Annotated in this window: 46 protein-coding genes and 1 pseudogene; 17 read left to right on the top strand and 30 right to left on the bottom strand. The window is 72.7% G+C overall.

The window, feature by feature from the left end; all coding sequences use genetic code 11:
• Nucleotides 1–66: 66 nt before the first annotated feature.
• Nucleotides 67–582 carry a hypothetical protein gene (locus tag ACFWNV_RS20990; RefSeq protein WP_383949040.1) on the bottom strand — a complete coding sequence of 172 codons (516 nt, stop codon included), beginning with the start codon at nt 580–582 and terminating at the stop codon, nt 67–69.
• A gap of 352 nt (nt 583–934) precedes the next feature.
• Between ACFWNV_RS20990 and ACFWNV_RS20985 the strand changes: the two genes are divergently transcribed.
• Nucleotides 935–1,624 carry a class F sortase gene (locus tag ACFWNV_RS20985; RefSeq protein ID WP_383949037.1) on the top strand — a complete coding sequence of 230 codons (690 nt, stop codon included), beginning with the start codon at nt 935–937 and terminating at the stop codon, nt 1,622–1,624.
• 69 nt (nt 1,625–1,693) lie between these two features.
• Here ACFWNV_RS20985 and ACFWNV_RS20980 read toward each other — a convergent pair whose 3' ends face one another.
• Nucleotides 1,694–2,605: a polysaccharide deacetylase family protein gene (locus ACFWNV_RS20980; protein ID WP_383949034.1), complete on the bottom strand. Its 912-nt coding sequence runs from the start codon at nt 2,603–2,605 to the stop codon at nt 1,694–1,696.
• A gap of 113 nt (nt 2,606–2,718) precedes the next feature.
• On the bottom strand, nt 2,719–6,033 hold the full coding sequence (lysX, locus tag ACFWNV_RS20975) for a bifunctional lysylphosphatidylglycerol synthetase/lysine--tRNA ligase LysX (protein ID WP_383949032.1): 3,315 nt from the start codon (nt 6,031–6,033) through the stop codon (nt 2,719–2,721).
• A gap of 61 nt (nt 6,034–6,094) precedes the next feature.
• Between lysX and ACFWNV_RS20970 the strand changes: the two genes are divergently transcribed.
• Nucleotides 6,095–6,556, top strand: coding sequence for a universal stress protein (locus ACFWNV_RS20970; protein WP_383949030.1), 462 nt, complete (start codon nt 6,095–6,097; stop codon nt 6,554–6,556).
• A gap of 130 nt (nt 6,557–6,686) precedes the next feature.
• Here ACFWNV_RS20970 and ACFWNV_RS20965 read toward each other — a convergent pair whose 3' ends face one another.
• A complete protein-coding gene (locus ACFWNV_RS20965; RefSeq protein ID WP_383949027.1) occupies nt 6,687–7,892 on the bottom strand; it encodes a CapA family protein in 1,206 nt (401 codons plus the stop codon).
• Nucleotides 7,893–8,213: 321 nt separating this feature from the next.
• Between ACFWNV_RS20965 and ACFWNV_RS20960 the strand changes: the two genes are divergently transcribed.
• The 3 genes from ACFWNV_RS20960 (at nt 8,214) to ACFWNV_RS20950 (ending at nt 9,859) form a co-directional block, all read left to right on the top strand.
• The gene (locus tag ACFWNV_RS20960) at nt 8,214–8,753 is read left to right on the top strand and encodes a sigma-70 family RNA polymerase sigma factor (RefSeq protein WP_383949024.1); all 540 of its coding nucleotides are present in this window, start codon (nt 8,214–8,216) and stop codon (nt 8,751–8,753) included.
• A gap of 67 nt (nt 8,754–8,820) precedes the next feature.
• A complete protein-coding gene (locus ACFWNV_RS20955; protein ID WP_383949021.1) occupies nt 8,821–9,114 on the top strand; it encodes a hypothetical protein in 294 nt (97 codons plus the stop codon).
• A 280-nt stretch (nt 9,115–9,394) separates the two neighbouring features.
• Nucleotides 9,395–9,859, top strand: a complete 465-nt coding sequence (locus ACFWNV_RS20950; RefSeq protein ID WP_266962692.1) for a hypothetical protein — start codon at nt 9,395–9,397, stop codon at nt 9,857–9,859.
• Nucleotides 9,860–9,862: 3 nt separating this feature from the next.
• Here ACFWNV_RS20950 and ACFWNV_RS20945 read toward each other — a convergent pair whose 3' ends face one another.
• From ACFWNV_RS20945 to ACFWNV_RS20925, 5 genes are all read right to left on the bottom strand, one after another.
• Nucleotides 9,863–10,294, bottom strand: a complete 432-nt coding sequence (locus tag ACFWNV_RS20945) for a hypothetical protein (RefSeq protein ID WP_383949018.1) — start codon at nt 10,292–10,294, stop codon at nt 9,863–9,865.
• A gap of 69 nt (nt 10,295–10,363) precedes the next feature.
• Nucleotides 10,364–11,224 carry an Fpg/Nei family DNA glycosylase gene (locus ACFWNV_RS20940; RefSeq protein WP_383949015.1) on the bottom strand — a complete coding sequence of 287 codons (861 nt, stop codon included), beginning with the start codon at nt 11,222–11,224 and terminating at the stop codon, nt 10,364–10,366.
• A gap of 20 nt (nt 11,225–11,244) precedes the next feature.
• On the bottom strand, nt 11,245–12,465 hold the full coding sequence (locus ACFWNV_RS20935) for a hypothetical protein (protein ID WP_383949012.1): 1,221 nt from the start codon (nt 12,463–12,465) through the stop codon (nt 11,245–11,247).
• Between the two features lie 168 nt (nt 12,466–12,633).
• Nucleotides 12,634–14,610, bottom strand: a complete 1,977-nt coding sequence (locus ACFWNV_RS20930) for a SpoIIE family protein phosphatase (RefSeq protein WP_383949009.1) — start codon at nt 14,608–14,610, stop codon at nt 12,634–12,636.
• A 94-nt stretch (nt 14,611–14,704) separates the two neighbouring features.
• Nucleotides 14,705–16,003, bottom strand: a complete 1,299-nt coding sequence (locus ACFWNV_RS20925; RefSeq protein ID WP_383949007.1) for a DUF6777 domain-containing protein — start codon at nt 16,001–16,003, stop codon at nt 14,705–14,707.
• A 173-nt stretch (nt 16,004–16,176) separates the two neighbouring features.
• On the opposite strand from ACFWNV_RS20925, the gene ACFWNV_RS20920 reads away from it, so the two are divergent.
• Genes ACFWNV_RS20920 through ACFWNV_RS20910 form a run of 3 tightly spaced genes read left to right on the top strand, consistent with a single transcriptional unit; the run spans nt 16,177 to nt 19,099 of the window.
• Nucleotides 16,177–17,103 (top strand): YndJ family protein, encoded by a 927-nt coding sequence (locus ACFWNV_RS20920; RefSeq protein ID WP_383949004.1) that lies wholly within the window; start codon nt 16,177–16,179, stop codon nt 17,101–17,103.
• Complete coding sequence (locus ACFWNV_RS20915; protein WP_383949001.1) at nt 17,100–17,702, top strand: DUF1990 family protein; 603 nt, start codon at nt 17,100–17,102, stop codon at nt 17,700–17,702. The genes ACFWNV_RS20920 and ACFWNV_RS20915 overlap by 4 nt, the downstream gene beginning before the upstream one ends.
• On the top strand, nt 17,660–19,099 hold the full coding sequence (locus ACFWNV_RS20910) for a lipase maturation factor family protein (RefSeq protein ID WP_383948998.1): 1,440 nt from the start codon (nt 17,660–17,662) through the stop codon (nt 19,097–19,099). The genes ACFWNV_RS20915 and ACFWNV_RS20910 overlap by 43 nt, the downstream gene beginning before the upstream one ends.
• Here the strand turns inward: ACFWNV_RS20910 and ACFWNV_RS20905 are convergent.
• Nucleotides 19,085–20,068 (bottom strand): NAD-dependent epimerase/dehydratase family protein, encoded by a 984-nt coding sequence (locus tag ACFWNV_RS20905; RefSeq protein WP_383948995.1) that lies wholly within the window; start codon nt 20,066–20,068, stop codon nt 19,085–19,087. The genes ACFWNV_RS20910 and ACFWNV_RS20905 overlap by 15 nt on opposite strands.
• A gap of 170 nt (nt 20,069–20,238) precedes the next feature.
• Nucleotides 20,239–20,415 carry a hypothetical protein gene (locus ACFWNV_RS20900; RefSeq protein WP_383948992.1) on the bottom strand — a complete coding sequence of 59 codons (177 nt, stop codon included), beginning with the start codon at nt 20,413–20,415 and terminating at the stop codon, nt 20,239–20,241.
• Nucleotides 20,416–20,757: 342 nt separating this feature from the next.
• Here ACFWNV_RS20900 and ACFWNV_RS20895 point away from each other — a divergent pair, with 342 nt between their 5' ends.
• A complete protein-coding gene (locus ACFWNV_RS20895) occupies nt 20,758–21,093 on the top strand; it encodes a hypothetical protein (RefSeq protein ID WP_383949043.1) in 336 nt (111 codons plus the stop codon).
• A gap of 89 nt (nt 21,094–21,182) precedes the next feature.
• Here ACFWNV_RS20895 and ACFWNV_RS20890 read toward each other — a convergent pair whose 3' ends face one another.
• Nucleotides 21,183–22,670 (bottom strand): SDR family NAD(P)-dependent oxidoreductase, encoded by a 1,488-nt coding sequence (locus tag ACFWNV_RS20890; RefSeq protein ID WP_383948988.1) that lies wholly within the window; start codon nt 22,668–22,670, stop codon nt 21,183–21,185.
• 201 nt (nt 22,671–22,871) lie between these two features.
• Here ACFWNV_RS20890 and ACFWNV_RS20885 point away from each other — a divergent pair.
• Nucleotides 22,872–23,645, top strand: a pseudogene (locus ACFWNV_RS20885) (DMT family transporter); the annotation flags it as partial.
• Between the two features lie 162 nt (nt 23,646–23,807).
• Here ACFWNV_RS20885 and ACFWNV_RS20880 read toward each other — a convergent pair.
• Nucleotides 23,808–25,076 carry a transglycosylase family protein gene (locus ACFWNV_RS20880; RefSeq protein ID WP_383948985.1) on the bottom strand — a complete coding sequence of 423 codons (1,269 nt, stop codon included), beginning with the start codon at nt 25,074–25,076 and terminating at the stop codon, nt 23,808–23,810.
• A 207-nt stretch (nt 25,077–25,283) separates the two neighbouring features.
• Here ACFWNV_RS20880 and gndA point away from each other — a divergent pair, with 207 nt between their 5' ends.
• Nucleotides 25,284–26,729, top strand: coding sequence for an NADP-dependent phosphogluconate dehydrogenase (gndA, locus tag ACFWNV_RS20875; protein WP_383948980.1), 1,446 nt, complete (start codon nt 25,284–25,286; stop codon nt 26,727–26,729).
• A gap of 243 nt (nt 26,730–26,972) precedes the next feature.
• Here the strand turns inward: gndA and ACFWNV_RS20870 are convergent, their stop codons facing one another.
• The 8 genes from ACFWNV_RS20870 to ACFWNV_RS20835 all read right to left on the bottom strand — a co-directional run bounded on the left by ACFWNV_RS20870 (nt 26,973) and on the right by ACFWNV_RS20835 (nt 32,924).
• Nucleotides 26,973–27,614 carry an aspartate/glutamate racemase family protein gene (locus ACFWNV_RS20870; protein ID WP_383948977.1) on the bottom strand — a complete coding sequence of 214 codons (642 nt, stop codon included), beginning with the start codon at nt 27,612–27,614 and terminating at the stop codon, nt 26,973–26,975.
• Entirely contained in the window at nt 27,608–27,970 is a 363-nt protein-coding gene (locus tag ACFWNV_RS20865; RefSeq protein WP_383948975.1) for a GNAT family N-acetyltransferase, read from the bottom strand. Before ACFWNV_RS20865 ends, ACFWNV_RS20870 begins: the two co-directional genes overlap by 7 nt.
• Before the next feature lie 14 nt (nt 27,971–27,984).
• Complete coding sequence (panD, locus tag ACFWNV_RS20860; protein WP_383948972.1) at nt 27,985–28,404, bottom strand: aspartate 1-decarboxylase; 420 nt, start codon at nt 28,402–28,404, stop codon at nt 27,985–27,987.
• Between the two features lie 130 nt (nt 28,405–28,534).
• Nucleotides 28,535–29,242 carry an ABC transporter ATP-binding protein gene (locus tag ACFWNV_RS20855; RefSeq protein WP_383948969.1) on the bottom strand — a complete coding sequence of 236 codons (708 nt, stop codon included), beginning with the start codon at nt 29,240–29,242 and terminating at the stop codon, nt 28,535–28,537.
• On the bottom strand, nt 29,239–29,997 hold the full coding sequence (locus tag ACFWNV_RS20850; protein WP_383948967.1) for an ABC transporter ATP-binding protein: 759 nt from the start codon (nt 29,995–29,997) through the stop codon (nt 29,239–29,241). Before ACFWNV_RS20850 ends, ACFWNV_RS20855 begins: the two co-directional genes overlap by 4 nt.
• Entirely contained in the window at nt 29,994–30,989 is a 996-nt protein-coding gene (locus tag ACFWNV_RS20845; RefSeq protein WP_383948964.1) for a branched-chain amino acid ABC transporter permease, read from the bottom strand. Before ACFWNV_RS20845 ends, ACFWNV_RS20850 begins: the two co-directional genes overlap by 4 nt.
• Nucleotides 30,986–31,864: a branched-chain amino acid ABC transporter permease gene (locus ACFWNV_RS20840; protein WP_383948961.1), complete on the bottom strand. Its 879-nt coding sequence runs from the start codon at nt 31,862–31,864 to the stop codon at nt 30,986–30,988. Before ACFWNV_RS20840 ends, ACFWNV_RS20845 begins: the two co-directional genes overlap by 4 nt.
• Before the next feature lies 1 nt (nt 31,865).
• Nucleotides 31,866–32,924: an ABC transporter substrate-binding protein gene (locus tag ACFWNV_RS20835; protein WP_383948958.1), complete on the bottom strand. Its 1,059-nt coding sequence runs from the start codon at nt 32,922–32,924 to the stop codon at nt 31,866–31,868.
• A 410-nt stretch (nt 32,925–33,334) separates the two neighbouring features.
• On the opposite strand from ACFWNV_RS20835, the gene ACFWNV_RS20830 reads away from it, so the two are divergent.
• The 3 genes from ACFWNV_RS20830 to ACFWNV_RS20820 all read left to right on the top strand — a co-directional run bounded on the left by ACFWNV_RS20830 (nt 33,335) and on the right by ACFWNV_RS20820 (nt 37,109).
• A complete protein-coding gene (locus ACFWNV_RS20830) occupies nt 33,335–34,966 on the top strand; it encodes a carboxylesterase/lipase family protein (RefSeq protein ID WP_383948955.1) in 1,632 nt (543 codons plus the stop codon).
• Between the two features lie 261 nt (nt 34,967–35,227).
• Nucleotides 35,228–35,935 carry a tRNA-dependent cyclodipeptide synthase gene (locus tag ACFWNV_RS20825; protein ID WP_383948953.1) on the top strand — a complete coding sequence of 236 codons (708 nt, stop codon included), beginning with the start codon at nt 35,228–35,230 and terminating at the stop codon, nt 35,933–35,935.
• Nucleotides 35,925–37,109, top strand: coding sequence for a cytochrome P450 (locus ACFWNV_RS20820; RefSeq protein WP_383948950.1), 1,185 nt, complete (start codon nt 35,925–35,927; stop codon nt 37,107–37,109). Before ACFWNV_RS20825 ends, ACFWNV_RS20820 begins: the two co-directional genes overlap by 11 nt.
• Nucleotides 37,110–37,190: 81 nt before the next feature.
• Here ACFWNV_RS20820 and ACFWNV_RS20815 read toward each other — a convergent pair whose 3' ends face one another.
• From ACFWNV_RS20815 to ACFWNV_RS20790, 6 genes are all read right to left on the bottom strand, one after another.
• Nucleotides 37,191–38,954: a beta-galactosidase family protein gene (locus ACFWNV_RS20815; RefSeq protein WP_383948947.1), complete on the bottom strand. Its 1,764-nt coding sequence runs from the start codon at nt 38,952–38,954 to the stop codon at nt 37,191–37,193.
• Nucleotides 38,955–38,998: 44 nt separating this feature from the next.
• Complete coding sequence (locus ACFWNV_RS20810) at nt 38,999–40,945, bottom strand: glycoside hydrolase family 5 protein (RefSeq protein ID WP_383948944.1); 1,947 nt, start codon at nt 40,943–40,945, stop codon at nt 38,999–39,001.
• 117 nt (nt 40,946–41,062) lie between these two features.
• Complete coding sequence (locus ACFWNV_RS20805) at nt 41,063–41,908, bottom strand: carbohydrate ABC transporter permease (protein WP_383948941.1); 846 nt, start codon at nt 41,906–41,908, stop codon at nt 41,063–41,065.
• Between the two features lie 7 nt (nt 41,909–41,915).
• A complete protein-coding gene (locus tag ACFWNV_RS20800; protein ID WP_383948938.1) occupies nt 41,916–42,932 on the bottom strand; it encodes a carbohydrate ABC transporter permease in 1,017 nt (338 codons plus the stop codon).
• Nucleotides 42,932–44,209, bottom strand: a complete 1,278-nt coding sequence (locus ACFWNV_RS20795; RefSeq protein ID WP_383948935.1) for an ABC transporter substrate-binding protein — start codon at nt 44,207–44,209, stop codon at nt 42,932–42,934. Before ACFWNV_RS20795 ends, ACFWNV_RS20800 begins: the two co-directional genes overlap by 1 nt.
• Nucleotides 44,210–44,450: 241 nt before the next feature.
• Nucleotides 44,451–45,638 (bottom strand): ROK family protein, encoded by a 1,188-nt coding sequence (locus ACFWNV_RS20790; RefSeq protein WP_383948932.1) that lies wholly within the window; start codon nt 45,636–45,638, stop codon nt 44,451–44,453.
• A 119-nt stretch (nt 45,639–45,757) separates the two neighbouring features.
• Here ACFWNV_RS20790 and ACFWNV_RS20785 point away from each other — a divergent pair, with 119 nt between their 5' ends.
• Together ACFWNV_RS20785 and ACFWNV_RS20780 are read left to right on the top strand one after the other, a co-directional pair.
• Complete coding sequence (locus ACFWNV_RS20785) at nt 45,758–47,905, top strand: alpha-galactosidase (protein WP_383948929.1); 2,148 nt, start codon at nt 45,758–45,760, stop codon at nt 47,903–47,905.
• Between the two features lie 122 nt (nt 47,906–48,027).
• The gene (locus ACFWNV_RS20780) at nt 48,028–48,870 is read left to right on the top strand and encodes an alkaline phosphatase family protein (protein WP_383948926.1); all 843 of its coding nucleotides are present in this window, start codon (nt 48,028–48,030) and stop codon (nt 48,868–48,870) included.
• Between the two features lie 64 nt (nt 48,871–48,934).
• Here ACFWNV_RS20780 and galK read toward each other — a convergent pair whose 3' ends face one another.
• Together galK and galT are read right to left on the bottom strand one after the other, a co-directional pair.
• Nucleotides 48,935–50,095, bottom strand: coding sequence for a galactokinase (galK, locus tag ACFWNV_RS20775; protein ID WP_383948923.1), 1,161 nt, complete (start codon nt 50,093–50,095; stop codon nt 48,935–48,937).
• Nucleotides 50,092–51,153, bottom strand: a complete 1,062-nt coding sequence (galT, locus tag ACFWNV_RS20770) for a galactose-1-phosphate uridylyltransferase (protein WP_383948920.1) — start codon at nt 51,151–51,153, stop codon at nt 50,092–50,094. Before galT ends, galK begins: the two co-directional genes overlap by 4 nt.
• 127 nt (nt 51,154–51,280) lie before the next feature.
• On the opposite strand from galT, the gene ACFWNV_RS20765 reads away from it, so the two are divergent.
• Nucleotides 51,281–52,141 carry a DeoR/GlpR family DNA-binding transcription regulator gene (locus tag ACFWNV_RS20765; RefSeq protein WP_383948917.1) on the top strand — a complete coding sequence of 287 codons (861 nt, stop codon included), beginning with the start codon at nt 51,281–51,283 and terminating at the stop codon, nt 52,139–52,141.
• Nucleotides 52,142–52,220: 79 nt separating this feature from the next.
• Here ACFWNV_RS20765 and ACFWNV_RS20760 read toward each other — a convergent pair whose 3' ends face one another.
• The gene (locus ACFWNV_RS20760) at nt 52,221–52,457 is read right to left on the bottom strand and encodes a hypothetical protein (protein WP_383948914.1); all 237 of its coding nucleotides are present in this window, start codon (nt 52,455–52,457) and stop codon (nt 52,221–52,223) included.
• Nucleotides 52,458–52,704 lie beyond the last annotated feature (247 nt).

The raw sequence follows: 52,704 nt of genomic DNA, 5'->3' as shown, positions 1-52,704 counted from the left end.
CCCCGTGTCCTGGCCAGGACACGGGGCGACCGGCGGTTGTCCGGGCCGACCGGGGAGGTCGGCCGGTCAGGCCCGGCCGCGGATCGGGCGCCGGCGGCGCATCACGTGGGCGCCGGCACCGAGGGCCGCCGCACCGACGAGGCTCGCGCCGATGGCGGTCTCGGTGGTGGACGGGCCGAGGGAGCCGCCGAGGCCTCCCTGTGCGCCGCGGCCGTCCAGGATCGTGAAGCGGTGCGTGGCGACCAGGCTGTTGTCGTGGCACTTGACCGACAGGGTGTGGTGCCCGGGCGAGGCGTGGTTGAAGATCCGGACCGTCGCGAAGCCGATGGAGCCGGCGGACAGGTTCGTCTGCGGAAAGTTGTCGTGCGAGAAGACGATGCCGCCGTGGCCGCAGCCGGCCGCGCTGACCTGCATCGTGGAGCCCTGGTGCACGGAGTACGGGTTGACCGTGACATTGCTGGGCCCGCCGTTTCCTCCCGAGGGCGGACCGCCCGCTGGGTTCGCGGAGGCGAAGGGGGCAGTGAGGGCGATGGCGGCGCAAGTGGCCGCCGCGGTCACGGTAAGAGCGCGGAGAACACGCATGGTGGAACCTCCAGCGGGAAGCGCCCCGGAGCGGTGGCCCGGGCAGATCGACGAGAACGCCTCCCATCACGAACCCTCGGCTCGGTCCGCAACCAGCGCATTTCCGCCTTTGGGCCGCAAGGTTGAGCGACACGCCGATGCGCGGACGCGTTTGCTGACGGATCCGCAGGTCACGACCCGTCAGGCATTTATGTGACGATTACCTGGATGGGCGCACCCCTTCCGGCCCCACCACCCGTTCGCCCTTCCCCGATCGCCGTCCCGCACGCACCGCCTTAGCGTGCGTGAAGTAGGGCGTGAAGGGGTGGGACAAGAACGCGGGTCGGGACCCCCGCGTCGGGAAGGGAGAACCATGCTCGAGGACGAGAGTGAGAGGCCGCCGAGGAGACGCTCCCCCTGGGGGGCGATCGCGCTGGTCATGCTCACCGGCCTCGCCATGATGCGCAACGGAGCCGAGGCCGGCGACGGACCCCCGCAGCCGGCCGCGGCCGCCGCGGTCAGCGCACCGGCCGGGGCGACGGTCGGGCAGCCGGCCGAGCAGGCACCCGCCGGGCAGCCCACGCCGCCGCTGGAGGTGGAGGTGCTGGACCACTCGTCGGTCCAGCGCATCCGGATTCCGTCGATCAGCGTGGACGCGCCGGTGATGACGGTCGGGCTGGACGCGCAGGGATGGGTCGACGCGCCGCCGCCGCAGGACAAGAACCTGGCCGGCTGGTACCTCAACGGCATCTCGCCGGGCCAGCAGGGTTCGGCGGTGATCGTGGGCCACGTGGACAACGCGCAGGGCCCCGCGGTCTTCTACGGGCTGGGCTCGGTCCAGAAGGGCAGCCGCATCGAGGTGGCGCGCTACGACGGCCGCACGGCGGTGTTCGAGGTGTACGGCGTGGAGGTCTTCTCCAAGAGCACCTTCCCCGGATCCCGGGTGTACGGGGACACCGGGCAGCCGGAGCTCCGGGTGATCACCTGCGGAGGCGGCTACTCGAAGGGGCGCGGCTACGACGGCAACGTGGTGGTGTTCGCGCGGATGGTGGAGGCCCGCTGACCGGCCCGTGCGCGGCGGCGGACCGCGCCGCCGCGCACGGGGTACGGGCCCCCGGAGGGGTACGGCGCCTCAGTGCGGCGGCAGCTCCGGCAGGGTCATCCGGAAGCCCCGTCCGAGGAGTTGCGGCAGGTAGCTCGCCAGCGCCTGCACGCTCTGCGAGCGGTTGCCGCCCGCGTCGTGGTTCAGCACGATCACCCCGGGCGCGGCCTGCTTGAGGACCCGCGACACGATCGCGGTGGTGCCCGGCTCCTTCCAGTCCAGGGTGTCCACGGTCCAGGCGAGCGGCTCCATGCCGAGCTCCGCGCCGATCTCGAAGGCGGCCCGGTTCCACGCCCCGTAGGGTGCCCGGAACCACGACGGGGCGGCGCCGACGGCCTCGTGGACGACCTCGCTCGTGCGGCCGATCTCGGAGGCCATCGCCGGCCGGCTGATCTTGGTGAGCTGCGGGTGGGTCCAGGTGTGATTGCCGATGACGTGGCCCTCGGCCACCATCCGGCGCAGCAGGTCCTTGTTGTCCACGGCCATCTCCCCGCAGACGAAGAACATGGCCCGCACGCCGTGGCGCGCGAGGGTGTCCAGGATGCCCGGGGTGTAGCGGGGGTCGGGGCCGTCGTCGAAGGTGAGGGTCATGGCGCTCGCCGTGCTCGCACCTGCGGGCAGTTCCAGGATCGGCCGGGTCCGTACGGCGGGCTTCGCCGCGGGTGCGCGCTCCGGGGCCCCTTCGGAGGTCATCGGCTCGAGCCGGTACGGGGCTCCGCGCGGGAACTGCGGCAGTGCGGCGGGGGCTCCGGTGAGGGGTCCGGGTCCTGCGGCGCCGCCGGGCGCCGTCCCGGGGCCGGGGCCGGCCGCGGGGGTCCCCGCGCCCGGTGTCGGCAGATCGGTTTCGCCGCCCGTCAGCAGCCCAGCGGCGGCGGCGACCCCGAGGAAGACGGCGGAGCGCAGGAGCACGCGTCGCCCTACTGTCGGCTCGTCATTTTTCATTACTACTACGTATCAACGAGATCGCCGCAGATGTCGAGAGGCGCGGACAGGACCCGCGCCGCTCACCCACTCGGAGCAGTCCCGCCCGTCGGCCCCCGCCCGTCAGCCCCCGGTCAGCCCCGCCTCACCAGCGGGAACGGCAGCGTCTCGCGGATCGTCAGACCCGTGAGGAACATGACGAGGCGGTCGACCCCGATGCCCAGCCCGCCGGTGGGCGGCATCGCGTACTCCAGGGCGTCCAGGAAGTCGTTGTCGAGCTCCATCGCCTCCGGATCCCCGCCCGCCGCCAGCAGGGACTGCGCCGTCAGCCTGCGCCGCTGCTCGACGGGGTCGGTCAGTTCCGAGTAGGCGGTGCCCAGTTCGGTGCCGAAGGCCACCAGGTCCCAGCGCTCCGCGAGCCTGGGGTCCTTGCGGTGCTGCCGGGTGAGCGGGGAGACGTCGGTCGGGAAGTCCTTGTAGAAGGTGGGCAGCTTGGTCCGCTCCTCCACCAGCCGCTCGTACATCTCCAGGACCACGTCGCCCCGGGTGTTGTCGGGCGTGTGCGGTACGGCAGCGCGGTCGCACAGCCGCCGCAGGACGTGCTCCTCGGTGTCGGCGTCGACTTCTTCGCCCAGTGCCTCGCTGATCGCCCCGTACATCGTCTTGACCGGCCAGGGCCCGGAGATGTCGTGGACGACGAGCTTTCCGTCCGGTCCGGCCTTGTGCGCGACCGGCGAGCCGTAGGCGGCCGTGGCGGCGCCCTGGATCAGCTCGCGCGTCAGGTCGAGCATGACGTCGTAGTCGGCGAAGGCCTGGTAGGCCTCCAGCATCGTGAACTCGGGGTTGTGCTTGTAGGAGACGCCCTCGTTGCGGAAGGTGCGGCCCATTTCGAAGACCTTCTCCATACCGCCGACGCACAGCCGCTTCAGGTACAGCTCGGGTGCGATGCGCAGGTACAGGTCGAGGTCGTAGGCGTTGATGTGGGTGCGGAACGGCCGGGCGTTGGCGCCGCCGTGGATCTGCTGGAGCATCGGGGTCTCGACCTCCAGGTAGCCCCGGTCCAGCAGCCCCTGGCGCAGGGCCTGGACGGCGCTGGAGCGGGCCCGTACGACGTCGCGCGCCTCGGGGCTGGCGACCAGGTCGAGATAGCGGCGGCGGACCTTGGCCTCCGGGTCGGCGAGGCCCTTGCGCTTGTCGGGCAGCGGGCGCAGGCACTTGCCGGTGAGCTGCCAGGAGTCGACGACCACGGACAGTTCGCCGCTCTTGCTCGCGCCGACCTCGCCGCTCGCGACGACGTGGTCGCCGAAGTCCACCTGGGAGGTGAAGGTGTCGAGCACGGCGGCGCCCGCCTCCTCCCGGGTGAACATCAGCTGGACGTCCCCGGACCAGTCCCGCAGGACCGCGAACACCACGCCGCCGAGGTCGCGCACGACCATCACGCGTCCGGCGAGGGTGACCGGCGAGCCGGTGCGGGTGCCGGGCGGGTAGCCGGGGTGCGCGGCTTTCAGCTCGGCGACGGTGTGGGTGCGCTGCGGGATGCCGACGGGGTACGGGTCGGTGCCGGCGGCCCGGATCCGCTCCAGCTTGTCGTGCCGGACGCGGACCTGTTCGGGCATCCGCTCGGCCCGCGCCCCCTCGCCGTCCTGCTCCCCCACGGCGTCGAGTCCGAGGGCTTCGATGGGCGGCAGCCCGGCGGTGGTGGCGGGTGCGACGAGCCCGCGCGGGTGGCCGTTGCCCCACAGGGTGCGCATGCGCGGTACGGAGACGAACCCTTCGGCGATGCCGGAGGCGAGGCTGACCCGGGCGAGCGAGCCGGCGTCCTGGAAGCAGAGGAACCGCGGGTACCACTCGGGGCCGTACTTGACGTTCGAGCGGTACAGCGCTTCCAGCTGCCACCAGCGGGAGAAGAACAGCAGCAGCTTGCGCCACACCTTGAGGACGGGACCGGCGCCGATCCGGCCGCCCTCCTCGAACGCGGAGCGGAAGACGGCGAAGTTGAGGGAGATGCGGCGCACGCCCAGGCCCGGGGCGGCCGCGCAGAGCTCGGCGACCATGAACTCCATGACCCCGTTGGGGGCGGCCCGGTCCCGGCGCATCAGGTCGAGGGAGATGCCGTCCTTGCCCCAGGGCACGAAGGAGAGCAGCGCGATCAGCTCGCCCTTGTCGTCGAAGGCCTCCACGAGCAGGCAGTCGCCGTCCGCGGAGTCGCCGAGCCGGTCCAGGGCCATGGAGAAGCCGCGTTCGGTCTCGGTGTCGCGCCATTTGTCGGCCCGGTCCACGATGGTCTGCATCTCGTCCTCGGAGAGGGCGGAGTGCCGGCGGATGACCGTACTGGCTCCGGTGCGCTTGACACGGTTGACGGCCTGGCGGGTGACGCGCATGTCGCGGCCGTCGAGGTCGAAGTGCGCCACCTGCAGGATGGCCTCGTCGCCGAGCTGGAGCGCGCCGAGCCCGGAGCGGGCGTACGCGGTCGCCCCCTCCTCGGAGGCGCCCATGACGGCGGGCTGCCAGCCGTAGCGGCGGGCGACGGCGAGCCAGGCGTCGATGGCGGGGGTCCACGCGGCCGGGTCGCCGACGGGATCGCCACTGCCGAGGCAGACGCCGGCCTCGACCCGGTAGGTGACGGCGGCCTTGCCGTTCGGGGCGAACACGACCGCCTTGTCCCGCCGGGTGGCGAAGTAGCCGAGGGAGTCGTTGCGCCCGTAGGCGCCCAGCAGCGCCCGGATGCGCGGCTCCTCGTCGCCGTGCAGGGCGGCGGTCAGCCGCTGGGAGCGGAAGAGGGTGGCGGCGGCGTTCAGCAGGGCGAGGGCGCCGAAGAGGCCGAGCAGGAAGTACAGGGGCCTCGCCGGGCGGCCGTCGAACTGCCGGGCCGAGAACAGCCCGCCGAAGACCTGCTTGGCGGACCAGTCCAGCCACTGCCCCTTGGGCAGGGTTCCCGGGAACAGCGCGACCAGGCCCCAGCCGAGGAAGACGGCGGCGAGCAGGCCGAGGCCGAGCACGAGCATGGCCCGCCACAGGGCCCCCGGCCGGGAGGCGGCGTTGAACTCCTTGCGCGCGGCGATCAGGACCACGAGGGCGGCGACCGCGATGGCCATCGAGGAGAAGCCCACCCAGTAGTCCTCGGCGGCGACGGTCAGCACGTCGACCAGGAGCAGCAGGGCCAAATAGGTGACGACGATCCACCAGGCGACCTTCTTGCGCATGCCGAGTGCGGCGGCGAGGAGGAAGAGGAAGACGGCGTAGGCGAGGTTCGCGCTGACCGGCACGACGACGGCGTCGAGGAAGCGCACGACGGGCCGCAGCAGGCGGCGCAGCGTCGGGGAGAGCGCCAGCAGGGCGCAGAACAGCCCGAGCGTTCCGAAGAACGCCCCGAAGGCGTCGGGCACCCGGTTCAGGAAGCGGCTGCTGCTCCCGCGCGTCCCGCGCGTCTCCTCCACGGTGGCACTCATGGTTCGCACTGTAGGGAGGGCCGGGCGCCTGCGCGCGGTGAGCAGGTTTAGCCTCGGGAGGGTGACAGAGCATGTGAGTACGGGATTCGAGCGCGGTACGGACGGTCCGAAGGTGATCCTCGCCGGGGTGGACGGTTCGCAGTCCTCGCTCCGCGCGGCCTCCTACGCGGCGGGGCTGGCCCGGCGGCAGAACGCGCTGCTGGCGCTGGTGTACGTGCAGCCGGTGATGCCGGTCGGGGCCTCGCTCGGGGCGCCGGTGGCGGAGGCCACGGAGGAGATCGCGGAAGGGCTGGTGGCCGAGATCCGGGAGTCGGCGGAGCGGCTGAAGGGCGTCTACGACGTCCGCTGGCAGTTCCACACCTTCCGCGGGGACGCGTACGCCGGGCTGGTGAGCGCGGCGGAGGAGCTGATGGCGGACGCGGTGGTGGTCGGGGCCTCGGAGCAGGCCGGGCACCGGATCGTGGGCTCGGTGGCGATCCGTCTGGTGAAGGCGGGACGCTGGCCGGTCACGGTGGTGCCGTAGCGGTTCGCAGCGGCCGGCCGGGGCGCCGGCGGGTGGGGCCGGCCGGGTCCTCGGCCGGGTCCCCGGGTGGCAGTACGTGAACGGGGTGGGGGCCGCGGACGTCGGCGGCGCCCCCTCCCTCCGCTTCGCCCTACTTCGCCATCGTCAGGCCGTCCTTCGCCGCGCCGCGGCCGAGGACGGCCTCGGTGATCTCGTCGCGGGCGTTCTCGTAGTCCTCGCGGCCGGGCGACTGCGCGAGGGCGGCGGGCAGGTTGACGACCCGGCCCGCGCCGAGGTCCATCATCTGGGGGACGAACTCGGCCTTGGTGACCTGCCAGCGCTGCCCGGCCGCGGCCGGCGGGGCGAAGGTGAAACGGCCGATGGAACCGTAGTTGCCGCGCAGGTCCCGGGCGCCGGTGTGGTTGAACATCTCGCCGGCGACCTGGTCGCCCATGCCGTAGACGATCCAGGTCCCGTTGACCTTCTCGTACGCCTGCGGGATGTGGGCGTGCGTACCGAGGATCATGTCCACGTCGGGACGGCCGCCCGTCTGCGAGGCGGTCAGTGCCTTGCCGAGCGCGAGCTGCTTCTCGTCCGGTTCGGTCTGCCATTCCGTGCCCCAGTGGAGGCTGACGAGGACCACGTCGGCGCCCGCCTTACGGGCCGCCCGGGAGTCCGCGATGATCTTCTCCTGCTCCATCAGGTTGACGGCCCAGGGCTGGCCCTCGGGCATCGGGTAGCCGTTGGTGTCGTACGTGTACGCGAGGTGCGCGACCTTCGCGGAGCCCGCGGTGTACATCGTCACGGTGCCCGCCTCGGCCTCCGTGCGGGCCGAACCCGCGTGCTTCAGGCCGACCTTGTCGAACCGGTCGAGGGTGCGCTTGAGACCGGCGCGGCCGCCGTCCAGGGTGTGGTTCGAGGCCGTGGAACAGCCGTCGTACCCGGCGTCCTTGAGGCCGTCGGCGACCTCGGGCGGGGACTGGAAGGCGGGGTAGCCGGTGAACGGGCCGCCGTCCGGACCGTAGATGGTCTCCATGTGACAGAGGGCCAGGTCGGCTGCCGAGACGATCGGCTTGACCGCGGAGAACATCGGCCGGAAGTCGTGGCCGTCTCCGTCCGCGTCGGAGGCGGCCCGCCGGATCACCGACTCGTGGGGCAGCACGTCCCCGCTCGCGACCAGGGTGAACCCCTTCCCGGCGGGGGCCGTGGTCGATCCCGGGGCGCCCGAGGGCCCTTGGGCGGACGGGGAGCCGGCGAGGCGGGCCGGCGCGGGGTCCCCGCCGGCGGAGCAGCCGGCTACGGCCGACAGCACGACGGCGGTCAGGAGGGCGAGGGCGTGGCGGGTGCGCGCGGTCATGTGTCCCGGCTCTCCTTGGTGAGCTCGATGAACTGGGTGAGCTCGACGAGCTCGATAAGTACGACTACCTGATCTTCAGTCAATCCATAGAAAGAGACGCCTGAAGTCAAGAAACGGCTCCGTCGTCCGGCCGCGCGCTCACTCCAATGGCCGTTCGGCGTGCCGTTCGACCGTTCACCGCCCCGCGCGGCCGCCCACCGGATGACCCGGGTGCTTGGGCGCACCGTCCGGGCGGGACGGTTCCCGGGCGGGCCCGGTGCAGGTCAGGGTGGATCCGTCGACCCCGACAGCCCCCGCACCGACCCCCGGAAGGAGCCTCCCGTGCCCCTTGCCCCCGCCCTCCGACGCACCGACCCCGAGGAGCTGGCCGAACTCCAGCGCGAACACGGACGGGCCCTGTTCGGTTTCCTGCTGGGCCTCACCGCCGGGGACGCCCAGCGCGCGGAGGACCTCGTGCAGGAGACCCTCCTGCGGCTCTGGCAGCACCCGGAGGTCCTGGGCAGCTCCTACGAGTCCCTGCGGCCCTGGCTGTTCACGGTGGCCCGGCGGCTCGCCATCGACGCCCGGCGGGCCCGCCTGGCCAGGCCCCTGGAGGTGGACCCCGAGGGGCTCGACCAGGCGCCCGCGCCGGGGGACGCGGTGGCGGGCTCGGTGACGGCCATCGACGTACGGCGGGCCGTGGGATCACTGGGGCCGGAGCACCGGGACGTACTGGTGCAGGTCTACTTCCAGGACCGCTCGGTGGCCGAGGCCGCGGCCGAGCTCGGCATCCCGGCGGGAACGGTCAAATCCCGTACGTACTACGCCCTGCGCGCCCTGCGGAAGGGCCTCCAGGGCTACGGGTACGGACTCGGCGCCTGAGGGTGCGCGGGTCGGTGTCGGGCGGCCCGGAGACCATCGGTTCGGCGTCCTGCTCTCCCGCCACCTGGTGTGGACGCTGCCCGACCCCGGGGCGGCGCTCGGCGCGTGGACCGGGCGGCTGCGCCCGGGCGGCACCCTCGTCCTCGTCGAGGGCCGCTGGCGCGAAGCCGCGGAGGGAGCGGCGGCGTACGTGCCGGGGGCCGGTGCCCTGCCCTGGGCGGGCGGCGTCACCGCCGACGAACTCGCCGCCGCCGTACGGCCGCTCGTGGCCGCCCTGCGCGTCGAACCCCTCGGCGGGAATGCGGCCTTGTGGGGGCGCGCGGTGACCGACGAGCGCTACGCCGTGATCGCCACGGCCTGACCGGCCCGGCCCGGCCCGGCCCGGCCCGGCCCCGAAGGGAGGCCCTCGGCCCGAGGGGCGGCGAATGCGTCAAAGAATGGCCTGAACGCCCGCGAAGCGGACACGAACCGCATCGAAACCGGCATCGGACCGTTCAAGTTGAGTAAACATGCCCCACTCTGCGAGCCGCGCACGGAAGGCTCGGCGCTGACGGTGGGACGAATCGACGCATGCGGGAGAAGGTGGAACGGTGCAGCCCGAGGGTACGAACGGCACCAGTGACGGTGGGCTCGCGGTGCCCATGGCATGGCTCTACGCGGAGTACATCGCCGACGAACTGCTGCGCACGGGCCGGCTGATCCCGGTCAGCACCCTGGAGTTCCGCGCCGGACGCGACACGCTCGCGCTGACCATCTACCTCTCGGACGCCGCCGGCGAGCTCTCCGGGATCCGGGTCGTCTCGCAGCTCGACGAGTGGATGTCGCTGACGGCGTACGGTCATCCTTGGCGCGACTGGGTCCACACCCGGTTCCTCGCCCTGGGCGAGGAGGCCCGCGAGCGCGGCCAGGGAGAGGACCCCGACCTGGAACTGGCCCGGGCCGCCTGGCGCTGGCTCGATCACACGGAGCTGTTCGCCACCAACCTCGACCCGGGACGGCACGGCCACGCGGACACCCCGCCGGGCCTGGACGAGAACGCCCGGGTCTGGACCCCGGCCTGGCAACTCGGCCTGCCTCTGGGGCACTTGGCGATGCACCTGTTCTGAGCGCTACTCCGGCCGGCGCGGACCCGGCAGACCCTGCGGACCCGGCGGCCCCTGTGGCTCCGTCGGGTCGGTGACCAGCCCGGTGAAATCGGCCTCGTTGCGCTCGGCCCGGATCACGTAGGCACGGGCGACGCACCACAGCACCGGGTACACCAGCACCCCGAGCGCGACCCAGACCAGCGGGCCCGACGCGACCCGCGGGATCAGGAACAGCAGCGGCAGCAGCCCCACCAGGAGGACGAGCGCGGCCAGGGCGGCGAGTCCGGCGCGCAGCTGGCTGCGCATGAGGGCCCGTACGTAGGTGGCGCCCAGGGTGGTCTGCTCGGAGATCTCGGACCGGGCCGGCGTGTGCGCGGGGGGCCTCCTGCGGCTGCCTCGCGGGACCCCGGTGACGACCTCCCGCCGGGGCGGCTGCGGGTGCTGCTCCTCGGCCATGGGCCGGAGTCTAACCGGAGGCGGTCGCCCCGGGGCCCTCCCTGGCGGGACTCCTGGTCGGCCCCGGGCCTACTTCAGCAGCTTCGACAGCCTGCGGTCGGCGAGCGGCTTCCCGCCGGTCTGGCACGTCGCGCAGTACTGGAGCGAGGAGTCGGCGAAGGAGACCGAGCGGACGGTGTCCCCGCACACCGGGCAGGGCTCGCCCGTGCGGCCGTGGACCCGCATCCCGCTCTTCTTCTCGGCCTTGAGCCGTCCGGCGGCCACCCCGTGGGCGCGCTCGACGGCCGTGCGCAGGGTCTCCTCGACGGCCTCGTACAGCTGGTCCACCTGTGCCTCGTCGAAGGAGGCCGCCAGTTTGAAGGGCGAGACCTTGGCGTGGTGGAGGATTTCGTCGCTGTAGGCGTTGCCGATCCCCGCGATGACGCCCTGGTCGCGCAACACGCCCTTGATCTGGCGCCGTTCCCCGGCGAGCAGCGCCCCGAAGGCCTCGCGGCCGAAGTCCTCGGCGAGCGGGTCCGGGCCCAGCCGGGCGATGCCGGGGACCTCCTGCGGATCGCGGACCACGTACACGGCGAGCCGTTTCTGGGTCCCGGCCTCGGTGAGGTCGAAGCCGCCGCCGCCCTCCAGGACCAGGCGCAGTGCGAGCGGCCCCTTCCCGGGGCGCGGCGGCTGGGCGGGAACGTTGTCGATCCAGCGCAGCCAGCCGGCCCGGGCGAGGTGGGTGACGAGGTGCAGTTCGCCGATCCGCAGGGCGAGGAACTTGCCGTACCGGGCCGTGGCCCCGGCCCGCTGTCCTTCGAGGGCGGTGAGGGGCGGGTCGTACGTCTTGAGCACGCTCACGGCGAGCGGGAGGACGCGCTCGACCACCCGCCCGGCGAGGTGTTCGTCGAGGAACCCCCTCAGGGCCTCGACTTCGGGCAGCTCGGGCATGTCCCCAGCCTGCCGCGGCCTCAGGCGAAGCGCGAGCTGGGGACCGGGCCCGGGGAGCCGATCCGGTCCCGGGGGCCGGTCAGCCAGCCGGGTGCGAGGGCCGCGGCGTAGGCCCGGAAGGCCTCGTCGGTATCGGGCGGGGTCGCCCCGTCACCCTCGTCCGCGGCGGGGTCGGCGGCGACGATGTCGCGGGCGATCTCCTCCTCGGGACGGGTGTCGTCCTTCCACGGTTCCGTGACGAGCTGCGCCTGCAGTGCGCTGAAGTCGGCGCTGACCGGCGGCGGGCTGGTCCACCGGGTGGCGTGCTCGTACAGGATCTGCCCGTCGGCGCGCTCCGCGAGCCCGGGGTCGGCGTCGCCGAGGTCGTACGCGACGACGAGGGTGTCGGGCCGGCCGGGCTCGTACGGTACGGCGGGCAGCCCGAGTACGGTCGCGGCGGCGAGGCCCAGGATGCGGTCGGAGCGGCCGGGCAGCAGCGAGACCGTGTCGGGCCGGCGGCCGGCGGCGTCCAGGGCCAGTGCGAGGCGGGCGAGGCCGCGGCGGCAGGTCGCGTGGCTGTCCCCGAGGAAGGCGTACCGACCGGTCATGCCGGCGTCGTAGCCGTACGGGGAGAGGGTGCCGAGCAGGGTTCCGGTGAGCGCGAACTGCCAGCCGCGCAGGTCCGTGGAGTCCAGTGGTCCCGCGGTGGCGGCGAGTTCGGCGCGGGTGAGCATCCGGCGCTGGCGGGCGTGGGCCCACGTCCAGGCGTCCTCCTCGGGGGCGGGCAGCCGGCCGGCGGCGGAGCGGGCGCCGGGCAGGTCCCCCGCGAGGAGGGTGTGGTGGACGAGCAGGTACGTCTCCGGCCAGGCGGGGAGCCGGTCTCCCCGGGCGGCGAGCAGCGCCGCGGCCTCGGCGTGCCGTTCCTCGTCCTCCAGGGCGGAGACGAGCTCGGTGAGCAGGGGGCGCGCGTCCGGGACCAGCGCGAGGGCGGCGCGCAGGGGGGCTGTGCCGAGGAAGGCGATGCCGTGTTCGACGCAGCCGTAGCCGAGGTCGTAGAGGGCCTGGGGATCCTCCGGCCGCTTGGCGGCGGCCTTGGCCGCCTTGGCCAGATCCTTGAAACCGGCCGCTTCGGCCAGTGCCCGGACGGCCCGGGCGAGTTCGGCGAGGGGGAGGGTCTCGGCGCGCGGGCGCAGCGATCGTACGGCGCCGGGCAGATCGCCGGACTTCAGCAGGGTGCGGACTTCGTCCAGGGTGTCGGTCATCGCCACCGATCATCGGCGCGTACCCGGCGGCCCCGCAACGGACTTTCGGCCCGACCGGTGCGCCGTGGGACCCTCTGCCGGTGTGCAGGAAAGCCGTTTCCGGGCCCGGTGCTGGCTCCCGCCCGGGTGAAGCCACAGGGGGTCCCGCCCGGGTGAACCCGCAGGGGCTCACGGCATGGTGAACTCGCACCACACGCACTTGCCGCTGCCCCGCGATTCCACACCCCAGACGTCCGCCAGCCGGTCCACCAGCATCAGGCCGCGCCCCGAGACTCCGGAGTCGCCCGCCTCCCTGCGCCGGGGCAGGGCGCTGGAGCGGTCCTCGACCTCCACGCGGAGCCGTCGTTGGGGGCCGGTCAGGATGCGCAGCGTCACGATGGCGGGGCCGTCGGTGTGCATGAGGGCGTTGACGATGAGCTCGTCGGCGATCAGCTCGATCTCGTCGGCGCGGTCCCGGGCGCCCCACGTCCGTACGGCCGCGCCGATCATGTGGCGGGCCGATACGAGGGCCTCCGGATCGCCGGGGGCCACGTGCTGCTGGAGCCGGCCGCCGGCCTGCTGGACCTCTTCGGCATCGCGGCGGAGCAGGAGGAGCGCCATGTCGTCGTCGCCGCCGCGGTCGTCGACGACCTCGCACAGCCGGTCCGCGAGCAGGGCCAGGTCGGCCGGTCCGGTGCGGACGAGGGAGGCGAGGAGCCGGACGCCGTCGTCGAGGTCGGCTCCGGGCTGTTCCACCAGGCCGTCCGTGCACAGGAGAAGCGTTTCCCCCGGTCCCAGCTCGACCGTGGTCACCGGATACTCCAGCAGCCCGAACTCGGCGGACAGCCCCAGCGGCATCCCGCCCTCCAGGGCGAGCCGTTCGCAGCCCCCGTCCCGGGTGCGCAGCAGGGGGTCGATGTGGCCGGCCCGGACCAGTTGCAGCACCCCGGTCGAGAGGTCGGCCTCGGCGTACGTGCAGGTGGCGAAGCGGTCGGTGTCCAGCTCGTGCAGGAAGACCGAGGCCCGGGCCATGACGGTGGCGGGCGAGTGCCCTTCGGCGGCGTAGGCGCGCAGCACGATGCGCAGCTGGCCCATGACCGCCGCGGCGTGGGTGTCGTGGCCCTGGACGTCGCCGATGACCGCGCCGACCCGGCCGCCGGGCAGCGGGATGACGTCGTACCAGTCGCCGCCGATGTCCTGGCCCATCTTGGCGGAGCGGTACCGTACGGCGATCTCGGCGCCCGGCACCGAGGGGATCCGGCGCGGCAGCATCGCCTGCTGGAGCCCTTCCGCCAGATCGTGCTCCTGCTCCAGCAGCATGGCCCGCTGGAGGCTCTGGGCGATGCTGCTGCCGAGCGCGACGAGCAGGTTCCGCTCCTCCTGGGTGAAGCCGTCCTTGTCCCGGTAGAGCAGGCCGATGGCGCCGATCGGGCGGGCCTGGGCGATCAGCGGCAGGTAGGCGGCCGCCGAGATGTGCATGGACGAGATCTTCGCCCAGAGCCCCGGGTACCCGGCGGCGAACTCGGCCGCGGAGTCCAGGAAGCGGGGCTGGAGGGAGCGCACCACCTCGCTCATCGGGTACTGCTCGTCGATGCGGGTGTAGCGGGTGCCGGGGACGAAGCTGCCCGCGGGTCCCTCGGCGACGAGGTGGATCCGGCCGGCTTCGACCAGTCCCATCACCATGCCCATGGATCCGAGCCGTTCCAGGCCGTGGGCGTCGCCGAGCGCGTCGATGACGTCCTGGACCGTCCGGGCGTGCGCGAGTGCGGCGGTGGTGCTCTCGACCACGGACGTCTGGCGGCGCCGCTCCTCGTCCAGGCCGAGGCGTTCCGCCGAGTGGCTGAGCTCCTCGGTGGCGTCGCGGACGATGCCGATGATCCGGTACGGGCGGCCGTCGGGGCCGCGCATGACCCGGCCCTGGGTGTGCGTCCAGCGCAGGGCGCCGTCGTGGCAGCGGATGCGGAAGTAGGCGCCGTAGCTGTCGACCCCGCTCTTGAGGGCCGAGGAGACCAGCGCGTCGAGCCGGGCGCCCTCGGCGGGCGGGACGCGCGGCGCGAGGGAGGCGGGCCGGCCGTCGTACTCCTCGGGGGTGGTGTCGAAGACTTCGAGGGCCGCCGAGTCCATGTGCATGAGACCGGTGACCAGGTCCCAGTCGAAACTGCCCATGCGGTTCAGCGAGAGCGACCGGTCCGGATGTGCGGGCCAGTCCTCAGGCAGAGATACGGCGGTCGGCACCGGTCCACCATGACACACGGGCCGGTCAGGCGCTCTCCAGGTACTGGCCGTCGTACGGGGCCGAGGGCTGCTGCTCGGGGACGGAGTAGGGGTCCGCGTACGGGTCCGCGTACGGGTCCGCGTAGGGGTCGCTCGGCTGCGGCGACGCCCCGTCGGGGCCCACCAGGGTCCCCGGGTCGCCCGGGGTCTGCCCGGGCAGGTCGGAGGGGATGTCGGTGGGGACGTCGGAAGGCTGGTCGGTGGCCGGCGGCGGGGCCGTGGGCGGGCCCGAGGGGATGCCGGACGAGGGCTGGTCGGGGGTCACCGGCGCGTTCGGGGTGTTCGGGGTGTCCGGTGTGTTCGGGGCCGTCTGCGGGGAGCCCGGCGGGCAGTCGGCCGCCTTCGGTGCGGGGCTGGGGCCGGAGCCGGGCGGGGTGGTGGAGGGCGGTTCGGTGCGGGCGAGGCTGTTGCTCTCCGGGGTGCGGCAGGGTTCTCCCGGCGTGGTGCCGGGCGGGGTGGCGGGCCCGTCGGGGATCCCGTCGGCCGGGTCGTAGGGGGGTGGCGTCTGCGGGACGCGGTCCTGGGCTCCGTCGTCCCCGGCCGTGCGCTCGATCCAGGTGTTGTCGGCGATGTTGACGATGACCAGGTTGTTGATCACCTGCATGGTCGGCTCGATGACCACGACCTGGGCGGGCTGGTAGCCGCTCCAGGGCTCCCCCTTGAGCACCGGTGCGCCCTTGGCGGCGCGCGGAGCGAGCAGCGGGTTCCCGCAGGCGCAGCGGACGCGGGGCATTCCGTGGTCGTCCACGAGGACGGCGGTGCCGGCCTGGAGGACGGACTGGAAGGCGTTGGGATTGCCGCCGACGAAGCCGTGGTTGGTCACCCGGGTGTCGGCGCGCAGCACGACCGGGGTGAGGCCGCGCAGGAAGTCGGGGATCTGTCCCTGCTCCACCTGGGAGGCCTCGGCGAAGGCGCGGGCCTTGGCCTCGTCGGCGGTCAGGGACTGGACCTGCGCCTCGACGTCGCAGCTGCCGAGCCGCTGGGTTCCGCCGTACAGGCCGGGGGTGGCCGCATTGACGGTGCGGATGCCCTGGCCGGTGGCGTTGGGCAGCGGGGGCTGGACGGGGGCCGATTCGGCGGTGGCGGAGGAGGTGGTGAAGGGGTCCGGACCGGCGGAGGCCACGGGCTGGAGGTGGACGTCCTGGTTCTCGGCGGCGGGGCCCTGGGCCCGTCCCTCTTCGCCGGTGGCCCCGCAGGCCGCGGCGAGGAGTCCGAGGACCGTGAAGAGGGCCGCCCGGGCCGGTGCGTGACGACGCGGCGCCTGACGGGGTGTCGCTGCGTGCACGTTGCATCTCCCTTTTCGCCCCGGTTGCTCCCTCTTGTCTGCCGTATGTACGGGCTGGCCGCAACCGGAGATCACGCACCGAACGCTCTCTTGAACATGTTCAAGAGAGCATCTACGCTCACGAGCATGAATTGAACGCGTTCAATGCGTTCGTTCCGGAGGGGGAATCCGCTGTGACCGTGCTCGTGAACCTGATCGTCACCCTGGGCATGCTTTACGTCGTCCCGGCCGGCCTGCGTCTGATCGATCCGGTCCGGTTCGGGCGGACGGCCCGGCTCTGGCCGCTGTTCGCGGCCCCCGGAGCGCTCTGCCTGTGGCTGCCCCGGGGAGCCCCGGCCACGGCCCTCGCGGCGGTCTACGCAGCAGCCACCCTGGCCCTGGCGGTACGGGCGGCCGTCCCGGCGGTACGGGCGGCGGCCCCGGCGCCACGAGCCCCCGGCCCGGCCCTACGGGGCACGCCCGGGCGGGGTCCCGGCCCCGCCGAGGTCGCCGTCCTCACCGCGCTCGTGGCGCCTTCGGTCGCCGGGACGGCCCTGGTCGCCGAGCGCGCCGGATACCGGCTCTTCGGCTTCGACCTCGACATCCTGGCCCTGACCGTGCCGCACTTCCACTTCGCCGGTTTCACCGCGGCCCTGGTCGCAGGCCTGGTGTGCCGGGCCTCCGCCGACGGAGCCCTCGCGCGCTGGGCGGCGTACAGCGTCCCGGCCGGCACGGCGCTCGTGCTCCTCGGCTATTTCATCGACGACTGGGCCGAGCTGGTGGGCGCGGTGACGCTGACCGGTGGCATGTGGGCGGTGGCCCTGCTGACCTGGCGGGACCTCCGCCCGGGCGCCGGGGCCCGGGACCGGGTCACCGGGGCGCTGCTCGGGTGCTCGGCGGTCGTTCTGGTGGCCACCATGCTGCTCGCCCTGTGGTGGGCGCTCGGCGAGGCCACCGGGATCGTGCACCCGACCCTGACCTGGATGGCCGCGACCCACGGCCTCGGCAACGCCCTCGGCTTCGGCCTGTGCTCGCTGCTGGCCTGGCGCCGCCTGACCGCGGCGGCCGCTGCGCCCGCACCCGTCACCGCCCTGCCCGACCGAACGGAGATCCCGGCATGACCCGCCTCATCAGCGAAGGCCGCAACACCTTCAACTACCCCGATCAGGGCGCCACCGCCCGACGGCCGTTGCCCGCCGGGTACAACTTCACCCACCACCGCACCCGGGTCGGACAGGGGCAGGCCGCCTTCGACGCCGCCGGGGCCGCCCTCACCACCTTCCGCGCGCACCGCGCCTCGGGCATGCTCGTCACGGCCGGAGCGTTCCCCGTCCGGCCCGGCGACCGGGTCGTGGTCGGGATCGGGATCGGCCCGGTGCGGATCGACGCCCCGTGCGAGGTGATCTGGACCGCGTACGAGCCCCGGCGGACCGGTTTCGCCTACGGAACCCTCACCGGGCATCCCGAGTGCGGCGAGGAGTCCTTCGTGGTGGACATGGAGCCGGACGGCTCGGTGTGGTTCGAGGTGAACGCCTTCAGCCGCCCGGGGAGCTGGTACACCCGCCTCGCGGGCCCGGTCGTCCCCTTCCTCCAGCAGGCCTACGTCCGGCGCCTCGGGCGGTTCGTGCGGCGCCTCGCCACGGGCGCCCGGCGCGCGCCGGCCGGATACTGGGGGCGATGGACTGGTTCACGGCGCCCGGATACTGGCTGGGGCGGCTGATCTTCCAGCGGGCCCTGGCCGGTGTCTACCTCCTCGCCTTCGCCGGGGCCGCCCTGCAGTTCCGGGCACTGATCGGGGCGCACGGCATGCTGCCCGTACCGCGCCACCTGCGGTACGTGCCCTTCCGCCGCGCCCCGAGCCTGTTCCACCTGCACTACTCCGACCGGTTCTTCGCCTCCTGCGCCTGGACCGGGGCCGCCCTGGCGGCGGCGCTCGCCGCGGGGGCCGGGGACGCGGTGCCGCTGGGTGCGGCGATGGCGATGTGGGCGCTGCTGTGGCTGCTGTACCTGTCGATCGTGAACGTGGGACAGACCTGGTACTCCTTCGGCTGGGAGTCCCTGCTGCTGGAGGTCGGTTTCCTGGCCGTCTTCCTCGGCAACGCCCGGGCCGGGCCGCCGGTGCTGGTGCTGTGGCTGCTGCGCTGGGTGGTCTTCCGGGTGGAGTTCGGCGCGGGGCTCATCAAGATGCGGGGCGACCCCTGCTGGCGCCGGCTCACCTGTCTGTACTTCCATCACGAGACGCAGCCGATGCCCGGCCCGCTGAGCTGGTTCTTCCACCATCTGCCGAAGCCGCTGCACCGGGTGGAGTGCGGCGCCAACCACGTGACCCAACTGGTCGTGCCCGTCCTGCTGTTCACCCCGCAGCCGGTGGCCTCGTACGCCGCCGGGATCATCGTGGCGACCCAGCTGTGGCTGGTGGTCTCGGGGAACTTCGCCTGGCTGAACTGGATCACGATCACGGCGGCCCTGCCGGCCTTCGACTTCGGCGCGTTCGCCGGCGGCCCGCCCGCAGCCGCCTCCCGGCAGGGGCCACTGTGGTACGTGGTGCTGGTGTGCGCGGTGACCGTGCTGGTGCTCGTGCTGAGCCGGCATCCGGTGGCCAACATGATCTCGCGCGGCCAGGTCATGAACCGGTCCTTCGATCCCCTCCACCTGGTCAACACCTACGGGGCGTTCGGCACGGTGGGCCGGATCCGCGAGGAGGTGGTGGTCGAGGGCACCGCGGACCTCCGGCCCCGGGAGGACGGCGCGTGGCGGGAGTACGGGTTCCGGGGCAAGCCGGGTGACGTGCGTCGGATGCCGCGCCAGTTCGCCCCGTACCACCTGCGCCTCGACTGGCTCATGTGGTTCGCGGCGCTCTCCCCCGGCTACGCCCGCGACTGGTTCGGCCCGTTCGTGGAACGGCTGCTGGCGGGCGACCGGGACACCCTGAAGCTCCTGCGCCACAACCCCTTCCCGGACGCGCCGCCCCGCTACGTCCGGGCGCGCCTGTACCGCTACCGGTTCACCACGTGGCGGGAACTCCGTGAGACGGGTGCGTGGTGGCACCGCACCTTCGTACGGGAGTACCTGCCGCCGACCCGGCTCGCGGAGGCCGCCTGGTCAGAGCCCGAGTAGCGCCGCCTCCTGCTCGGCACTCATGCCCGGGGCGGGCCGGTCGGGGCGCTGCGGAGCGACTCCGTCCAGTTCCCGGAGCCAGGCCCAGGTGTCGGCGACGGTCTCCTCGACCGGGCGGCACTTCAGGCCCGCCGCGAGCGCCTTGGTGACGTCCGCTCCGTACATGTGATCGTGCATCTCGCCCTCGGGCATCCAGGCGGGCAGATCCGTCCAGGGCTGTACGCCCGCCTCCTCGATCCGGGCCGGATCGGTCCAGCGGAGCTCGGCGCCGCCGCCGGTCACCTTCGCGCAGGCCTCCAGGAAGCTGCCGATCGTGGCGTGGCCGGTCGGGGAGACCAGGTTGTACGGGCCGCCGCGCCCGGCCCGGGCGGCGTCCAGGGTCCAGTGCGCGAGATCGCGCACGTCCACGTACTGGAGCGGGAGGCCGTACTGTCCGGGGGCGGGCACCGGACCGCCCCGGGCCGTGCGGTTCAGCCACCAGGGCAGGCGGCCGACGTTCTCGTACGGGCCGAGGATGAGCCCGGCACGGACCAGCAGGGCCCGGTCGCCGAAGGCGTCCACGGCGGCGATCTCGGCGCCGCGCTTGTCCTCGGCGTAGCCCACGGAAGCGGCGTCGGGCGAGCCGTCGACCAGTGGACCGTCCTCGTCCAGCCCCGCCGCGGCGGGGTACGTGTGCACGGAGCGGCTGGATATGTACACGTACCGGCCGACCCGGCCGGCCAGCAGCCGGGCGCTGTCGCGCACGGCGGTGGGGGCGCCGCCCCAGGTGTCGACGACGAGGTCCCACTGCCCCTCGGTGAGGGCGTCCAGGCCTCCCGGTGCGGTGCGATCCCCGTGCAGGGCCGTGGTCCCCGGCGGGGGCGCGTGGTGTCCGCGGTGGAAGACGGTGACGTCCCATCCGCGGCTCAGGGCGTCTTCGGTGATCGCGCGCCCGACGAATTCGGTTCCACCCAGCATCAGCAGCTTCATGCAGGTCAGCCTGCCCGCGACCGGGGGTGCGGGGAACCCTTGATCGCCCACAGCGATGACGCCGACGGCGTACGGGTACCGGGAACTTCGGGGCTCCGGCCGGAGCATGCCGCCGCCCGCCGTCCCGGGTATGCGCACCGGGACGGCGGGCGGCGGCCCATCGGATGTGCCTAGTCGATGCCGGGCAGGATGTGCGGCTCCGCGAGGTCGTCCTCGTAGCCTGCGAGACGGATGGGAGCGGACCGGGCCCAGACCTCCAGGTTGCCGAGCGTCTCGGGGCGCTTGCTGCTCCGCGAGCCCGTCCGTTCCTTCGGGGCCTGTTCGGTCTTCGTCATTTCAGGTGTCACCGCGCACTCCTTTGTGTCGCGTAACCCGGCGGGCGAACCGCGCGCCGGTGCGGGGAAGAGAAGAGGTTTCCGGACGCGGTGGCGCCTTGGTGGAGCGAGGGCCCGTGTGGGGCTCTCATGGCGATCAGAGTACACATATGAGCGCACCCCCGCTCGATGGAATAGTAAAATCCACGCCGGACAGCTTGTTTTCGCCACGAGTTCATCACCTCGCACGTCGGCGCGTCGCGTACGGCTGATCTGCTCGACGGCGCCATACGGGTGATACGCGGTCGGGCGACGGAAGGAACGACAGTGGCGGAGTCCGAGGTGCCGGTGGTCGTCGGGAGCGTCGGGGAACTGATGGACCTGCTGCGGAACGGGCCCGGGGAGGGGCACGGCCTGCGGGTCGCCGCGCTGCTGCGCCGTTCGCACCCCTTCGACAAGGAACTGCAGGTCGCAGGCCTGCTGATCGACCACCCGGCGGAGACGGTCCGCCCCCTGCTGGGCGAGCGGGTGGCCCGGCTCCTACGGCTCCACGGGCCCGGCGCCCCGGCCCCCGGGCACGGCCCCGACACGGAGTCCCTCGGCCACGCCGCCGAGGCGGGCCGGGTCGCCGTCCTGGACGCGGGCGTGCTGGAGGACTGGCGCCCGGTGCTGGAACTGCTCGCGGCGGGGGCCTACGGCCGCACCGCCTGAACGCGAAGCGCCCCCGGCCCCTCTCGGGAGGGGGACCGGGGGCGCTCGGTTGACGCGGGGCGCCTGTACGGTGCGCAGGCGCGTGCGGCCTACCAGTTGGCGGGCGCGTAGTCCTTGAGGAAGACCCCGTACAGGTCCTCGCCCAGCTCGCCGCGGACGATCGGGTCGTAGACCCGGGCCGCGCCGTCGACCAGGTCGAGCGGGGCGTGGAAGCCCTCCTCGGCGAGGCGGAGCTTGTCGAAGTGCGGGCGCTCGTCCGTGATCCAGCCGGTGTCGACCGAGGTCATCAGGATCCGGTCGGTCTGGAACATCTCCTGGCCGCTGGTCCGGGTCACCATGTTCATCGCGGCCTTGGCGGCGTTGGTGTTCGGGTGCCCCGCGCCCTTGTAACCGCGGCTGAAGACGCCCTCCATCGCCGAGACGTTCACGACGTACGCCCGCCCGCCCGCCGCCTTTCGGGCGGCCTCGGCCATGGCCGGCCTGAGCGCACTGATCAGGATGAACGGCGACGTGTAGTTGCACAGCTGGGTTTCGAGCAGCTCCACCGGGGAGATCTGGTCGATGGTCTGCACCCACGTGTTGCTGTCGACGACGTCGGGCAGCAGGCCGCCCGCGTCGATGGCGGTGCCTGCCAGGTGTCGCTCCAGGCTGGCATTGCCCGCGACCAGTGCGAGGTCGGCGACCTTCTGCGCCTCGAGCCCGCTCACGCCGATGGGCAGCGCCGCCAGGCCGTCGACCGCGCCGGAGTTGAAGGCCCCGATGACGTGGTGGGCCGGGAGCTCGCCGGCCGGAAGCGGAGCGCTCTCACCCTCGACCAGCGCCGCGTAGGCACTGGGCAGGCGGCGCACGGTCTGCGTCGCGTTGTTGATCAGGATGTCGAGCGGGCCGGCCGCGGCCACCTGCTCGGCGAGGGCCACCGACTGGGCCGGGTCGCGCAGGTCGATGCCGACGACCTCCAGCCGGTGCATCCAGTCCGCCGAGTCGTCCATCGCCTTGAAACGGCGGATGGCGTCCTTGGGGAAGCGGGTGGTGATCGTGGTGTGCGCGCCGTCGCGCAGCAGCCTCAGCGCGATGTACATGCCGATCTTGGCCCGGCCGCCGGTGAGCAGCGCGCGCTTGCCGGCGAGGTCGGCACGGGCTTCCCGCTTGGTCCGGTTCTCGACGGCGCAGTCCGGGCAGAGCTGGTGGTAGAAGTAGTCGACCTCGACGTAGCGCGCCTTGCAGACGTAGCAGGAGCGCGGGCGCTGGAGTATTCCGGCGATCCGGCCGGTCTCCGTGACCGAGGAGGGCAGCAGGCCCTCGGTCTCGTCGTCGATGCGCTCGGCGGAGCCGGTCGCGGTCGCCTCGGTGACGGCCTTGTCGTTGGCGGTCTTGGCGGCGCGGCGGTCCTGGCGGCGGCGCTGCTTGACCGTCCGGTACACACCGGCGGTGGCGCGGCGCACGGTGATCGCGTCCGGGTGGTCGACGTCGATCTTGTCGAGCTCGTCGAGCACGCTCAGGCAGAGGGCCAGGCGGTCGGGGTCGATGCCGGGCCCGAAGGCGTGGCCCTGCTCCTGGCTGTCTTCGGTCACCGTCATACCCGCTGTCGTTCCTTGATCAGTCGTCCGCGTCCGCCGGCTGCGGAAGTCCCCAAAAGGGCTAGTGTACGGATCCTCCGGGCGGGAAGACAAACGCACTCCGCCCCTCCCGGCTACTGCGTTGGGAGTACGCCCCAGGACGTACGCGTCCCCACCTCCAGGGGGAGGAATAGCTCTCCCGACTCGGGCATTGTGACTTTTATGAGCGCCCTAGCCTTTTCGGTCCTGCTGTGCCTGGTGTCCGCCGTGGCGTACGCGGCCGGAGCGATCGTCCAGGAGCGGGTCGCGGCAGCCGCCACCGGCCGGTCGTACGCCCCGGTGCGCCGGCCCGCCTGGTACGGCGCGATCGCGCTGAACGGCCTCGGCGCCCTGCTGCACGTGGTGGCGCTCGCGTACGGGCCGCTGAGCCTGGTCCAGCCGCTCGGGGCCCTGACCATCGTGTTCGCGCTCCCGATGGCGGCCGTGTTCGTACGGCGGCGGGCGGGGGCCGCCGCCTGGCGCGGGGCCGTCCTGGCCACGGCCGGGCTGGCCGGGCTGCTGGCCCTGACCGGCGGGGGCGGGCGGGCCGAGCAGTCCCTGTCGGGCGGGGAGCAGAGCCTGCTCCTGACGGCGACCGGGGCCCTGGTGTCCGTGCTGTTCCTGGCCGCGCGCCGGGTGCGGCGGGTCACCGCGCACAGCGTGCTGCTGGCCACCGCGGCCGGGGCCGCCTTCGGGATGGCCTCGGTGTTCACGAAGTCGGTGGCGGAGAGCTTCGCCCCGGACGCCCTGGTCACGCTGTGGCCGGAGCTGACCGCGATCGCCGCCCTGGCCGCCACGGGGCTGCTGCTGTCGCAGGCGGCCTACCGGGGCGCCGGGCTGACCGCCCCGCTGGCCACCGTGACGGTGGCCAACCCGGTGGTCGCGGCGGCGGTCGGCATCGCGCTGTTCGACGAGGGCTTCCGCTACGGGGCGGCCGGCGTGGCCGCGGCGCTGCTGAGCGCGGTCGCCGCGGCGACCGGGCTCGTCCTGCTCACCCTCGCGCCCCGGGAAGCGCGGGTGCTCGTACCGTCGGGGCCAACTCCGGCTCCGGCCGCGGCCCCGGCCTCGGTCGGGACCCGGACCTCGGTCGGGACCCCGGCTTCCGCCGCGGCCCCGGTTTCAGATGGAGACCCCGTGGGCCCGCAGGTACCTGAGCGGGTCGATGTCGGTGCCGTAGCCGGGTCCCGTGCGCATCTCGAAGTGCAGGTGCGGCCCGGTCACGTTGCCCGTCGAGCCGGAACGGCCGATCCGCTGTCCGCCGGAGACCGCCGCGCCGGCTTTGACCGAGAGCGCCGAGAGGTGCGCGTACTGGGAGTAGCGGCCGTCGGGGTGCCGGATGACGACCTGGTACCCGTACGCACCGGCCCAGCCCGCTGAGACGACCTCGCCGTTGCCGACGGCCTTGACCGTGGTGCCGGTGGCCACCGGGAAGTCGATGCCCGTGTGGTAGCCGCTGGACCAGGACGAGCCCGCGACGTGATAGGCGGTGCCCAGGCCGGCGTCGACCGGGGCACTGAAGCTTCCGGAGGGGGTCTGCGGCTTTTCCGCAGGCTTCTCCGCGGGCTTCTCGGCAGGCTTTTCGGCCGGTTTCGCACCGGCCTGCTCGGCGGGTTTCGCCGGTGCCACGGGCTTCACGGGTTCGGCCGTGCGCGGCGGCTTCTCCGGGTTCGGCGCGGGCGGCGCCGGTGGCGCGGCCGTCACGCGCAGGGTGAGCCGCTGCCCGGGGAAGATCAGGTCCGGATCGCCGCCCACGACGGCCCGGTTGGTCTCGTACAGGGACTGCCAGCCGCCCTCGACGTGCTGCTCGGTGGCGATCTCCGACAGCGAGTCGCCGGGAGCGACGACGTACGGGTTGGGCAGGACGGAAGTCCCCCCCGGGCGGGGCGTCGTGCTCTGGGGCGCGGCCTGCGGGGCCGCCTTGGGAGCGGCCGCCGCCACGGCCTTCGGGGCCGCCGCCTTCGCGGGACCCGTCGCCCTGCCCTGCGCGCCGCCGAGCGCGGGCGCCGGCCCGCTGCGGCTGAGCCCGGCCTGCTTCCCGCAGACCGGCCAGGCCTGCGGACCCTGGCCCTTCAGCACCTTCTCGGCCACGGCGATCTGCTGCGCCTTGGTGGCCAGGTCGGCGCGGGCGGCGTACGCGGTTCCGCCGAAGGCGCGCCAGGTGCTCTGGCTGAACTGGAGTCCGCCGTAGTAGCCGTTGCCGGTGTTGATGCTCCAGTTGCTGGTGGATTCGCAGGTGGCGACCTTGTTCCAGGTGTCCACCGAGGCGGCGTGCGCCGCTCCCGCTCCGATCAGCGGCAGCGCGATCCCCGCTCCGCCCGCGGTGACGACGAGCGAAGCACGGTTGATGCTGCTCGGCTGATACCGGCGGTGCCGGCCCCGTACACCCATGGGAGCCCCCATCGAAGACATCAGGAACCTCGCAACCTAACGCCACGACCGGAGCATGACAAGGCGCACAACACAACGCGTTCGAGCGGAAGTTGGTTTCCCGCCGAATGTAGGACGCCGTTAAGGATCTCCGTCGGGGTAGCGTCGGTGTTCCTGCATTCCTCCGCACATCGAATGCACTGCCGACGCACTCAGGAGCGCACGCACATGACCAGCAGCACGGCCCAGATCGGAGTCACCGGACTCGCGGTGATGGGCAGCAACCTCGCCCGCAACTTCGCCCGCAACGGATTCACCGTCGCCGTCCACAACCGCACCGCCGCCAAGACCACGGCGCTCGTGGAGGAGTTCGGCCACGAGGGCACCTTCGTCGCCGCCGGGAGCGCGAAGGAGTTCGTGGACGCGCTGGAGCGCCCGCGCCGTCTGATCATCATGGTGAAGGCCGGCGAGCCGACCGACGCGGTGATCCGCGAGTTCGCGCCGCTGCTGGAGCCCGGCGACGTGATCATCGACGGCGGGAACGCCCACTTCGAGGACACCCGGCGCCGGGAGAAGGAGCTGCGCGAGCAGGGCCTGCACTTCGTGGGCGTCGGCATCTCGGGCGGCGAGGAGGGCGCGCTGCTCGGCCCCAGCATCATGCCCGGCGGATCCGAGGAGTCGTACGCCTCGCTCGGCCCGCTGCTGGAGAAGATCTCCGCCAAGGCCGCCGACGGCACGCCCTGCACCTCGCACGTGGGCCCCGACGGCGCCGGGCACTTCGTGAAGATGGTGCACAACGGCATCGAGTACGCCGACATGCAGCTGATCGCGGAGGCCTACCACCTGCTGCGCGAGGTGGCCGGCTACTCCCCCGCGAAGATCGCCGAGACCTTCCGCGCCTGGAACAAGGGCCGGCTGGACTCGTACCTGATCGAGATCACCGCCGAGGTGCTCGCGCACACGGACGCCGCGACCGGTCTGCCGTTCGTGGACGTGGTCGCCGACGCCGCCGAGCAGAAGGGCACCGGCCGCTGGACCGTGCAGATCGCCCTCGACCTCGGGGTGCCGGTGTCCGGGATCGCCGAGGCGGTCTTCGCCCGCGCGGTTTCGGGCCACGGCGAGCTGCGTACGGCCGCGCGGGGTCTCGCGGGACCGCAGGCCGCGCCGCTGCCCGCCGCCGAGGCGGACGCCTTCGCGGCCCGGGTGGAGCAGGCCCTGTACGCCTCGAAGATCGTCTCCTACACGCAGGGCTTCCACCAGATCCAGGCCGGCAGCGAGGAGTACGGCTGGGGCGTGGACCCGGGCGCCGTGGCCTCGCTGTGGCGCGGCGGCTGCATCATCCGCGCCGCGTTCCTGGACCGGATCCGGGCCGCGTACGACGCCCGGCCGGAGCTCCCGAGCCTGCTGGCGGACGCCGGCTTCGCCGACGAGATCGGCGCCGCGCAGGAGGACTGGCGCGAGGTGCTGGTGGCGGCGGTCCGCCAGGGCATTCCGGTACCGGCCTTCGCGGCCTCGCTGGCGTACTACGACGCCCTGCGTTCGGAGCGGCTCCCGGCGGCCCTGACCCAGGGCCAGCGCGACTTCTTCGGGGCGCACACCTACCGGCGCACCGACCGCGAGGGCTCGTACCACACCCTGTGGAGCGGCGACCGCTCCGAAGTCCGTACGGACTGACGCGGCGGGCCGCCCCTGCCCCCCGCCCCGCCCAGCTTCAGCTCAGCGGTTCCGGTGCGGGCTGCGGCGCGGGGCCGGGCGGCGGCGGGATCGGGTCGGGTTCGGGCACGGGCCCCGGTGTCGGGGGCTCGGGCCGGGGCAGCGGCCCCGGAGCGGGGAACGGATTCGGCACCGGGGCAGGTTCGGGAACGGGAGGCTGTGTCATGCCTCCAGCCTGCCCCGGTACCGGCGCCTATGCACGATCTAGGGGGAAAGTGCGGCCGCGAGGCCGGTGGCGGGGCTGGACAGGACCGGCACGGCGGTGGTGACCAGGTCCTGCGCGCCCGCCATGGACACCTGGGCGAGCACGATGACGTCCACGTCGGCTGCGGCGGCCGCGTCCGCCGTGTCGGCCACGAGGCGGTGGCAGCCGGCCTCGTCGCCCGCCGCGAAGCGGTCCCAGGCGCCGTCGACCAGCCGGGTGAGGACCCACACCGGCTGGCCGGCCCGCCCGGCCTCCTCCGCCAGCAGTTCCGCCGTCGGGGCCAGCGTCGATTCCACGGTGGCCAGTACGAGGATCCGCTCCCCGGTACGGACCGCGGCGGCCGCCAGCGGGCGGTCGACACGCAGCACCGGGACCCCGAGCTCCGGCGCCAGGGACTCGGCGACGGCCCCGATCGAGGAACAGGTCACCAGGACGGGCCCGTCACAGCCCGCCAGCAGCTCCCGCACGGCCGGAGCCTGCGAGTCGGGTCCCAGCGCCCGGGCCCGCTCCAGCAGCTCCGGCACCACCAGGTGGCGCAGGACGGCTCCCTGGTGGTGCCGGTCGCGCAGGGCGTCGAAGACCGGCGCGTGCACGGGCGAGGTGTGCAGCAGGGTCAGGTCCGGCGCGGACGGCGTCACCACAGGTCGGAGTCCGAGGCGAGCTGCGCCTTGGCCGCGGCCACCACCCCGGCCGGCGCCTCGGGCGCCTGCTCGGGGTGTTTGGCGGCCCAGCTCGCGGCATACGGGCAGAGCGGGACGACGGGCACGCCCTCGTCGGCCGCGATCCCGTAGAAGGTCTTCACCAGGTTCCCGGCGATCCCGCGGCCCTCGTGGCCCGGCTCGACGATGGTGTGGACCGCCACGAGGGCGTGGGGGGCCTCGGCGAGCACGAAGTAGGCGATGTACCCCACCACCGCCCCGTCCTCGACGGCCAGCAGCCGCCCGGCCGCGCGGTCGTCCACGAGCTTGATCGCTTCACTCGACCCGGTCTGCGACATCGTCCCGACTCCCCTCAGACAGCCACCGCGTGGGGGCTGCGCTCCTGGTCCGTTCCCGGAACCGGGGCGGACGGATCCACACCCAGTTCGATGATCCGATTGTCGCCGTCGACATGGACGACCCGCGGCTCGAACACGCGCGCCTCGGCGTCTTCCATCTGCCCGTAGCTGATCAGGATGACCAGATCGCCGGGGTGCACGAGGTGGGCGGCGGCCCCGTTGATCCCGATGACCCCCGAACCGCGCTCGCCCTTGATGACGTAGGTCTCCAGCCGGGCCCCGTTGGTGATGTCCACGATGTGCACGAGCTCACCGGGCAGCAGGTCCGCCGCGTCGAGGAGGTCGGCATCAATGGTCACGGATCCGACGTAGTGCAGGTCGGCCTGGGTGACGGTGGCCCGGTGGATCTTGGACTTGAACATGGTGCGAAGCATGCGAATACTCCCGATGTGTCTGCTCCCTGCCTGCTTCACACAGGTCAAGGGCGGTCTGCGGAGCCTACAACGATTCGCATCTCCGGTCAGCTGTCCCGGGGCTTCCCCGCACGGCAGGGCCCGGGTGGGATCAGTCGACGCCCAGGAGCCGTCTCAGGTCTTCGGGGCGGGAGGTGAACTCCGTGGCCGTCGACTGGTGGACCATGACTCCTTTCTGCATCACGGCCACGCTCCGGGCGACGGAGAGGGCCAGGGCCAGGTTCTGCTCGACGAGGACGACCGACATGCCCTGGGCGCCCACCTCGCGGATGACCTCGCCCACCTGGGAGACGATCGCCGGCGCGAGGCCGTCGGAGGGCTCGTCCAAGAGGAGCAGGCGGGGGTTGCCCAGCAGGGCCCGGGCGATCGCGAGCATCTGCTGCTCACCGCCCGAGAGCTGGTCACCGCGGTGTCCGAGCCGCTCCCCCAGCCGGGGCAGCAGGTCGAGGACGCGGGTCCTGGTCCAGGGGCCGCGCGCCGTGCGCCGCGTGGCGATCGTCAGGTGTTCGTCCACGGTCAGGGGGGCGAACACCCTGCGCCCCTGGGGGACGATGCCGACTCCGGCCCGGGCGATCACGTCGACCCGGGCTCCGGCCAGCTCCCGGCCGTCGAGGGTGATGCTGCCTCCGTAGGGGCGGACCAGGCCCATGACGGTCGATACGAGGGTGGTCTTCCCGACCCCGTTGCGCCCGAGGAGGGCGACGGTCGCGCCCTCGTCGAGGTCCAGGTCCACACCGTCGAGGACGATGCCCCCGGCGTAGCCGGAGCGCAGTCCGCGCATGCGCAGGAGCGGGTTCACGGGGTGACCTCCATGGTGGTGCCCAGGTAGGCGGTCTGGACTGCGGCGGAGGCGCGCACCTCGTCCGGGGAGCCGGTGGTGAGGTGTCTGCCGAGGTGCATGACCGTCACCGTGTCGGCGAGTGCGAAGACCATGTCGAGGTCGTGCTCGATGAGGAGGACGGTGACCTCCGCGGGCAGGGCGGCGATCAGTTCGGTGAGCCGCGCCGTCTCCGCCGGGGACATGCCGGCGGCCGGTTCGTCCAGGAGCAGCAGCCGGGGGTCGGTCCCCAGCGCCACGGCGACCTCAAGCTGGCGCCGTTCTCCGTGCGAGAGCTCGGCGGCCGTGAGCTCGTGCCGGGTGGGCAGGCCCACCCGGTCGAGCAGTTCGTGCGCCCGCGCGATCGCCGCGTTCCGGGGACCGGTGCGGCGCACCACGGCGAGCAGCACGTTCTCCAGCACGGTCTCGCGCAGGAAGAGACTGGAGTGCTGGAAGGTCGCCGCGACGCCGAGCCCGACCCGGCGGTGCACGGGCAGCCGGGTCACGTCCCGTCCGTCGACGCGGATGGTTCCGGCGGTGACGGGGAGGGTTCCCGAGATCAGGCCGAACAGGGTGGACTTGCCCGCGCCGTTCGGGCCGATGACCGCGTGCCGGGCGCCCGCCCGCACCGTCAGGTCGACCTCGTCCAGGGCCCGGAAGGAGCCGAAGTGGCGCGATACCCCGCGCAGTTCCAGTAGACCGTGATGGTGATCGTGATCGTGATCGTGATCTGTCACGTCGTCCTCTTCCGGGTGGGCCTGTGCGGGATCCGTACGCCGGCCAGTCCTCGGGGCAGCGTGTAGACGGCGATGACGAAGAGCAGTCCGAGCAGCAGCGGTCCGCGGCCGGCGACGGCTTCGAGGTTTCCGAGGTAGTCCCGGGTGAGCCAGACGAGCGCGGCTCCGGCGCAGGCCCCCCACATCGAGCCGGAGCCTCCGATGACGACGGCCAGCAGGGCCAGTGCGGCGATCTCGAAGCCGGCGTCGCCGGGCGAGACGAACCGCTGCACCGAGACCCACAGGGCCCCGGCGGCTCCGGCCAGCGCCCCGGCGCCGCAGTAGACGGTCAGGGCGTAGCGCCGGGTGGGGTAGCCGATCGCCCGCATGCGGGGCTCGTTGTCGCGGATGCCGCGCAGGGCGAGAGCGAACGAGGTCGAGCCCAGGCGGGAGACCGCTGCGAAGAGCAGCAGGAATACGGCCAGGACGTAGAAGTAGACCAGTCCGTCGAGCTCCAGGGCGGGCATGCCGGGCAGGGGTACGACGGGCGGGATGCCCGACATCCCGTCGGTGCCGTTCGTCACCGGCTTCCAGTTGACGGCGGCGCTGTAGACGATCTCGCCGATGGCCAGGGTGAGCATCAGGAACACCACGCCCCGGGCCCGTACGGCCAGCCATCCGGTGCCCGCGGCCACCAGTGCGGAGACCGCGGCGGCGACGAGGAGCTGGAGGGGGCCGATGTCGGTGATCCGGGTCGCCACGATCGCCGCCGTGTAGGCGCCGACGCCGAAGTAGGCGGACTGGCCGAGGGTCGGGAGCCCGGTCAGGCCGGTGAGCAGGTTCACGCTCAGCACGAGCAGGGCGAAGACCAGGATCCGCGACAGGGTGCCGACGGCGTACGGGCCGAGTACGAAGGGGGCCAGGGCGAGGGCTCCGGCCACGGCGGTTGCCGACAGCCGCCGACGCCTCGTGGTACCGGGGGCGGTTGTGGCCGTGGCCGTGGACGGGCTCATGCGCGCACCGCCGATGCGACGAGGCCGTGCGGGCGGACCACCAGGACGAGCAGCATGGTGCCGAAGAGCAGGAAGGGGGCGTACTCCGGGAGCAGCGCCACCCCGAGCGTCTGCACCTGGCCGATCAGCAGGGCTCCGGCGAGTGCGCCGCGCACCGATCCGAGGCCCCCCACGACCACGACGACGAGGGAGAGGACGAGGACGGTTTCGTCGACGCCCGGCCCGGGGCCGAGGATCGGCGCCCCGAGGACTCCGCCGACCGCTGCCAGGGCGGCGCCGGACGCGAAGACCCCGTAGAGCACCTTGCGGATGTCGACGCCGAGGGCGCGGACCATGTCCCGGTCGGCGACGGTGGCCCGGACGAGGGCTCCGAGCGAACTGCGCTCGAAGACGAGGTACACGAGGAGCGCGAGGCCGGCCGCGACGGCGATGAACACCAGCCGGTAGACCGGATAGGAGTGACCGAGGAGGCCGACGGTCCCGCGCAGGGCCGTGGGCGGGTCCGTGGGCAGCACGTCTCCGCCGAAGGCCGCGGCGAGGAGGTCCGCCACGATGAAGGAGATGCCGAGCGTCAGCACGGCCTGGTCCAGGTGCCCGCGGTGGGCCAGGGGCTGGGTGAGGAAGGTGAGCGCGGCCCCGCCCGCGGTGCCCACCAGGACGCCCGCCAGCAGTGCGAGGAGGAGGCCCCACAGGGTGCCGTCGGACAGGGCGTAGGCGACGTAGGCCCCGGCCAGGTAGAGCGTGCCGTGCGCGAGGTTGAGCACGTCCATCATGCCGAAGACCAGGGAGAGTCCGACCGCGATCGTGAACAGCAGCAGACCGAAGGCGACCCCGTCGACGACGCTGACGAAGTTGCCGTCCAACCATCCGGACATGTCAGCCGCCCAGTCTGCCGAGATCGGAACGGACGGTGTTGGCGCCCTGTACGACCTCGCGCAGGTACCAGGGCTGGACGGGGGTCCCGCCGCTGTTGAACCGCCAGGTGCCGCGCGGGCTGTCGATGTCCCCCACCTGGGCGATGGCCGCGTTGACCGATTCCGAAGTCACCGTGGGACCGGCCGCCTTGATGGCCTTGTCGAGGACCTGCGCCGCGTCCCATGACGCCATCGCGTACGTGGTCGGGGCCGAACCGTGGGCCGCCGTGTACGCCGGCGCGAACTGCTTGTTGGCGGCGTTGTCGAGGTCCGCACCGTAGTTGAGCGACGTGAGGATGCCGTTGGCCGCGTCGCCCTGCCCCTTGAGCACGCCGCCTTCCGTGAGGAAGCCGGGTGCGTAGAGCGGAATCCTGCCGGCCAGTCCGAAGTCCCGGTACTGCTTGACGAAGTCGACGGCCGCGCCGCCGGCGTAGAAGCAGAAGACGGCCTTCGCGCCGGACTTCTCGATCTGCGCGAGGTACGGCTGGAAGTTCTTGGTCCCCGGGAACGGCGTGTAGACCTCCTCCCCGGCCATCGCGCCGCCCGCGGGGAGGAAGGTGGACTTGAAGCCCTCCACCTCGTCCTTGCCCGCCTGGTATCCGGCCGCGATCAGGAAGACCGGGCCGCCGGCGTGCTCGGCCACGTACTTCCCGAGGGCCTTGCCCGGCTCGTCGTTGACGTACGAGGTGCGCCAGATGTACTGGGTACCGGTCAGGGTCGTGGGCGAGGCGTTCGAGCCGACAAGCGGGACCTTGCCGGTCTCGAACAGGTCCTTGACCCCGTTGATGGTGGCCGAGCTGACCACTCCGCTCACCGCGAGCACCCGGTCCTGCTTGACCAGCTTCTCGGCCGCCGCCTTGCCCGAGTCGGCCGTCTCCCCCTCATCGGCGACCACGATCTCCACCGCGCGGCCGCCGAGCTTGCCGCCGTGCTGCGCGACGTACAGCTCGAAGCCCTGCTTCATGTCGTCGCCCAGCGCCTTGTAGGTCCCCGACTGCGGGACGAGGAGCCCGATCTTCACGGGCCCGCTCTGCGGGTCCTCACCTGCCCCGAGGCTCGCGCCACCGCATGCGGTGGTCAGCAAGAGCGCCGTCGATGCGGCGACGAGACCAACGGGACGAAACCGACCTGCCATGGGAACTCCGTACGTAGTCAACCGGCCCTGAAGGGCGGGATGTTGCTGATGAGGCCGCCTCGGGGAATCCCGGGCGCAGAAGATCCGGCGCTCAGGTCCAGGCCCGGCCTCCGGTCGAAGTGACACGTGTCTATCGCGCTTTTACGACGCTCGTCAAGACTACGCAAGAGATAGGCGCACGCCCGCCCCGAACCCCTTGACCCGCGCGGCACGCATAACGCAATACTGACCCTCGTCAAATTCGCGCTATACCCATTCCGGCGACGGGCCCAAGATCAGTCAGGGAGTGAAGCACCATGACCGACGATCCATCACGGCGCAAAGTCCTCAAGAACAGCGGGGTGTTGGCGGGCGCCGCACTGCTCTCCGGGGCCGCGGGCGGGCACGCGGCGCAGGCCTCCCCGCGCACGCAGGCCGCATCCCCACCCGTAGTGGACCTGCCCTCGGGCCGACTGCGCGGGGGTACGGAAGGGGGACTCGCCGTGTTCAAGGGCGTGCCCTACGCGGCGCCGCCGGTCGGCGCCCTGCGCTGGCGGCCGGCTCAGCCGCACCCCGGCTGGCAAGGCACGCGCGAGGCGACCGCCTTCGGCCCGAGCGCCCCGCAGCCCTACCGGGAAGGGGGCGACCAGGTGCTCGGCACCCACGGCTCGCCCCCCTTCGACGAGGACTGCCTCACGCTCAACGTCTGGACGCCCGCAGCCGACGGCGCCAAGCGGCCGGTCATGGTGTGGATCCACGGCGGCGGCTTCATCTCCGGGTCCGGCTCCCTGCCGAACTACTCCGGCGAGACCTTCGCACGCGACGGCGACCTCGTGGTCGTGACCGTCAACTACCGCCTCGGGCCGCTGGGTTACCTCTACTTCGGCGAGGACGGCGCCGGGGGGAACTTCTGGCTCACCGACCAGCTCGCCGCGCTGCGCTGGGTACGGGACAACATCGCCGCGTTCGGCGGGGACCCCGACGACATCACCGTCGCCGGACAGTCCGGCGGCGCGCTCTCGGTCGCGGCGCTGGCGGGCGTCCGCCCCAAGGGCAGACCGCTGTTCCGGCGCGCCATCCTGCAGAGCCCTCCGCTCGGACTGAAGATCCCCACCCGCGCCGAATCCCTCGAACGCACCGCCGTCTACCTGGACATCCTCGGGGTCGGGAACGTGACGGAACTGCGGGCCGTGCCCTGGCCGCGCCTGATCGCCGCCACCTTCGAGATGTTCGGGCGCACCGGACGGTGGGGCTACTGGTCGACCCCGTTCCTGCCGGTGCTCGACGGGGTCACGCTGGATCACGACCCGGCCGAGCTGCTGCTCGGCGGAGCCGGGGCGGACATCGACGTCCTGATCGGCTGGACCAGGGAGGAGGCCAACTTCGCCTTCGCACTGAGCGAGCCGTACGCCGCCGCGACCAGGGAACAGGTGGTGGCCAGGGCGCGGGACACCTTCGGGAACCGGGCGGAGCAGGCGTACACCGCGTACGAGGAGGCCCGGCCGGGCGCCCGCCCCGTGGACGTCCTGATGGACCTGATCACCGACGACCTGTTCCGCATGCCCGCCGTGGCGCTGGCCGAACGCCGCGCGGCCCGCGGACGTCCGGTCTGGGCGTACCAGTTCAACCTGCCGACCCCCGCGCACGACGGCCGGCTCGCGGCCGCGCACTGCCTTGAACTGCCTTTCGTGTTCGACAACTTCGACAAGTGGTCGCAGGCGCCCTTCCTGGCGGGGCTGAACCCCAGGGTCCGTGACGGTCTCGCCTCGACGATGCACTCGGCCTGGATCTCCTTCATCCGTACCGGCGACCCCAACCACCACCCGATGCCGCAATGGGGCCGCTACGACCAGGACACCCGGACGACGATGGCCCTCGACTCGGTCACCACGGCAGTCGGCGACCTCGCGGGCTACTGGCGGCGCCTGCACCGTCCGGCAGGGCGGTAACCGGTCAACCCTCGGGGGTCGCCCCGACGGCGCAGGCGACCCCCGCGGGTACTCCGGGGCCGGCGCGGCGAGCACCTCCGCCAGCCTCCGGAAGGAATATGCCCTGCTCGTAGCCCTGGGCAACCGTGCTGTCCAGCAGGTGAGTTACTGGCCGGAAGGCATGGAACGGTGCGCACCGCTCCGGTACCTTTCCGTCACGTCGCCGCCACACCCGGGGCACAGGGCCCCATGGGACTTGCGGCGCGAAGGACCCGACACCTGTTGACGACACTGACCGAAGTCTTCACAGTCCGGCCGTACACCCCGCACTGCCAGGTGATCCACACCGAAGGCGATCACGCTGTGATCGGCATCTCGCCCGGAAACAGCTACTTCTCCGCCCAGCGCGTCCTCGACCTCGCTCAATGGGGCATGCGCAACTTCGCACAGGTCGATCTCATCTACACCGACCTGCACGTGGCCGAGATGTACGAGGCCCTCGGCTACGACCCCGACGAAGCCCGTCGCAAGGCGGTCAAGAACCTGCGGGGCGTCCGCGCCAAGGTCAACAACGCAGCGGCCGAAGCCGACCCCACCGGCACGCGTTTACGCTCCCGGCCCATGTCTGCGCTCACCGACATTCCCGCGTACCGCGCGCTCCACACCCACCTGTACGACCTGCTGGACACCGACCCGGAGTTCCGCAGCACCTGCAACTCCCTGGTCGACGCGTTCCTCTCGTCCAAGGTGCTGGGCGGCAAGACCGCCACCACCCGGCAGCGCGAAGTCTGCCTGCAGTACGTCTGCGCCGAAGCGCCGCTCTTCCTCGACACCCCCGCGATCCTCGGGGTGCCGTCCTCCCTCAACTGCTACCACCAGCTCCTGCCGATGGCGGAACTGCTCTATTCGCGCGGCTCCGGCCTGCGCGCCTCGCGCAACCAGGGCCACGCCGTCATCACCCCCGCCGAAGGAGCACCCGATGTCCACTGAGACCCTCCTCGACTTCCCGTTCTCCGCCCGCGGCGACCAACTCCCCTACCAGGTGGAAGAGTTGCGCGAGCAGCCGGTCAAGCGGGTCCGCACGATCGCCGGGGACGAAGCCTGGCTCGTCTCCTCCTATGAGCTGTGCAAGCAGGTCCTCGAGGATCCCAGATTCAGCCTGAAGGACACCTCCGCTCCCGGGGTGCCCCGCCAGTACGCGCTGACGATCCCGCCCGAGGTCGTCAACAACATGGGCAACATCACCGGCGCCGGTCTGCGCAAGGCCGTCCTCAAGGCGATCAACCCCAAAACCGACGGTCTCACCGACTGGATGCGCGGCCACGCCTCCGAGCTCGTCGACGGCCTCCTCACCCACGGGGCGCCGGTCGACCTGCGCGGCCAGTTCACCAACCCGTACGCCGAGAACCTGCACTGCCGCATCCTCGGCATCCCGCAGTCCGACGCCCCGCGGCTGGCGTCCAGCCTCGACATCGCGTTCATGAACTCGGCCTGCCCGGTCACCGGTGCCAAGCTCAACTGGGACCGGGACATCGCCTACATGGTCGAGCGCCTGGACGATCCCGCCACCACCGGGCTCGTCGCCGAGCTGGCGGCCCTGCGCCCGGACCCCGAATACGCGCACCTGACCGACGAGATGCTCGCCACGGTCGGGGTCACCCTGTTCGGCGCCGGGGTCATCTCCACCATGGGCTTCCTGACGATGGCGGTCTTCTCCCTCCTCCAGAACCCGGACGTGTGGGAGCAGTTGCGGAAGGCGCCGGAGAAGATCCCGGCGGCCGTGGACGAACTCCTGCGCGTCAACCTCTCCATCGGCGACGGCCTGCCCCGTCTCGCCCTCGAAGACGTCACCCTCGGGGACGTCGAGGTGAAGAAGGGGGAGCTCCTCCTCGTCCTGGTCGAGGCCGCCAACACGGACCCGGCCGTGTTCAGCGATCCCCACGTCGTCGACATCGACCGGCAGAACGCGGCCACGCACCTCTCGTTCGGCGGCGGACCGCACTACTGCCCCGCCACCGCCCTCGGCAAGCGGCACACCGAGATCGCCATCGAAGTGCTGCTGGAGAAGATGCCCCGCCTCCAGCTCGCCGTGCCGGTCGACCAGCTCGTCTGGCGCACCCGGTTCATGAAGCGCCTCCCCGAGCGGCTCCCCGTCCTCTGGTAGCCGCCCGGTGCGACGAGGGGCCCCGGCCGGATCTTCCGGCCGGGGCCCCTCGTCCCGCGCACCGGCGGACCGTACGGCGGGTCAGTCCTCGGTGCGGCCCAGGTCGGGACGGCCCCGCAGCTCCACCGTGCGGCCGGCCGAGGCGTGCAGTTCGAGCACGGTGATCTCGTTGCGGCCCGCCCGAAGCACCGGGCCGGGGACGTACAGGGTGGCCTGCGCGCCGCGGGACCAGTACCGGCCCAGGGGGAAGCCGTTGATCCAGACGCTGCCCTTGGTCCAGCCGGGCAGGGCGAGGAAGCTGTCGGCCGGGTCCGCCACGTCGGCGTACCCGCGGTGGAAGGCGGGGCCCACCGGCGGCGCCGCCGGGTCGAAGGGCCCGAAGGGCAGAGCGGAGACACCCGCCGGATCGTCCAGGGGCAGGGCCCGGCTCGTCCACCGCTCCGGGGAACGGCCGTTGACGAGGACGCGGCCGAGGAGTCCCTTGCGGTCGTGGATGCCCGGCCCGTAGTTGACCCGCCCCTGGTTCTCGACGAGTACCGACAGCCGGGCTCCGGGGCGGGGGACGGTGAAGGCGAGGGCGTGCTCGTGGCTCTCGCGCTCCAGTACCCCGACGGGCTGGCCGTCGACGAACACCTGTGCGCGGTCGCGCACTTCCTCGGCATACAGGACGGCCGGGCCGCCGGCCGTCAGCAGGGTCTCGTACAGGACGAAACCGAAGCCCTGGCCGAGCTGCTCCATCGTGAGCGGCCGGCCCGCCTCCACCGGGCGGCCGAGGAGTTCTACGTGCTCCAACAAGCTTGCCACATCGGCGAGTTCGACGGTGCCGTGGTCGAGCTTCGGGCCGGGTGCGGGCACCGGAGCGTCGGGGACGGGGCCGTACTTCGCGAGGACCTCCCGGAAGGCCGTGTACTTGGCCGTGGGATCGCCGGCCTCGTCCAGGAGGGCGTCGTAGTCGTAGGAAGTGACCGTGGGACGGTAGGTCCCCTTGTCGTTCGCGCCGTTGGTGAAGCCGAAGTTGGTTCCGCCGTGGAACATGTAGATGTTGACGGAGGCACCGGCGGCGAGCAGCCGGTCGAGGTCGGCCGCCGCGTCCTCGGCGCCGCGCACGGTGTGCGGTCCGCCCCAGCGGTCGAACCAGCCGACCCAGAACTCCGAGCACATCAGAGGCCCTTCGGGCCGGTGCGCGCGCAGCTCCGCGAGCCCGTCCTCGACCCGGCTGCCGAGATTGACGGTGCTCAGCACTCCTTCCGTACTGCCCCGGGCCAGGTCCGCGGGCTGGTCGCAGGTGAACAGGGGGACGTCCACGCCGTGCCGGCGCAGCAGCCCGACCAGTTCGGCGAGGTAGCCGGGATCCTGTCCGTAGGCCCCGTACTCGTTCTCGAGCTGGACGGCGAGCACCGGGCCGCCCCGGCTGCCCAGCCGGGACAGCAGGGGCGGCAGCAGCGCGCCGAGGTACTCGTCCACGGCCCGCAGGAAGCGCGGGTCGCGGCTGCGCAGGACGATGCCCTCCTCGGCGAGAAGCCACGGGGGCAGGCCGCCGCCCTCCCATTCCGCGCAGATGTACGGGCCCGGGCGCAGCAGGACGTACAGGCCTTCGGCGGCGGCGAGGTCGAGGAACCGGGGCAGGTCGAGGCCCGCGTCGAGCCGGAACTCCCCGCGCCGCGGGGCGTGGAGGTTCCACGGGACGTAGGTCTCGACCGTGTTGAGGCCCAGCAGGCGTGCCTTGCGGAGCCGGTCGGCCCATTGCTCCGGATGGACGCGGAAGTAGTGCAGTGCACCGGAGACGATGCGGAACGGCCGGTCGTCGAGACGGAATCCGTCTGCGGCGATCTCCAGTCGGGGCATGCCGTGCGCTCCTGGGGGCGGGAGAGGGGGAAGGGGGCTCGGGGTCATTTCAGGGGGCGGCACAGCAGGGCGTCGGGGACCCCGCCGTGGTTCCACTGCCAGGTGAAGGCGACGCCCGCGAGGTACTCGGTGTCGGCGCACTGGCCCTTGTAGTGGCCGGGCGCCCAGTCGCTGGCGTTCGACCCGCCGGTGGCGGGGCGGTTGTCCCCGTGGTCGAACCAGAGCGTGCGGCCGGTGACGGGCAGGGCGGCGGCCGCGGGAGCGCACAGCAGGGCGGACATGGCGTTGTTGCGGACGCTGTAGCCGACGGCGAAGCTCTGCTCGGGGCACTGGAGCTTGTTGTAACCGCCGGCCCAGTCGCCCCGGGTGACGTACCGCTCGTCCGTGACGACGGTCCAGGATCCGGCGGCCTTGGCCGGGCCGCCCGCGTCGGTGCACAGGCCGCGGCTGTCGCTGCGGCCGAGGCCGGCCAGCCGCTGGGAGTCGGGGCAGTTGCCCTTGCGGTTGCCCGGGGACCAGTCGGGCCCGGCGAGCATGGTGGCGGAGACGTCGTAGTCGGTGTGGTCGAGGTCGAGCATGTTCCAGTGGCCGACCGGGGCCACCGGGCCGGTGCGGCCGGGTGCGGAGACCAGCCGGTTCCAGTCGTCGGCGCGCCAGTCCCCGCCGTCCCCGATGCCCCGGCGGACGCCGGTGGGCCCGTAGGACAGCAGCGCCCAGGTGTCCATCGGGGCGCCCGCGGCGTCGGTCCAGCCGACGAGCGGCCAGATCGCGAAGTCGGTGTCGTTGGCCACGAGGATGTCGGTGAAGCGGTGCAGCCAGGCCCGTTCCTTGGGGTTCTCGGGGCCGAGACCGCCGGCGCCGAACTCGCTGATCCATACCGGGGCGGTGAAGTGCTGCCCCTCACGGGTGACGAACAGGGCCTCGGAGTCGACTACTTGGGCGAGCTGCTCGGGGGTGAAGTCCTGGTAGCGCGGATCGTTCGTGGAGCCGGGTCCGCTGCCGGCGCCGGTGTTGGCCGGGCCGGTGTAGGCGTAGAAGTGGGCGGCGTAGACGAGCTTGCCCGACTCGATCAGCGTGTGGGAGAGATTGGCGACCGGTGTCAACATGGGGCGTCCGTGCGGGAGTCCGGCGAGCGGGATGCCGTACCAGTTGATGCCCTCCATGACGACGAGCACGTCGGGGGCGGCACGCAGGATCCGGTTGCCGGCCTCCTCGAAGGCGGCGTAGGCGTCGTGGGCGTCGTACCAGCCCCAGTTGGGGTCGTCCCAGGTGTCGCGGCGCACCTCGTTGCGCAGGTCGGCGCCCACGACCCGCTTGTCCGCCTTGTAGCGGTCCACCATGAACACCCAGTCGTCCACCCACTGCTGGGTGCTCTGGCCGCTGTTCCAGCGCTCGTTCCCGTCCAGGCCGCAGCAGAAGCGGGCGGTGGTGGTGTGGTTGTTGAGGATGACCGCGAACCCGTCCGCGGTGAGCGCGGCGACGACCGCGTCGAGGACCTGGAGCGGGGTCTTGCCCTTCAGCTGCGGGTTGGCGGCGACCGCGGCGTCCGGGACGGGGGTCGTGTCGTGGACGAGTGCGTTGGAGAACGGCAGCCGGATGCTGTTGAGGCCCAGTCCGTGGAAGTCGGCCAGGATGGCGGCCATCGGAGCGCGGTCCAGGCCGAGGGGCATGTTGTTCGCCGCTATGCCGTGCATGTGGCTGGCGGGGTCGTTGATGTCCCCGCTACCCGTCCACGTCCCCTGGGCTCCGGCCCAGTTGCCCGCCTTGAGCTTGAAACGGTTCCCCGCGGCGTCCACGATCCAGCGGCCCCGGGTGCTGAGCGGCGCCGTCCAGGAGGCCGCCAGCTCGGGACCGGTGAGGACGGTGGGCGCCGCCGGGACGCCGGCGGGGGCGGGGGCCGTCGCGACGGCCGTGGTGGTGGTGCCGAGGAGCAGCGCGGACAGCACGGCTAGTGCCGAGGCCGCGCGTCGGAGCAGTGGTGTGCCTGTCACGTTGGATCCTTCGGAGAGGGAGGATGTGCCGTGCCGTGTTGTGCTGTGCCGATGCGGTTCTGTGCTGCCGTGCCGTGCAGTGCCCTGCCGTGCGGTTGCGCGCCGTGCTCCGAGTGCTCAGCCCTTGAGGCCGCTGGTGGCGATGCCCGCGACGATGTAGCGCTGGGCGATCAGGAACATGACGACCAGGGGGACGATCGTCACGACGGCTCCGGCGAACAGGCCGGGCAGGTTGATGGTCTGCGAGGTGAGGAACGTCGACAGGGCGATCTGGGCCGTCCAGGCCGACGGGTCCTGTCCGATGACCAGGGGCCACAGGAAGGAGTTCCAGCTGTCGATGAACGCCAGCGCGCCGAGCGAGGCGAGCATCGCCCCCGAGTTGGGCAGGGCGATCTGGCGGTAGAGGCCGATCCAGCCGAGCCCGTCCAGCCGTCCGGCCTCTTCGATCTCGGCCGGGAACTGGAGGTAGAAGTTGCGGAACAGCAGGACGGCGAAGGGGTTGAACAGGCCGGGCGCGATGATGCCCCACAGCGTGTTCACGCCGCCCAGGGAGCCGACCACGACGAAGGTCGGCACGAAGGTCACCGAGCCGGGGATCATCAGGGTGGCGACCACCAGGGCGAGCAGCACTCCGCGTCCCGGTACCGGGATCCTGGCGAAGGCGTAGCCGGCGGCGGAGGCCAGGAGCGTGGAGACGGGGGCCGTGACGAGGGCGATCACGGTGGAGTTCGCCAGCGCCCGGCCCATCGACAGGGTGGGGTCGTCGAAGAGGGCGGTGAAGTTCTCGAAGTGCATCGCCGACGGCCACCAGGTCCAGTGCGGCGACGTGATGCCCCGGGCGTCCATGAGGGAGCCGCGCAGCATCAGGTAGAAGGGCGTCAGGAAGGCCGTCGTCAGCAGGCCCACCAGCAGTCCGCGCACGCAGAGGCGCACGGCTGCGGACAGTTTCGCCGCGGTCCTCACGACCGGCTCACCCCTCGCTCCTGCCGAATCCGGTGAAGCGCCCCTGGATCAGGGTCACCCCGACGATGAGCGCGGTGAGGAGGAAGGCTCCGGCCGATCCGAGTCCGTAGTCCTGACTGCCCATCGCGGTGTTGTACAGGTAGACCAGCGGAGTCTGGACGGGAGCCGAACCGGTCCCGGATAGCCCGCTGTTGAAGAGGTTGTAGAACTCGTCGAAGGCCTGGAAGGCGGCGATGAAGAGCAGCATGAGCACGGCGACGGAGGTGCCCCGCAGCATGGGGAGCGTGATCCGGCGCAGCAGCCGCAGGCCGGTCGCGCCGTCGAGGGCGGCTGCCTCGTAGAGCTCCTTGGGTATGCCCTGGAGTCCGGCCAGGAAGAGCACCATGTAGAAGCCGACCTGGAGCCAGAGCCGGAGGCTGACCAGCACGATCCAGTACAGCGGTGGGGTGGTGGTCTGGAGCCAGGGGACCGGGTCCATGCCGAACCAGCCGCCGAGGGTGTTGGCGATGCCGGACGGGAGCCCGTTGAACAGGCACATCTTCCACAGGAGCGAGGCGGCGACGTAGGACACGGCCGCCGGGATGAGGAAGACGGTGCGCAGCACCGCCCGCCCGCGCCGGATCCGGTGGACCAGCAGGGCGAGCCCGAGGGAGGCGGCGAAGGTGACCGGCACGATGAAGGCGGTGAACAGCAGGATCTGGGTCAGGGAGCCGCGGAACGTCCCGTCGGAGAGCAGGCTCCGGTAGTTGTCCAGCCCCACCCAGCGGCTGGGAGCGATGGTGCCGCGGGCATCGCTCAGGCTGAGCAGGAAGCTCCAGCCGATGGCGACGTACTTGAACACGCCGAGGCCGATCAGCATCGGAGCGGTGAGCAGCGCGAAGGCGAGAAGCCCACCGGCGCGTGGGCGGGCGGTGCGGGAGCGGCCGGGTCGGGGGCCGCCCGTGCGGGCCGCGCCCGTCGCGGGCCGCCCGGACGGTCCCGGCCGCCGCCCGGACGGTCCTGTGGTTTCCGGTGCGGAGAGCATCAGCCGCGCTGCTTGTCGATGGCGCCCTGCGCCTGCCTCACCGCGTCCGCCAGGAGCCCGGCGGGGTCTCCCTGCCCGGCGGCTATTTTGGCGGCGGCCGCGCTGAAGACGCTGCTCACCGCGGTGTCCCAGGTGCCCGGGTTGGACTTGCCGTACTTCGCGGCCAGTTCCACGGCCTCCTTGGCGGCTCCGTCGGTGAGCTTCGCGGCGCCCGCCGCCACGGACGTGCGGGGCGGGACGTGGAACCCGTAGCTCTCGGCCCAGTCCTTCTGCAGGTCCGTCTGCTGGATCCACAGCCACTGGACGAACTTCTTGGCGGCGTCCACGTTCCTGCTCTTGGCGTTGACGCAGCTGGTCCAGCCCCCGACCCGCACGACGGGGGTGCCCCCGGCCTTGAAGGCGGGCCACGGCAGGACGCCGAAGTCCTCGCCGAGCGCGGTCTTGACGGCGGGCATGGCCCACAGGCCGCACCACTGCATCGGGACGACGTTCTGATTGAGGGCGGACGGGTCCCACCAGTCGGTGGTGAAGCCGAGGAGCAGGGACTTGTCCTCGTGCAGCCGCCTGAGGCCGGTCAGGGCCTCCAGCGCCTGCGGGGATCCGAAGGCCACCTTGCCGTCGGTCACCAGGTCGCCGCCGTTCGAGCGGACCGCGAGGATCGGGCTGTCGCCGAGGCCGCCGTTGCCGAGGAAGAGGCCCTTGCCGGACTTGGCGGTGAGGGCCCTGGCCGCCGCGGCCAGCTCGTCGAAGGTGGTGGGCGGGGCGATTCCGGCCCGGGACAGCGCGCTCTTGCGGAAGTACAGCATCATCACGTCGTCGATCATCTTGACGCCGTAGAGCTTGCCGTCGACGCCCACACCGCCGATGGCGTTGGCGTTGAAGTCCGACCGGGCGCTCCCGTAGATCTCGTCGAGGGCGGCTATCTGGCCCCGGCGGGCCAGGCTCTCGCTGAAGTCGCCGATCTCGAAGACGTCCGGGGCGGCGTCGGTGAGCAGGGTGGCGTTGAGCTTGCCGGAGTAGTCGCCGGGGACCCAGGTGACCTTGACGGCGATGTCCGGGTGGGCCTTGGTGAAGGCGGTCGCGTAGCGCAGTGCGGCCTGCTGGGTGCCGGCCTCGCCGTACGCGTGGTACCAGACGTTCAGAGTGGTCTTCGCCCCGGAGGAGGCGCCCGCGTTCGGGTCGGTGGAACAGCCGGTGGTCACCGCGGCTCCGGCGACGATCATCAGCGATCCGCCGAGAAAACGCCGTCGGCTAAGCTCGGTTCTGTGCGCGCTCATGTCGCATCCTTCCGTGAGGGTAGGCGGGATGTGGGTGTGTCCGGCCCAGGTCGGTGCCCTCCATCAGTGCTTGCCGGCAGTGAGGGGCACCGGCCGGGTGAGCCGGGTGCGGGTGCGGGTGGTGCGGTACGAGTGCTGCGTGCGCGTGGTGCGGTACGAGTGCTGCGGGTACGGGTGGTCCGGTACGAGTGCTGCGGGAACGGGTACTGCGTGCGCGTGGTGCGGTACGAGTGCTGCGCCGCTACGGCAGCGCCGCGGCGGCCGTGCTCGGCGGGAACAGTGCCTGGACCGCCACCGCGGCGGCTCCGCGGGCCCACTCCTCCCAGGGGAGCGGGCGCAGGGACAGGGGGCACTTGACCGCGGCCCCGAAGGCGTGTGCGGCGTAGGCGTCCTTGATGTGCTGTCCGAACAGGTCGTACGTGCCGGCTCCCTCGCCGCTGACCACGACGCGTTCCGGGCCCACGAGGTTGACCAGGGTGGCGATGCCGACGCCGATCGCGCGACCCGCCCGGGCGAAGGCCTCGCGGGCCACGGGGTCCCCGTCGCGAGCCATCTCCACGGCCCGGTCGAAGCCGAGGCCGGGCACGCCGGTCCCGCGGCGGACCGCTTCGAGGATCGCCCCGGTCGAGGCGATGGCCTCGACGCAGCCGACCGCGCCGCAGCGGCAGCGCGGACCGGCCGGGTCGACGGGGATGTGCCCCATCTCCCCGGCCACTCCGTAGGCGCCCGTCACCAGTTCTCCGTTGACCACGAGCGCGGAGCCGATCCCCGCGCCGATCGTGACCAGCGCGAAGTAGCCGGTACCGACCCCCTCCCCGAACCAGTGCTCGGCGATGGTCAGGGCCTTGACGTCGTTCTCGACGGTGACCGTCAGCCCCGTGGCGCCGGCCAGGGTCTCGGCGAGCGGTACGTCGCGCCAGCCGAGGCGGCCGGAGAAACGGACCCGGCCACCGCCCCGGTCCACGTCCCCCGAGACCGCGATGCCTAGGTGCCGGGTGCGCTCCCTGAACGCGGTCTCGGTGTCGAGTAGTTCGTTGACAAGACCGGCCAACAGTGCGGCCACTGAGCCGGGTTCGTGACTGTCGAGGGTTCGTTCGGCCGTGGCGCGGACCTGGGCCCGCAGGTCGCAGACCACGCCGAACAGCCGCTCGTCGCTGATCTTCACGCCGACGAAGAACTCCCGGTCGGGGGTGACGGCCAGCGGGTTGACCGGACGGCCGGCCCCGGGAGCGGTGCGCTCCGGAGGGAGTTCGTACAGGTACCCGTCGTCGATGAGCGGTCGCGCGGCCTTGGTGATGGCCGTCGAGGAGAGCCCGGTGCGGCGCGCGAGCTCCACCCGGCTGAGGGGGCCCTCGGCCAGGAGCAGGGCCAGGACCGCCGTTTCGGCCGGTGCGGTGACCAGGGGCGGCTGCGAGTGGTTTCGAAACACGGGTGCAACGTAGAGCAAATAAATAACTTCGTCCAGTATTGATTTCGACCCGGGGTCCGCCCTAGCCTCTGGCCAACTCCTTGCCCGTACAAGGGCCTTCGACCTCAGGGGATCCCTTCGTGCCTGCCGCGCTCCCGCTCGCCACCTTCGACCCCGGTTCCGGCCTCGCCGTGCTCCGCACCCCGAACAGCGTGTACGCCCTGCGCATCGGCCCGGACGGCAGCCCGCGGCACCTGTACTGGGGCGCACCGCTCGCCGCCGCCGACCTCGCCCTGCTCCCGGAGGCCGCCTCACCCGCCGCGAGCAGCTTCGAGGCCGGGGCCGCCGCGGACGAGCTGGCTCCGCAGACCGGGGCGCGGTTCGGTCCGGCGGGCCTCCAGGTCCGCTTCGCCGACGGAACCGTCGGCGCGCAGTGGGAGTTCGCCGGACACCGCATCGACGGCGGCGAGCTGCGGCTCTTCCTCGACGACCGCCGCTACCCCCTGCGCACGGAGCTCGGCTACCGCGTCCGGCCGGGCAGTGACGTCGTCGAACGGTGGGTGGAGCTCACGCACACCGGAGCCGCGAGCGGTACCGGCAGAGGGGGCGGAACAGAGCACGGCCCGATCACCGTCGACCGGCTGGACTCCGCCTCCTGGACGGTCCCGGAACTCGCCGACTACCGGCTCAGCCACCTCACGGGCGGCTGGAACAGCGAGTTCCAGCTGCACCGCGACCGGCTCCCGGTGGCCGAGACCGTCCTGACCAGCCGCCGCGGGCTCACCGGCCACCACGCCAGCCCCTGGCTCGCCCTCGACGACGGCTCCGCCACCGAGGAGCGGGGCGAGGTGTGGAGCACAGCCCTTGCCTGGAGCGGCAGTTGGCGCATCACCCTGCACCGCGACGCCGTGGGCCGCACCACCTGGACGGGCGGATTCGGCCACGAGGGACTGCGCTGGACCCTGGAACCGGGCGGGAGCCTGCGCACCCCCGTGTTCGCCGGGCTCCACACCCCGCACGGCTTCGGCGCCGCCAGCCGGGCCTGGCACGGCTACGTCGCGGACCACGTACTGCCGGAGCCCGGACGGGAACGGCCCGTCCTCTACAACTCCTGGGAGGCCACCGGCTTCGACGTCGACCAGGCCGGCCAGATCAAGCTCGCCTACCTGGCCGCCGGGCTCGGCGCCGAGCTGTTCGTCCTGGACGACGGCTGGTTCGGCGCCCGGCGCGACGACCGGGCCGGGCTGGGCGACTGGACCCCGCGACCCGAAGCCTTTCCCGAGGGGCTGCGCCCCCTCGCCGACGAGGTCCACCGCCTCGGGATGGCCTTCGGCCTCTGGGTGGAGCCGGAAATGGTGAACCGGGACAGCGAGTTGTACCGCGCGCATCCGGACTGGGTCGTCCACTCCCCCACCCGGGAGGCCACCGAACTGCGCCACCAGCTGGTACTGAACTTCGCCCGGCCCGAGGTCGAGACCTGGGCCCACCGCACCCTGGACCGGCTCGTGCGCGACCACCGGGTGGACTGGCTCAAATGGGACGCCAACCGCGCTTTCACCGAGGCCGGTTGGGAGGGAAACCCCGATCCCGACCGGCTCTGGATCGACCACACCCGGGCCGTCCACCGCGTCATGGACCGGCTGCGCGCCGACCACCCGGGCCTGCGCATCGAGGCGTGCGCGGGCGGCGGCGGACGCGTCGACCTCGGCATCCTGGCCCGCACCGACCAGGCCTGGACCTCCGACAACACCGACCCCGTCGACCGGATCGCCATCCAGGACGGCTTCAGCCAGCTCTTCCCGGCCCGGACCATGGCCGCCTGGGTCACCGACAGCCCCAACACGGCCACCGGCCGCAGCACTCCGCTGCGCTTCCGCTTCCACGTCGCCATGGCCGGTGCGCTCGGGCTCGGCGGGGACCTGACGGGCTGGTCCGCCGAGGAGCTCGACGAAGCCGCCGCGCTCGTGGCCCAGTACAAGCAGATCCGCCCCCTGGTCCAGTACGGGATCCAGCACCGCATCAAGGCCGCGGGCGGGGTGACGGCCGTCCACTACGCCGCCGCGGACGGCGGCGAGCATGCCGTGCTCGCCTGGCGGCCCACGACCCGCTTCGGCCACCGGCCCGCCCCCGTCAAGCTGCCCGCACTCGACACCGGCGCCCGGTACCTGGACCCGGACCGGGACCGGGTCCACAGCGGCGCCCTCCTGGTCCACCACGGCATCGAACTGTCGCTGCCCGCCGGTGACTACGCGAGCCGACTGATCCGGCTGCGGCGCATCGCCCCCTGAACCCTGACCTCCGACCTCTGACCTCCGACCTCTGACCTCCGACCCCTGCGTACCGGGCGCCGCGCCCGGTACGCGGAGACCCGCACCCACTCACAGGCACCACAGACACCTTGGACCGGACTATGCACACTCAACACGTTCTGGTCGTCGGCATCGACGGCGTACGGCTCGACCTGCTGCCGCAGTTGGACACCCCGCACCTCGACGAGATAGCCGACGCGGGTTTCCTCGCCCCCGTCGAGATCGACGAGGCCACACCGACGATGTCCGGGCCGTGCTGGTCCACCATCGCCACCGGGGTCACCGTCGCCAAGCACGGGGTGTGGGGCAACCGGCTCGACGGCAACCGGCTCGACGTCTTCCCCGACTTCACCACGCGCCTGGCACTCGAATGCGGACGGCGGACCTTCGCCGCCGGCGGCTGGGCCCCCTTGTTCCTCGCCCAGCAGGGCGGCCCGCTCTTCACCGCCCCCAGCCGGCTGAGCTACATCGCCCCGCGCGCGGACACGCCGGAGGCCTGGGAGGAGGCCGACGAGGCGGTGGCCGCCGAAGCGGCGCACGTGCTGGGTTCCGGGGAGGAACTGCACGCCTCCTTCGTGTACTTCGGCGCCGTCGACGAGACCGCGCACTTCCTCGGCTGCGGTGAGGAGTACCGCCGCTCGATCGAGACGGCGGACCAGCGCCTGGGCCGCCTCGTCAAGGCCGTGCGCGACCGCCCGGGCCATGCCGGGGAGCAGTGGACGGTGATCGTGGTGACCGACCACGGGCACCGCGACGAGGGGGGCCACGGGGGACGCAGCGAGCTGGAGCGCACGGCCTGGGTGGCCGCGTGCGGCCCCGGCCTGGCCGCCGGCGCGGCTCCGCCGGTGGTCCGGCACACCGATGTCGCCGCCCACGTCTACGCCGCGCTGGGCATCGGCCTGGACGGCCACTGGACCCTGGACGGAGTCCCCTTCACCGCCTGAGATCGGGGGCGGGCAGCAGGCCGGGGCCCCGGGAGCAGTCCCGGGGACCCGGCTACGGCTACGGCTACGGCTCCAGCCGGCGGGCGCCCGCCGCCGGGGTGGCGGTGAGGAGGCGCGGGAGCCGGTGGCCGGCCGCCCCGAAGGCCGCCGTGACGGAGCCGCCCACCGCGTCCTCGCGGCCCGCCTCCACCAGGGCGATGACGGAGCCGCCGAAGCCGCCGCCCGTCATCCGGGCACCGAGGGCCCCGGCGCCCAGCGCGGCCGTCACGGCCAGGTCGGTCTCCGCGCAGGAGACCCGGTAGTCGTCGCGGAGCGAGGCGTGACCGGCCGTCAGGATCGGTCCGAGGGCGGCCGCTTCGCCCTGCCGGAGCAGGGCGACGGCCTCGGCGACCCGGCCGTTCTCGGTCACCACGTGACGGACCAACGGGGCGAGTTCCGCCGGGAGTTCGTTCAGGGCCCCCGCAAGGTCCCCGGCGGGCAGGTCCCGCAGGGCGCGCAGGCCCAGCAGCCCGGCCGCCCGTTCACAGCCCGCGCGCAGGGCCGCGTACGCCCCGTCGCCCAGGTCGTGGGAGACCCGGGTGTCGATCACGAGCAGTCCGAGTCCCTGTCCCGGCAGGTCGAGCGGTACCTGCCGGTGGTGTTCCGGGGTGCGGGCGTCGAGGTGGAGGGCGGCCCCGGTGGTGCAGCACACGGAGGCCATCTGGTCCATGATCCCGCAGGGGACGCCGGCGAAGGCGTTCTCCGCCCGCTGGGCGATCCGGGCCAGTTCGGGCCCGGGCAGCCGCAGTCCGTACAGCCCGTCGTAGGCGACCGCGACCGCGCACTCCAGTGCGGCGGAGGAGGAGAGGCCCGCGCCGGTGGGCACCGTGCTGTCGAAGTGGAGGTCGGCGCCGCCGACCGGGTGTCCCGCCTCCGCGAGGGCCCAGACCACTCCGGCCGGGTACGCGGCCCAGCCCGGCACCGCCCCGGGGACCAGGTCCGCCAAGGCCAGCTCGGTGATCCGGCCGTCGCCCTGTGCGCTGTGCAGCAGCAGCCGGCCGTCCGTACGGGCCCGGGCCGCGAGCAGGGTGGTCTGCGGGAGGGCGATGGGGAGGGCGAACCCGTCGTTGTAGTCGGTGTGTTCACCGATCAGGTTGACCCGCCCCGGCGCCGCCCAGATCCCGTCGGGGGAACCGCCGAAGAGCTTCGCGAAGGCGCCCGCGGCCCGCTCGGTCCGGTCGCTCATGCCAGGGCCTCCCGCAGGCGTCGCGCGGCCGTCTCGGGGGCCACGTCGTTGATGAAGGCTTCCGTACCGGACTCCGTCCCGGCAAGGAACTTGAGCTTGTCGGCCGTCCTGCGGATGGTGAACAGCTCCAGGTGCAGGGCCAGTTCCCCGCCGCGAGTGCGGGGTGCCTGGTGCCAGGCGGAGATGTACGGGGTCGGCGCGGGCCGCCGCGGCGGCTCCGCCTCCGTCGCCGGTACGGGGAACAGCCGGTCGAAGCGGCGCAGCAGGTCGAGGTAGACGTGCGGGAACTCGGCCCGCTCGGCTTCGGTGAGGCAGGTCAGGTCGGGGACCCTGCGGTGCGGATAGAGGTGGACCTCGTACGGCCAGCGGGCGGCGTAGGGCACGAAGGCGGTCCAGTGCTCCCCGGCCGTGACGACCCGTTCGGTGGCGGCGCGGGCCCGGGAGAGGAGGTCCTCGAAGAGGTTGCGGCCGGTGGCGGCGCGGTGCGCCTCCGCCGCGGCCGTCATCTTGGCGGTGCGCGGCGTGACGAAGGGGAAGGCGTAGATCTGGCCGTGCGGGTGGGCGAGGGTCACCCCGATCTCGGCTCCCCGGTTCTCGAAGCAGTACACCTGCTCGACGCCGGGGAGCTCGGAGAGTGCGGCGGTGCGGTCGGTCCACGCGTCCAGCACCAGGCGGGCGGCGGACGGTGTGAGGTCGGCGAAACCGGCGTCGTGGTCGGGGGTGAAGCAGACGACCTCGCAGCGTCCGGCCTCGCCCGCGAGGGAGGGGAAGCGGTTCTCGAAGACGGCCACCTCGTAGTCGGCGGCGGGGATCTCGCTGAGCCGGCCGTCCCGGGAGGGGCAGAGCGGGCATTCGCCGGCGGGCGGATGGTAGGTCCGGTTCTGGCGGTGGGAGGCGATGGTGATCCAGTCACCGGTGGCCTCGTCCCGCCGCAGTTCCGGCCGGCTGTCCACCGGATCCAGTGGGCGCAGGTCGGACGCTTCGCGCACGGCACCTTCGTCGGTGTCGAAGTAGATCAGTTCGCGGCCGTCCGCGAGTTTCGCCAGGGTCTTCTTCACCTGACGAGAATAAACACTCTCGAACATTTCCCACCACCCCACACCACGAGTTTCCCCAGACTCCAACACATTGGCCGTGTTATCTTGCTGCCTTCTGACCGGTTTCGCCGATTCCCGGGAGCGACCCGTGGCCGAGCAAGCTGCCCAACTGGCCCACCAGCGACGCGCCCTCATCCTGGACGCGGTCCGGCGCGAGGGCGCGGTACGGGTGGCGGACCTGGTCGGACAGCTCGGCGTCTCGGACATGACCGTCCGCCGGGACCTGGACGCCCTCGCCCGGCGGGGCCTCGTGGAGAAGGTCCACGGCGGGGCCGTCGCCCCGGCCGGAGCGAGCGGGCACGAGCCCGGCTTCGAGGCCAAGTCGGACCTGGAGGGCGAGGCCAAGGCCGCCATCGCGGACACGGCCGCGACCCTGGTGGAGCCGGGCAGCGTGATCGCCGTCTCGGGCGGCACCACCGCACACGCCGTCGCCGCCCGGCTCCTCGGGGTCCCGCGGCTCACCATCGTCACCAACTCCCTCCCGGTGGCGGAGCTGGTGTGGGCCGAAGGCCGGGACCGCGGAGCCGACGCCCCGGCCCTGCTCCTCACCGGTGGCTCCCCCACCCCCTCGGCCGCGCTGGTCGGACCGCTCGCCGACCTGGCGATCGGCTCCCTCCACGTGGACCTGCTGTTCCTCGGCGCGCACGGGGTGGCGCAGGACGCCGGCCTGACCACCCCCAACCTCATGGAGGCCCAGACCAACCGCGCCCTGGTCGCCTCGGCACGCCGGGTCGCCGTCGTGGCGGACCACAGCAAGTGGGGCGTGGTGGGACTCAGCGGATTCGCCGCCCTCCACCAGGCCGACTGGTTCATCACCGACACCGGCCTCCCCGCCCCGGCCCGCGCCGCCCTCACGGACGAGGTCGGCGAACTCCTCATCGCGGGCGAGGACGGCCCCGCCGCCACCCCCGGCCGGCTGCCCCGCACCCCGCCGGGGAGGGCCGGCTGACGCCGGATCACATTCCGTCGGCGGGGCAGGGCTCACCCATGGACGCTGTCGCGTGCGCAGGGCTTCTCGCCCTCGACCCCTACATGGCGGACCGCAGCATCCCCGCCGTCTTGGCCATGGCGGCCCTCGTGACTTCGTCGGCCGCGGTCCGCGCGGCGTCCTCCAACAGGAGTGCGGCCGCCTGGAGGAGCCCGATGTGCACGGGCACGGTCTCCAGTCCGGTGAGCGCGGCCATGGCCTGATCGGCGGCGCTCTGCGGGATAAGGGTGCTGACGCCGCGTCCGACGACCCGCTGGTGTTGCGTTGGTGTACTCACAAGGTGATTCTCGCGGGTCCGCACACCAAACCACCCACGAACGCGAGCGTCCTCACCCCCACAGGCCACGGACATGGACGCAGGCCCGGCCCATCGGCCGGGCCCTCGTTGGGGTCGGCCTAGGGCCTGTCGTCAAATTCCCGCCGTCGCCCGAAGGGCGGCCCCGCGGCGTCCGGTGCGTGCTCTCGGCGCGCCGGGCGAAAGTCCGCGTACTGGACGTACTCGGGCTTTCGCCCGGTGCGGCGAG

Origin of the sequence: Streptomyces sp. NPDC058401, assembly GCF_042722885.1 — a bacterium.
GTDB lineage: Bacteria > Actinomycetota > Actinomycetes > Streptomycetales > Streptomycetaceae > Streptomyces.
This window is presented reverse-complemented; position numbering and strand designations above follow the sequence as displayed.

What these genes read in the sequence shown, in the direction of transcription:
- lysX (WP_383949032.1), bottom strand. Translation starts at nt 6,033, where the DNA reads ATGAGTGCCACCGTGGAGGAGACGCGCGGGACGCGCGGGAGCAGCAGC.
- ACFWNV_RS20945 (WP_383949018.1), bottom strand. Translation starts at nt 10,294, where the DNA reads ATGGCCGAGGAGCAGCACCCGCAGCCGCCCCGGCGGGAGGTCGTCACC.
- ACFWNV_RS20865 (WP_383948975.1), bottom strand. Translation starts at nt 27,970, where the DNA reads ATGTCGCAGACCGGGTCGAGTGAAGCGATCAAGCTCGTGGACGACCGC.
- ACFWNV_RS20815 (WP_383948947.1), bottom strand. Translation starts at nt 38,954, where the DNA reads ATGCCCCGACTGGAGATCGCCGCAGACGGATTCCGTCTCGACGACCGG.
- ACFWNV_RS20780 (WP_383948926.1), top strand. Translation starts at nt 48,028, where the DNA reads ATGCACACTCAACACGTTCTGGTCGTCGGCATCGACGGCGTACGGCTC.
- ACFWNV_RS20985 (WP_383949037.1), top strand. Translation starts at nt 935, where the DNA reads ATGCTCGAGGACGAGAGTGAGAGGCCGCCGAGGAGACGCTCCCCCTGG.
- ACFWNV_RS20795 (WP_383948935.1), bottom strand. Translation starts at nt 44,209, where the DNA reads ATGAGCGCGCACAGAACCGAGCTTAGCCGACGGCGTTTTCTCGGCGGA.
- ACFWNV_RS20940 (WP_383949015.1), bottom strand. Translation starts at nt 11,224, where the DNA reads ATGCCCGAGCTGCCCGAAGTCGAGGCCCTGAGGGGGTTCCTCGACGAA.
- ACFWNV_RS20895 (WP_383949043.1), top strand. Translation starts at nt 20,758, where the DNA reads ATGGACCTGCTGCGGAACGGGCCCGGGGAGGGGCACGGCCTGCGGGTC.
- ACFWNV_RS20910 (WP_383948998.1), top strand. Translation starts at nt 17,660, where the DNA reads ATGGACTGGTTCACGGCGCCCGGATACTGGCTGGGGCGGCTGATCTTC.
- ACFWNV_RS20990 (WP_383949040.1), bottom strand. Translation starts at nt 582, where the DNA reads ATGCGTGTTCTCCGCGCTCTTACCGTGACCGCGGCGGCCACTTGCGCC.
- ACFWNV_RS20840 (WP_383948961.1), bottom strand. Translation starts at nt 31,864, where the DNA reads ATGTCCGGATGGTTGGACGGCAACTTCGTCAGCGTCGTCGACGGGGTC.
- ACFWNV_RS20905 (WP_383948995.1), bottom strand. Translation starts at nt 20,068, where the DNA reads ATGAAGCTGCTGATGCTGGGTGGAACCGAATTCGTCGGGCGCGCGATC.
- ACFWNV_RS20935 (WP_383949012.1), bottom strand. Translation starts at nt 12,465, where the DNA reads ATGACCGACACCCTGGACGAAGTCCGCACCCTGCTGAAGTCCGGCGAT.
- ACFWNV_RS20820 (WP_383948950.1), top strand. Translation starts at nt 35,925, where the DNA reads ATGTCCACTGAGACCCTCCTCGACTTCCCGTTCTCCGCCCGCGGCGAC.
- gndA (WP_383948980.1), top strand. Translation starts at nt 25,284, where the DNA reads ATGACCAGCAGCACGGCCCAGATCGGAGTCACCGGACTCGCGGTGATG.
- ACFWNV_RS20915 (WP_383949001.1), top strand. Translation starts at nt 17,100, where the DNA reads ATGACCCGCCTCATCAGCGAAGGCCGCAACACCTTCAACTACCCCGAT.
- ACFWNV_RS20880 (WP_383948985.1), bottom strand. Translation starts at nt 25,076, where the DNA reads ATGGGTGTACGGGGCCGGCACCGCCGGTATCAGCCGAGCAGCATCAAC.
- ACFWNV_RS20965 (WP_383949027.1), bottom strand. Translation starts at nt 7,892, where the DNA reads ATGACCGCGCGCACCCGCCACGCCCTCGCCCTCCTGACCGCCGTCGTG.
- ACFWNV_RS20930 (WP_383949009.1), bottom strand. Translation starts at nt 14,610, where the DNA reads ATGGGCAGTTTCGACTGGGACCTGGTCACCGGTCTCATGCACATGGAC.
- galK (WP_383948923.1), bottom strand. Translation starts at nt 50,095, where the DNA reads ATGAGCGACCGGACCGAGCGGGCCGCGGGCGCCTTCGCGAAGCTCTTC.
- ACFWNV_RS20950 (WP_266962692.1), top strand. Translation starts at nt 9,395, where the DNA reads ATGGCATGGCTCTACGCGGAGTACATCGCCGACGAACTGCTGCGCACG.
- ACFWNV_RS20890 (WP_383948988.1), bottom strand. Translation starts at nt 22,670, where the DNA reads ATGACGGTGACCGAAGACAGCCAGGAGCAGGGCCACGCCTTCGGGCCC.
- ACFWNV_RS20980 (WP_383949034.1), bottom strand. Translation starts at nt 2,605, where the DNA reads ATGAAAAATGACGAGCCGACAGTAGGGCGACGCGTGCTCCTGCGCTCC.
- panD (WP_383948972.1), bottom strand. Translation starts at nt 28,404, where the DNA reads ATGCTTCGCACCATGTTCAAGTCCAAGATCCACCGGGCCACCGTCACC.
- ACFWNV_RS20845 (WP_383948964.1), bottom strand. Translation starts at nt 30,989, where the DNA reads ATGAGCCCGTCCACGGCCACGGCCACAACCGCCCCCGGTACCACGAGG.
- ACFWNV_RS20830 (WP_383948955.1), top strand. Translation starts at nt 33,335, where the DNA reads ATGACCGACGATCCATCACGGCGCAAAGTCCTCAAGAACAGCGGGGTG.
- ACFWNV_RS20800 (WP_383948938.1), bottom strand. Translation starts at nt 42,932, where the DNA reads ATGCTCTCCGCACCGGAAACCACAGGACCGTCCGGGCGGCGGCCGGGA.